The 53,539-nt window shown below is 70.3% G+C and carries 44 protein-coding genes; 25 read left to right on the forward strand and 19 right to left on the reverse strand.

The window, feature by feature from the left end:
• Positions 1-463: 463 nt before the first annotated feature.
• Positions 464-1,960: an oligopeptide:H+ symporter gene (locus tag OO69_RS44030; protein WP_033286664.1), complete on the reverse strand. Its 1,497-nt coding sequence runs from the start codon at positions 1,958-1,960 to the stop codon at positions 464-466.
• Positions 1,961-2,474: 514 nt separating this feature from the next.
• Here OO69_RS44030 and OO69_RS44035 point away from each other — a divergent pair.
• Positions 2,475-3,152 (forward strand): response regulator transcription factor, encoded by a 678-nt coding sequence (locus tag OO69_RS44035; protein ID WP_174447603.1) that lies wholly within the window; start codon positions 2,475-2,477, stop codon positions 3,150-3,152.
• A gap of 142 nt (positions 3,153-3,294) precedes the next feature.
• On the forward strand, positions 3,295-4,572 hold the full coding sequence (locus OO69_RS44040; protein WP_033286627.1) for an ATP-binding protein: 1,278 nt from the start codon (positions 3,295-3,297) through the stop codon (positions 4,570-4,572).
• Positions 4,573-4,594: 22 nt separating this feature from the next.
• Here OO69_RS44040 and OO69_RS44045 read toward each other — a convergent pair whose 3' ends face one another.
• Entirely contained in the window at positions 4,595-5,119 is a 525-nt protein-coding gene (locus tag OO69_RS44045) for a GtrA family protein (protein ID WP_033286628.1), read from the reverse strand.
• A 163-nt stretch (positions 5,120-5,282) separates the two neighbouring features.
• On the opposite strand from OO69_RS44045, the gene OO69_RS44050 reads away from it, so the two are divergent.
• The 4 genes from OO69_RS44050 to OO69_RS44065 all read left to right on the forward strand — a co-directional run bounded on the left by OO69_RS44050 (position 5,283) and on the right by OO69_RS44065 (position 9,460).
• Positions 5,283-6,422, forward strand: a complete 1,140-nt coding sequence (locus OO69_RS44050; RefSeq protein WP_078652849.1) for a 5-(carboxyamino)imidazole ribonucleotide synthase — start codon at positions 5,283-5,285, stop codon at positions 6,420-6,422.
• Entirely contained in the window at positions 6,419-6,958 is a 540-nt protein-coding gene (purE, locus tag OO69_RS44055; protein WP_078652850.1) for a 5-(carboxyamino)imidazole ribonucleotide mutase, read from the forward strand. Before OO69_RS44050 ends, purE begins: the two co-directional genes overlap by 4 nt.
• A gap of 23 nt (positions 6,959-6,981) precedes the next feature.
• Positions 6,982-8,160: a dipeptidase gene (locus tag OO69_RS44060; protein ID WP_033286665.1), complete on the forward strand. Its 1,179-nt coding sequence runs from the start codon at positions 6,982-6,984 to the stop codon at positions 8,158-8,160.
• Between the two features lie 157 nt (positions 8,161-8,317).
• Positions 8,318-9,460, forward strand: coding sequence for a dipeptidase (locus tag OO69_RS44065; protein ID WP_033286631.1), 1,143 nt, complete (start codon positions 8,318-8,320; stop codon positions 9,458-9,460).
• A gap of 14 nt (positions 9,461-9,474) precedes the next feature.
• Here the strand turns inward: OO69_RS44065 and OO69_RS44070 are convergent, their stop codons facing one another.
• Positions 9,475-9,858 (reverse strand): VOC family protein, encoded by a 384-nt coding sequence (locus tag OO69_RS44070; RefSeq protein ID WP_033286632.1) that lies wholly within the window; start codon positions 9,856-9,858, stop codon positions 9,475-9,477.
• A 34-nt stretch (positions 9,859-9,892) separates the two neighbouring features.
• On the reverse strand, positions 9,893-10,258 hold the full coding sequence (locus tag OO69_RS44075) for a VOC family protein (protein ID WP_033286633.1): 366 nt from the start codon (positions 10,256-10,258) through the stop codon (positions 9,893-9,895).
• A gap of 101 nt (positions 10,259-10,359) precedes the next feature.
• Here OO69_RS44075 and OO69_RS44080 point away from each other — a divergent pair, with 101 nt between their 5' ends.
• A complete protein-coding gene (locus OO69_RS44080) occupies positions 10,360-10,860 on the forward strand; it encodes a CGNR zinc finger domain-containing protein (RefSeq protein WP_033286634.1) in 501 nt (166 codons plus the stop codon).
• Positions 10,861-10,985: 125 nt separating this feature from the next.
• Here OO69_RS44080 and OO69_RS44085 read toward each other — a convergent pair whose 3' ends face one another.
• A complete protein-coding gene (locus OO69_RS44085; RefSeq protein ID WP_033286635.1) occupies positions 10,986-12,329 on the reverse strand; it encodes a UDP-glucose dehydrogenase family protein in 1,344 nt (447 codons plus the stop codon).
• Positions 12,330-12,507: 178 nt separating this feature from the next.
• On the opposite strand from OO69_RS44085, the gene OO69_RS44090 reads away from it, so the two are divergent.
• Positions 12,508-13,665, forward strand: a complete 1,158-nt coding sequence (locus tag OO69_RS44090; protein ID WP_033286636.1) for an acyl-CoA dehydrogenase — start codon at positions 12,508-12,510, stop codon at positions 13,663-13,665.
• Positions 13,666-13,750: 85 nt separating this feature from the next.
• Positions 13,751-14,500 carry a class I SAM-dependent methyltransferase gene (locus tag OO69_RS44095; RefSeq protein WP_033286637.1) on the forward strand — a complete coding sequence of 250 codons (750 nt, stop codon included), beginning with the start codon at positions 13,751-13,753 and terminating at the stop codon, positions 14,498-14,500.
• 5 nt (positions 14,501-14,505) lie between these two features.
• On the opposite strand, the gene OO69_RS44100 is transcribed toward OO69_RS44095, so the two are convergent.
• Positions 14,506-15,786, reverse strand: a complete 1,281-nt coding sequence (locus tag OO69_RS44100; protein WP_033286638.1) for an LCP family protein — start codon at positions 15,784-15,786, stop codon at positions 14,506-14,508.
• 119 nt (positions 15,787-15,905) lie between these two features.
• Here OO69_RS44100 and OO69_RS44105 point away from each other — a divergent pair, with 119 nt between their 5' ends.
• Entirely contained in the window at positions 15,906-16,430 is a 525-nt protein-coding gene (locus tag OO69_RS44105) for an acyl-CoA thioesterase (RefSeq protein ID WP_234444686.1), read from the forward strand.
• Positions 16,431-16,491: 61 nt separating this feature from the next.
• Here the strand turns inward: OO69_RS44105 and OO69_RS44110 are convergent, their stop codons facing one another.
• A complete protein-coding gene (locus OO69_RS44110; protein ID WP_234444687.1) occupies positions 16,492-17,949 on the reverse strand; it encodes an LCP family protein in 1,458 nt (485 codons plus the stop codon).
• Between the two features lie 126 nt (positions 17,950-18,075).
• Between OO69_RS44110 and OO69_RS44115 the strand changes: the two genes are divergently transcribed.
• Positions 18,076-19,110 (forward strand): glycosyltransferase family 2 protein, encoded by a 1,035-nt coding sequence (locus OO69_RS44115; protein WP_033286641.1) that lies wholly within the window; start codon positions 18,076-18,078, stop codon positions 19,108-19,110.
• Between the two features lie 32 nt (positions 19,111-19,142).
• Here the strand turns inward: OO69_RS44115 and OO69_RS44120 are convergent, their stop codons facing one another.
• From OO69_RS44120 to OO69_RS44135, 4 genes are all read right to left on the reverse strand, one after another.
• Positions 19,143-20,693 carry an LCP family protein gene (locus tag OO69_RS44120; RefSeq protein WP_051801701.1) on the reverse strand — a complete coding sequence of 517 codons (1,551 nt, stop codon included), beginning with the start codon at positions 20,691-20,693 and terminating at the stop codon, positions 19,143-19,145.
• A gap of 129 nt (positions 20,694-20,822) precedes the next feature.
• Entirely contained in the window at positions 20,823-22,550 is a 1,728-nt protein-coding gene (locus OO69_RS44125; RefSeq protein ID WP_199811146.1) for an LCP family protein, read from the reverse strand.
• A 214-nt stretch (positions 22,551-22,764) separates the two neighbouring features.
• Positions 22,765-23,949, reverse strand: coding sequence for an LCP family protein (locus OO69_RS44130; RefSeq protein WP_033286643.1), 1,185 nt, complete (start codon positions 23,947-23,949; stop codon positions 22,765-22,767).
• A gap of 211 nt (positions 23,950-24,160) precedes the next feature.
• Positions 24,161-24,898, reverse strand: a complete 738-nt coding sequence (locus OO69_RS44135) for a TIGR03089 family protein (RefSeq protein ID WP_033286644.1) — start codon at positions 24,896-24,898, stop codon at positions 24,161-24,163.
• A gap of 138 nt (positions 24,899-25,036) precedes the next feature.
• On the opposite strand from OO69_RS44135, the gene OO69_RS44140 reads away from it, so the two are divergent.
• Both OO69_RS44140 and OO69_RS44145 read left to right on the forward strand, forming a co-directional pair.
• On the forward strand, positions 25,037-26,371 hold the full coding sequence (locus tag OO69_RS44140) for a peptidoglycan recognition protein (protein ID WP_033286645.1): 1,335 nt from the start codon (positions 25,037-25,039) through the stop codon (positions 26,369-26,371).
• Between the two features lie 148 nt (positions 26,372-26,519).
• Positions 26,520-27,602 carry a sugar phosphate nucleotidyltransferase gene (locus OO69_RS44145; RefSeq protein WP_033286646.1) on the forward strand — a complete coding sequence of 361 codons (1,083 nt, stop codon included), beginning with the start codon at positions 26,520-26,522 and terminating at the stop codon, positions 27,600-27,602.
• Positions 27,603-27,754: 152 nt separating this feature from the next.
• Here OO69_RS44145 and OO69_RS44150 read toward each other — a convergent pair whose 3' ends face one another.
• From OO69_RS44150 to OO69_RS44165, 4 genes are all read right to left on the reverse strand, one after another.
• Positions 27,755-28,744: a DNA-3-methyladenine glycosylase family protein gene (locus tag OO69_RS44150; protein ID WP_033286647.1), complete on the reverse strand. Its 990-nt coding sequence runs from the start codon at positions 28,742-28,744 to the stop codon at positions 27,755-27,757.
• Between the two features lie 138 nt (positions 28,745-28,882).
• Positions 28,883-30,199: a coenzyme F420-0:L-glutamate ligase gene (locus OO69_RS44155; RefSeq protein ID WP_033286648.1), complete on the reverse strand. Its 1,317-nt coding sequence runs from the start codon at positions 30,197-30,199 to the stop codon at positions 28,883-28,885.
• On the reverse strand, positions 30,196-31,155 hold the full coding sequence (gene cofD, locus OO69_RS44160; RefSeq protein ID WP_033286649.1) for a 2-phospho-L-lactate transferase: 960 nt from the start codon (positions 31,153-31,155) through the stop codon (positions 30,196-30,198). The genes OO69_RS44155 and cofD overlap by 4 nt, the downstream gene beginning before the upstream one ends.
• Positions 31,156-31,199: 44 nt before the next feature.
• A complete protein-coding gene (locus OO69_RS44165) occupies positions 31,200-31,709 on the reverse strand; it encodes a cysteine dioxygenase (protein ID WP_033286650.1) in 510 nt (169 codons plus the stop codon).
• A 612-nt stretch (positions 31,710-32,321) separates the two neighbouring features.
• Here OO69_RS44165 and OO69_RS44175 point away from each other — a divergent pair.
• The 3 genes from OO69_RS44175 (at position 32,322) to OO69_RS44185 (ending at position 37,969) form a co-directional block, all read left to right on the forward strand.
• Positions 32,322-32,585 (forward strand): WhiB family transcriptional regulator, encoded by a 264-nt coding sequence (locus tag OO69_RS44175; RefSeq protein WP_003975777.1) that lies wholly within the window; start codon positions 32,322-32,324, stop codon positions 32,583-32,585.
• Between the two features lie 186 nt (positions 32,586-32,771).
• A complete protein-coding gene (locus OO69_RS44180) occupies positions 32,772-36,485 on the forward strand; it encodes a glycosyltransferase family 2 protein (protein WP_106971226.1) in 3,714 nt (1,237 codons plus the stop codon).
• Positions 36,482-37,969, forward strand: a complete 1,488-nt coding sequence (locus OO69_RS44185) for a DUF5719 family protein (RefSeq protein WP_033286653.1) — start codon at positions 36,482-36,484, stop codon at positions 37,967-37,969. The genes OO69_RS44180 and OO69_RS44185 overlap by 4 nt, the downstream gene beginning before the upstream one ends.
• Before the next feature lie 30 nt (positions 37,970-37,999).
• Here the strand turns inward: OO69_RS44185 and OO69_RS44190 are convergent, their stop codons facing one another.
• The gene (locus OO69_RS44190) at positions 38,000-38,449 is read right to left on the reverse strand and encodes a metallopeptidase family protein (RefSeq protein ID WP_033286654.1); all 450 of its coding nucleotides are present in this window, start codon (positions 38,447-38,449) and stop codon (positions 38,000-38,002) included.
• A gap of 279 nt (positions 38,450-38,728) precedes the next feature.
• Here OO69_RS44190 and OO69_RS44195 point away from each other — a divergent pair, with 279 nt between their 5' ends.
• The 6 genes from OO69_RS44195 (at position 38,729) to OO69_RS44215 (ending at position 45,075) form a co-directional block, all read left to right on the forward strand.
• Positions 38,729-39,160 (forward strand): DUF3499 domain-containing protein, encoded by a 432-nt coding sequence (locus tag OO69_RS44195; RefSeq protein WP_078532602.1) that lies wholly within the window; start codon positions 38,729-38,731, stop codon positions 39,158-39,160.
• A 325-nt stretch (positions 39,161-39,485) separates the two neighbouring features.
• On the forward strand, positions 39,486-40,850 hold the full coding sequence (locus tag OO69_RS44200) for a phosphomannomutase/phosphoglucomutase (protein WP_033286655.1): 1,365 nt from the start codon (positions 39,486-39,488) through the stop codon (positions 40,848-40,850).
• Between the two features lie 519 nt (positions 40,851-41,369).
• Positions 41,370-41,540 (forward strand): Trm112 family protein, encoded by a 171-nt coding sequence (locus tag OO69_RS50935; RefSeq protein ID WP_019072213.1) that lies wholly within the window; start codon positions 41,370-41,372, stop codon positions 41,538-41,540.
• A 31-nt stretch (positions 41,541-41,571) separates the two neighbouring features.
• Positions 41,572-42,699, forward strand: coding sequence for an SIS domain-containing protein (locus OO69_RS44205; RefSeq protein ID WP_033286656.1), 1,128 nt, complete (start codon positions 41,572-41,574; stop codon positions 42,697-42,699).
• Between the two features lie 96 nt (positions 42,700-42,795).
• On the forward strand, positions 42,796-43,947 hold the full coding sequence (manA, locus tag OO69_RS44210; RefSeq protein WP_033286657.1) for a mannose-6-phosphate isomerase, class I: 1,152 nt from the start codon (positions 42,796-42,798) through the stop codon (positions 43,945-43,947).
• 147 nt (positions 43,948-44,094) lie between these two features.
• The gene (locus tag OO69_RS44215) at positions 44,095-45,075 is read left to right on the forward strand and encodes a cation diffusion facilitator family transporter (RefSeq protein WP_033286658.1); all 981 of its coding nucleotides are present in this window, start codon (positions 44,095-44,097) and stop codon (positions 45,073-45,075) included.
• Positions 45,076-45,136: 61 nt separating this feature from the next.
• Here OO69_RS44215 and lepB read toward each other — a convergent pair whose 3' ends face one another.
• Both lepB and OO69_RS44225 read right to left on the reverse strand, forming a co-directional pair.
• A complete protein-coding gene (gene lepB, locus OO69_RS44220; protein ID WP_078652853.1) occupies positions 45,137-45,814 on the reverse strand; it encodes a signal peptidase I in 678 nt (225 codons plus the stop codon).
• Positions 45,815-45,914: 100 nt separating this feature from the next.
• Positions 45,915-48,212 (reverse strand): fructose-specific PTS transporter subunit EIIC, encoded by a 2,298-nt coding sequence (locus OO69_RS44225; RefSeq protein WP_033286659.1) that lies wholly within the window; start codon positions 48,210-48,212, stop codon positions 45,915-45,917.
• Positions 48,213-48,682: 470 nt separating this feature from the next.
• On the opposite strand from OO69_RS44225, the gene ahcY reads away from it, so the two are divergent.
• Both ahcY and OO69_RS44235 read left to right on the forward strand, forming a co-directional pair.
• On the forward strand, positions 48,683-50,140 hold the full coding sequence (gene ahcY, locus OO69_RS44230; protein ID WP_033286660.1) for an adenosylhomocysteinase: 1,458 nt from the start codon (positions 48,683-48,685) through the stop codon (positions 50,138-50,140).
• Between the two features lie 177 nt (positions 50,141-50,317).
• Positions 50,318-50,932 carry a hypothetical protein gene (locus OO69_RS44235; RefSeq protein WP_033286661.1) on the forward strand — a complete coding sequence of 205 codons (615 nt, stop codon included), beginning with the start codon at positions 50,318-50,320 and terminating at the stop codon, positions 50,930-50,932.
• Positions 50,933-50,964: 32 nt separating this feature from the next.
• On the opposite strand, the gene OO69_RS44240 is transcribed toward OO69_RS44235, so the two are convergent.
• Positions 50,965-51,993, reverse strand: coding sequence for an RDD family protein (locus OO69_RS44240; protein ID WP_033286662.1), 1,029 nt, complete (start codon positions 51,991-51,993; stop codon positions 50,965-50,967).
• Positions 51,994-52,121: 128 nt separating this feature from the next.
• Here OO69_RS44240 and OO69_RS44245 point away from each other — a divergent pair, with 128 nt between their 5' ends.
• Positions 52,122-53,129 (forward strand): stage II sporulation protein M, encoded by a 1,008-nt coding sequence (locus OO69_RS44245; RefSeq protein WP_033286663.1) that lies wholly within the window; start codon positions 52,122-52,124, stop codon positions 53,127-53,129.
• Positions 53,130-53,539: the final 410 nt, after the last annotated feature.

Here is a 53,539-nt window from a genome sequence, read left to right on the forward strand (position 1 = left end):
AGGGTGGTTAGGTTTGCCCCCGGCTTCCAGCAACCACCCACCGGGGGTTGGCCGCTGAGCCGGGGTGGCGTGCTGGCGAGACGGCAGCGCGCACGCTCGTACCCCCGCATCCCACCGGCAGATAGCCGCTAAGCCCACCCGGCGTGCAGGCGAGACGGCAGCGCGTCCCTTCACACCGGCCGGCAACTCAGTTCAGACAGGGGGATGTCTGCCTGGCCACCCGTTCCTCCGGGCCGCTCGCTCGCTTCTGAAACGGGCTGGAGCGGACCGTGTCAAGGGTGGAGCGGAGCGGAATCGCCGCAGGCGACGCGACCGCAGGGAGCGCCCTTTACTCGGGCCGCGGAAGCCCGACACTGGCTGAGAAGCGAGTGGCCCAACGTTCACTGGGAAGCGCCGGGAACGCGAAAGAGCCGCCGTACCCGAAGGATCCAACGGCCCTTTCCTGCCTCGCAGTAGACGAGCGTCAGTGCACGTCGCCCATGAGCTCCCTGACCTTCTTGCGGTACATCCAGACCGCCACGCCTGCGAGGACCGCGAGGGCGGCTTCGAGGGTGACGATGCCTGTCTTGTTGAGGTCGACGCCGGCGATGGAGAGGAGGCCTGTTGTGGCGTCGCCTGCAGTCACCGCCAGGAACCAGACGCCCATCATCTGGGAGGCGTACTTCGCGGGGGCCATCTTCGTGGTGACGGAGAGGCCGACGGGGGAGAGGGTCAACTCGCCGACCGTCTGGACGAAGTAGATCGCCACGAGCCACATCGCCGCCGCCTTGTGACCGCCGTCGGCGATCGCGAGCGGGGCGAGGAAGAGGAAGAAGGACGCGCCGATGAGGATGAGGCCCATCGCGAACTTGGTCGCCGTGCTGGGCTCCTTGCCGCGGCGGGCCAGGGCCAGCCAGGCCCAGGCGAAGACCGGGGCGAGGGCCATGATGAGGACCGGGTTGACGGACTGGTACCAGGAGATCGGGAAGTTCCAGCCGAAGACGGTGTTCTTCGCGGAGGAGTCGGCGAACAGGGACACCGTCGAGCCGCCCTGGTCGTAGATCATCCAGAACACGGCCGCGGCGACGAAGAACCAGATGTACGCGGACATCTTCGACTGGTCGGCGCGGTCGAGGTCCTTGTCGCGCTTGATGCGGGCGATGACCAGGACGGGGATCAGCAGGCCGGCGACGGTGATCGGGACCAGGAGCCAGTTCAGCGTGTAGTGGCCGGAGAAGCCGACGATCGCGTAGAAGACGACCGCGACGGCCGCCCAGAACGCCGACTTGCGCAGCGTGGCCGACTTCTCCTCCGCGGACAGCGGCGTGGGGACGATGTCCGAGCGGGAGCTGAGGTGGCGCGTGCCGAGCAGGTACTGGGCGAGACCGAGGGCCATGCCGACCGCGGCGAGCGCGAAGCCGAGGTGCCAGTTGACGTTCTCGCCGACGGTACCGATGGCCAGCGGCGCGGCGAACGCGCCGATGTTGATGCCGATGTAGAAGAGCGTGAAGCCGCCGTCGCGGCGCGGGTCGTCCGGGCCCTCGTAGAGGTGGCCGACCATCGTCGAGATGTTGGCCTTCAACAGACCCGAGCCGATCGCCACCAGGCCGAGGCCCGCGAAGAACGTGCCCGAGGACGGCAGGGCCAGGGTGAGGTGGCCGAGCATGATGATCACGCCGGCCACGGCGACCGTCTTGCGGGGGCCGAGGACACGGTCCGCGAACCAGCCGCCGGGGAGGGCGAGCAGGTACACGAGCGACAGGTACACCGAGTAGATCGCGGTCGCGGTGGCCGCGCTCATGTGCAGGCCGCCCGGTGCCACCAGGTACAGCGGGAGCAGAGCCTTCATGCCGTAGTAGGAGAATCGCTCCCACATCTCGGTCATGAAGAGAGTGGCCAGTCCGCGGGGGTGGCCGAAGAAGGTCGTCTCGGAACCGGGGGTGCCCGGAGTCACCGAGTCCTTCGTCAGGCTGGACGCCATGGTCGATCCTTGCTGGTTCGGGACGCGCGTGCAGGAGCGGTCGCGCGCCCGGTGGGGGGCGGCCGGCACCGGCGGGATCGGCACGTCCGTCCCCACGCCCTCGGGGAGTCCGCCCCGGGTCACGGGACGGTGGACGGCGACCACCGGGATCCACGCCCTGCGCGTACTGCGCTCGGGCCCGGCCACAGGTCATTCCTTTCAAGGCTGGCGACAGCCAGCCCGCACACAAAAGAGACCTTCAGCTGTAAATGCTCGCCAAAGGTCCCCGGTGTTGCTACAGGCGTTCAGGTCACCATACGGCAGGACACCGCCTGAAATGGAAGGACTTGAGAGATCGATCACAGGGAAAAGTGGAACCGTGGTCGATCTTTTGAAGGTGAATACAAGGATGTCATCCCACAGGCACAGGTTCGGACCAGATTCTTCACCGCTGCGAATCCGACTTGCCCCAAGGTAAGAATCACTCGTGGCGATCACACCCCGACCGCTGTCCGAGGCGGACTACCATCACCTCATGACCCGTGTACTGCTCGCCGAGGACGACGCGTCCATCTCGGAGCCGCTGGCCCGCGCTTTGCGACGGGAAGGTTACGAGGTCGAGGTGCGCGAGGACGGACCGACAGCGCTCGACGCCGGCATCCAGGGCGGCATCGACCTGTGTGTCCTGGACCTGGGCCTGCCCGGCATGGACGGCCTGGAAGTGGCCCGCCGACTGCGCGCCGAGGGCCACACCGTCCCCATCCTCATCCTGACCGCGCGCGCCGACGAGGTGGACACCGTCGTCGGCCTCGACGCGGGCGCCGACGACTACGTCACCAAACCCTTCCGGCTCGCCGAACTGCTCGCCCGCGTCCGGGCCCTGCTCCGGCGCGGCGCGGCCGAGCCCGCGCAGCCGCCCGCCACGCACGGCGTCCGTATCGACGTCGAGTCCCACCGTGCGTGGATGGGCGACGAGGAACTCCAGCTCACCGCCAAGGAGTTCGACCTGCTGCGGGTGCTTGTGCGGGATGCCGGGCGGGTGGTGACTCGTGACCAGTTGATGCGCGAGGTGTGGGACACGACGTGGTGGTCGTCTACCAAGACCCTCGACATGCATATCTCCTGGCTGCGGAAGAAGCTCGGTGACGATGCGGCCAACCCTCGGTACATCGCGACGGTGCGGGGTGTCGGCTTCCGGTTCGAGAAGAGCTAGCCGGGTTTACGCGCGTCATCGCCATGGTGGTTCAGGTGGGTGCGCGGGTGCTGGCTGCGTGTGGCTGGTCGCGCAGTTCCCCGCGCCCCTAAAGGGGCGCTGACGTCACCGGTTCTCACAAAGTCACCGCCCGGAGGGGCCCGTGCGTCGTCGTCTTATTCAGTCCACCCTCGCTGTGGTGCTTGTCGTGATCGCTGTTTTTGGTGTGTCTCTGGTCATCGTGGAGACGCGGACCATCAGCAACAGCGCCCAGGAACGGGTGGATTCCGAGGCGCTGCGGCTGGCCAGCATCGTGGACAGCCGGATTCTCGGGGCGGAGATCGTCGACTCCGAGGTGTTGCGGACGCAGGTCACGGAGGACCGGTACGCCGTGATCCGGATCCCGGGCGATCCGGTGATCGAGGTGGGTACCAAGCCGGCCGGTGACGTCATCCGCTCCACCGCCAAGGGCGAGGAGGGCGAGACGGTCACCGTGGAGGAGCCGCGGTCGACCGTCACCCGGGAGGTCGGGCGGACGCTGCTGATCATCGGCGCCGTCGCCCTGCTCGCCGTAGTCGCCGCCGTACTGCTCGCCGTGCGGCAGGCCAACCGGCTCGCCTCCCCGCTCACCGACCTCGCGGAGACCGCGGAGCGGCTCGGTTCCGGTGACCCGCGGCCCCGGCACAAGCGGTACAGCGTCCCGGAGCTGGATCGGGTCGCCGATGTCCTCGACTCCTCCGCCGAGCGCATCGCCCGCATGCTCACCGCCGAGCGACGGCTTGCCGCCGATGCCTCACACCAGCTGCGTACGCCGCTGACCGCGCTGTCCATGCGGCTGGAGGAGATCACCCTCACGGATGACCCGGACACGGTGAAGGAGGAGGCGACGATCGCGCTGACGCAGGTCGAGCGGCTCACGGATGTCGTGGAGCGGCTGCTGACCAACGCGCGTGACCCCCGTACCGGATCCGCCGTCTCCTTCGACCTCGACGAGGTCATCCAGCAGCAGCTCGCCGAGTGGCGCCCCGCCTACCGCAGCGAGGGCCGCGCGATCGTCAGTTCCGGCAAGCGGCATCTCCAGGCCGTCGGCACCCCGGGCGCCGTCGCGCAGGTGCTGGCCGCGCTGATCGAGAACTCCCTGATGCACGGCGGAGGCACGGTCGCCCTGCGCACCCGTGTCACCGGCAACCAGGCCGTCGTAGAGGTCACGGACGAGGGGCCCGGGGTCCCGACCGACCTCGGCGCCCGTATCTTCGAGCGGACGATCAGCGGTCGTAACTCCACGGGAATCGGGTTGGCCGTCGCCCGGGACCTTGCCGAGGCGGACGGCGGGCGGCTGGAGATGCTGCAGGCGCAGCCGCCGGTGTTCGGGCTGTTCCTGTCGCGTACGCCGCCGACCAAGCGGCTGCCGGTGGACGACGACGAGCCCACGGTCCGCTAGGGACCAGAGGGAGTGGGCTGGTTCAGCTCACGTGCTGCTTGGGGCGGGGCAGCGGCTCGGGCTGGGGGCCGAGGAAGGGCTTCGCCTTCGCGGCCGGTTCCTCCTCCGGCTCGTCCTCCACCGGCAGCGCCTTGAACACCCAGCTGCGGTACGACCAGAAGCGGAACAGCGTCGCGATGCCGATGCCGAGCACCTTGAAGACGTTGCGCTGCAGCGAGCTGTCCCAGCCGAAGCCGTAGATCGCGGCGAACAGGATGCCGTTCTCGATCACCAGGCCGACCAGGCTGAACGCCAGGAACAGGCTGAGTTCCTTGGTGCGGGCGCTCTTGTCGCGGTCACGGTAGGTGAAGTACCGGAAGCCGACGTAGTTGCACCCGATGGCGACGATCGTCGCGATCACGTTGGCGCGTACGGCCTGCAGGCTGGTCAGATGCCACAGCAGGTTCGAGACCGCGAAGTTCACCACGGTGCCCACCACGCCCACCGCGCCGAACTTGGCGACCTCGCGGGCGAGCCGTTTGAAAGGCCCTTCGGAACCAGGCTCCATGGTTGTGCAGGCCCCCGTCTTCTCGGATTCTCGACCCAGCCATGCTAACCACCGCTTTCCCCCGGCGCCCGTGAAGCCGCTCACAGGTCGGGAAGAGACCCGGAAAAGAACGGTAAGAGGTACGGAAATCAGGCCGCCCTGGCGTGACCGATACCCTGGGGGAGTGACGTTCCCGGTAGTCGGCATGGTCGGCGGGGGGCAGCTCGCTCGTATGACACACGAGGCGGGCATCCCGCTCGGCATCAGGTTCAAGCTCCTCAGTGACACCCCTCAGGATTCCGCGGCGCAGGTCGTCGGCGATGTCGTCATCGGCGACTACCGCGACCTCGACACGCTGCGTGACTTCGCGCGGGGCTGCGACGTGATCACCTTCGATCACGAACACGTACCCACCGAGCATCTACGGGCCCTGGAGGCGGACGGCATCCCCGTGCGCCCCGGCCCGGACGCGCTCGTGCACGCCCAGGACAAGGGCGTGATGCGCGCGAAGCTCGTCGAGATCGGCGTGCCGTGCCCACGGCACCGGCTCGTGAGCGACCCCGCGGACGTCGTCGCGTTCGCCGGGGAAGGGGACGGCTTCCCCGTCGTCCTCAAGACCGTCCGCGGCGGCTACGACGGCAAGGGCGTGTGGGTCGTCGACTCCCCGGAGGAGGCCGCCGACCCGTTCCGCGCCGGCGTCCCCGTCCTCGCCGAGGAGAAGGTCGACTTCGTGCGCGAGCTGGCGGCGAACGTCGTCCGCTCCCCGCACGGCCAGGCGGTCGCCTACCCGGTCGTAGAGTCCCAGCAGGTCAACGGCGTCTGCGACACGGTCATCGCGCCCGCCCCCGACCTGGACGAGGCCCTCGCGCTGCACGCCGAGGAGATGGCGCTGCGCATCGCCAAGGAACTCGGGGTCGTCGGCCACCTCGCCGTCGAGCTGTTCCAGACCCGCGACGGCCGCATCCTCGTCAACGAACTCGCCATGCGCCCGCACAACTCCGGTCACTGGACCCAGGACGGCGCGATCACCAGCCAGTTCGCGAACCACGTCCGCGCGGTCCTCGACCTCCCGCTGGGCGATCCGCGCACCCGGGCCCCCTGGACCGTGATGTGTAACGTTCTCGGCGGCGACTACCCGGACATGTACTCCGCGTACCTGCACTGCATGGCCCGGGACCCCCAGCTGAAGATCCACATGTACGGCAAGGACGTGAAGCCCGGCCGCAAGGTGGGACACGTCAACACCTACGGCGACGACCTGGACGACGTCCTGGACCGCGCCCGTCACGCAGCCGGCTATCTGAGAGGCACGATCACCGAATGAGCCCCGTCGCAGGACCCGTCGTAGGAATCGTCATGGGGTCGGACTCCGACTGGCCCGTCATGGAGGCCGCCGCGAAGGCCCTCGACGAGTTCGAGATCGCGTACGAGGTCGACGTCCTCTCCGCGCACCGCATGCCCCGCGAGATGATCACGTACGGGGAGCGCGCCGACGGCCGCGGCCTCAAGGTGATCATCGCGGGCGCGGGCGGCGCCGCCCACCTCCCCGGCATGCTCGCCTCGGTGACGCCGCTGCCGGTGATCGGCGTCCCCGTGCCGCTGAAGTACCTGGACGGCATGGACTCGCTGCTGTCCATCGTGCAGATGCCGGCCGGTGTCCCCGTCGCCACCGTCTCGGTCGCCGGCGCGCGCAACGCGGGCCTGCTCGCCGCCCGCATCCTGGCCACGCACGACGACGAACTCCTCGTCCGTATGCGGGAGTTCCAGCAGGAGCTGAACGACCAGGCCACCGAGAAGGGCAAGCGGCTGCGCGCCAAGGTCGAGGGCGGCGGCGCCAGCGGCTTCGGCTTCGGGAAGTGACAGGGATGACGGGGAACACGGCGATGACGTCACTGGACCAAGCCCGGGAGCTGCTCCGCGAGTTCCCGGTCGTCGACGGGCACAACGACCTGCCCTGGGCGCTGCGCAAGCAGGTCAATTACGACCTCGACGCCCGCGACATCGCCGTCCACCAGAACGCCCATCTGCACACCGACATCCCGCGCCTGCGCGAGGGCGGCGTCGGAGCGCAGTACTGGTCGGTGTACGTCCGCTCGGACCTGCCCGACCCGGTGCCGATGACGCTCGAACAGATCGACTGCGTACGGCAGTTGCTCGCCCGCTACCCGCAGGACCTGGCGCCCGCGCTGACCGCCGCGGACATGGAGTCGGCGCGCGCGGAAGGCCGTATCGCCTCCCTCATGGGAGCGGAGGGCGGGCACTCGATCGCCAACTCCCTCGGCACGCTAAGGGGGTTGTACGCCCTCGGCGTCCGCTACATGACGCTCACCCACAACGACAACGTGGCGTGGGCGGACTCGGCGACGGACGAACCGGGGGTCGGCGGGCTGTCGGCGTTCGGCCGTGAGGTCGTGCGGGAGATGAACCGCGAGGGCATGCTCGTCGACCTCTCGCACGTGGCGGCGACGACGATGCGCGACGCGCTGGACACGTCGACGGCGCCGGTGATCTTCTCCCACTCGTCGTCGCGGGCGGTCTGTGATCACCCGCGCAACATCCCCGACGACGTGCTGGAGCGGCTGCCGGGCAACGGCGGCATGGCGATGGTGACGTTCGTACCGAAGTTCGTGCTCCAGGCCGCCGTCGACTGGACCGCCGCGGCCGACGACAACATGCGCGCGCACGGTCTGCACCACCTGGAGACCACCGAAGAGGCGATGAAGGTGCACCGCGCCTTCGAGGAGCTCCACCCGCGGCCCGTCGCCACGGTCTCCACCGTCGCCGACCACCTCGACCACATGCGCGAGGTCGCCGGTGTCGACCACCTCGGCATCGGCGGCGACTACGACGGCACGGCCTTCACCCCGGACGGCCTGAACGACGTCTCCGGCTACCCGAACCTCATCGCCGAGCTGCTGGACCGCGGCTGGTCCAAGACCGACCTCGCGAAACTCACCTGGCAGAACGCGGTACGGGTGCTGGGCGCGGCGGAGGACGTGGCGCGGGAGACCCGGGCGACGCGGGGGCCGTCGAACGCGACGATCGCGTCGCTGGACGGCTGACCGGCGCGGCGCGGGAGCGCCCACTCCCGCGCGGCTGACCGGCGCGGCGCGGGAGCGCCCACTCCCGCGCCGTACCCCGAACGCCCCGCCCACCAGGTAGCCCCCTTGCGGGCGTGCGACGGTGACCGTACTGCCGTAACGACGTACGGAGCCCGCCATGGCCGACCTCCAGGACCAACTGCACGCGACCACCGAGGTCGGCGAGCTCGACGACTTGGTCCACGAGCCCTTTCCCGGCGGGGTCTTCCCGCCGGACACCGAGGAACCGTACGACCCCGTCTCCGACCCGGCCGCCGCCCCGCTGGAGCGCGCGCACGCCATCCTCGCCGCGCATCCGGTCGCGGACGGCTACAGCGGGCTGCCGTGGGCGCTGCGGCATCTGCCGTGGTTCGACCTGGAGCTGGGCGAGAGTTCCGTGGACACCGATGTGCCGCGGCTGCGCGAGGGGCATGTCGGCGCGCTGTTCTGGTCGCTGCACCTGCCCGAGGGGCTGGCCGGGGACCGGGCGGTCGGCGCCACCCTGGAGCAGCTGGACCTGGTCAACACGGTGGTCCGCGCCCACCCCGAGGGGCTGCGCCTTGCGTACACCGCAGGCGAGACCACCGACGTGCGCCACTGCGGCCGTATCGCCGTGCTGCTCGGCCCCGCCGGAGCCGCCGCGCTCGGCGACTCCCTGGGCATCCTGCGCTCCCTGCACGCGCTGGGGCTGCGGGTCCTCACGCTGTCCGGGGTGTCCTGGGCGAGCGAGGCCGGGCTGACCCGGTTCGGGGAGGAGGTCGTGCGCGAGATGAACCGGCTCGGCGTGCTCGCCGACCTCTCCGGCGCCTCGGACGGCACTATCCGCCGCACGCTGGCGGTCTCGAAGGCACCGGTGCTGTTCACCCGCTCCGCCGCCCGCACGCTGCGCCCGCACCCGGCCAACCTCTCCGACGAACTCCTCGCCGCGGTCGGCGCCGCCAAGGGCCTGTGCATGGTGCCGCTCACCGCCGAGCAGACCGGGCCGTCGGTCCGGGACGTCGCCGACCACCTCGACCACGTCCACGAGGTCGCGGGCCGCGAGTGCGTCGCCCTGTCCGGCACGTACGACGCCGGTACGGCCCACCCGCAGGACCTCGCCGACGCCTCCTGCTACCCGAACCTCATCGCCGAGCTCCTGCACCGCGGCTGGTCCGAGCCCGACCTCGCCCTGCTCAGCTGGGGGAACGTCCAACGCGCCCTGCGCAGCGCCGACTTCACGGCCCGCGCCGCCCAGCAGCGCCGCGAGCCGTCCACGGCGAAGATCGCCGAACTGGACGGATAACAACGCGGGTGTGCTTACGGCTGGTCGATCCGGCAGAGGCAGAAGGGATGCCCTGCCGGATCGGCGTACACCCGGAAGTCCTCCTTGTCCTCCTGGTGCAACGGCCGCGCGCCGAGCGCCAGCGCCTTCGCCTCCGCGACCTCCAGTTCCGCCCAGGTCGGCCCGGAGTCGAAGTCGAGATGGAGCTGCTGCGGCCGGTCCGCGCGCGGCCACTCGGGCGGCGTGTAGTCCGTCACCCGCTGGAAGGCGAGCCGCGGCCCGTCCGGAATGTCGAGTACGACCCACTCGTCGTGGGCGACGTGGGGTGTGCCGCCGAGAATCCCGGCGTAGAACTCGGCGAGCGCGAGCGGATCGGGGCAGTCCAGCACGGTGGAACGGAAACGTGCCACGGCGGTCATGGTGATCTCCCTGGTGTCGGCTGTGTCGGCGGTCTCAGCAGGCGCAGAGGCAGAACGGGTGCCCCGCCGGGTCGGCGTACACACGCCACGTGCGCGAGTGATCGTCGGTGTCCAGCGGCGTCGCGCCCAGCGCCAGGACGTCCTTCTCGGCCGCGTCCAGGTCCGTGACGGTCAGGTCGAGGTGGAACTGCTGGGAGTCGCCGGGCGCGGGCCACTTCGGCGGTGCATGCCCGGGTGCCTCCTGGAACGCCAGCGTCCGGCCGCCGGGCAGCTTCAGGTCCACCCAGTCGCCGCCGTCCTCGTCCTCGACGGCGCCGCCCAGGATCCCGGCGTAGAAGGCGGCGAGCGCGCGCGGATCGGGACAGTCCAGGACGACGGCACCCAGTTCGGCGATGGCCATGACTGACTCCTCCTAGTTACCCATAGATGGCGTCATGCAGTAACGGTTACTGCATGCTCCCGCATTGGAGGTAACGTCGCAAGCATGAAGTGGTCGCAACCATGAGTGAGAGAGTTCCCGCGCCCGGCGGCCTGGCCCTGATCGAGGCCCTGGTGAACACGCTGGACATCGAGGCGGGAGCCGACGCGCTCGACACGGAGGACGGCCGGACCCCCTTCGGACTCACCGCGCACCAGGTCCCGCACGCCCGCGAACTCCGCGAGTCCCTGCGCGCCACGCTGCTGGCCCACGCGGGCCACCCCGCGCACCAGGACGTGACCCCGCTCGGTGAACTCCTCGCCCGGGCCCCGCTGTTGGTCGAACTCGACGCCCACGACGGCTCCGCCCGCCTCACCCCGGCCGACGCGGAACCCCTGCTCTCCCGCGTGGCGGCGGCGATCGCCGGGGCACTGGTCGAGGGCACCTGGCCCCGCCTCAAGGCCTGCGAGGCGCCGACCTGCCACTGGGCGTACTACGACCGCAGCCCGGCGGGCCGGGGCCGCTGGTGCTCGATGGCGGTCTGCGGTGCCCGCGCGAAGATGCGCCGCTACCGCGCCAAGTAGCCCTCACGGAAGGCGACTTGAGCGGTCCGGACGCCCAGCACAGCCCAGTGGTGCAGAATGCAGCCAGACGCCGGTCCGGCCGACTGAGCCTCGGCCGGACCGGCGTCGTCCGCCCGGCCGTGCGTCTATGCCGTGGGACGGCCCATCGCGCGGAACGTCCAGCCCGCCTTCCGCCACAGCACCGGGTCGAGCGCGTTGCGCCCGTCCAGGACCACGCGGGCGCGTACGGCCTCGCCGAGGGCCGCCGGGTCCAGTTCGCGGAACTCGCGCCACTCCGTCAGGTGCAGGACGACATCGGCGCCCCGTACGGCCTCGACGGCGGTGTCGGCGTAGCCCAGCGTCGGGAACAGCCGTAGCGCGTTGGGCATGCCCTTCGGGTCGTACACGGTGACCTGGCCGCCCTGGAGGTGGATCTGGCCGGCGACGTTCAGGGCGGGGGAGTCGCGGACGTCGTCGGAGTCGGGCTTGAAGGTGGCGCCGAGGACGGCGACCCGCTTGCCCAGGAAGGAGCCGCCGCCGAGCGCCTCACGGGTCATCTCGACCATCTGGCCGCGGCGGCGCATGTTGATGGAGTCGATCTCGCGGAGGAAGGTCAGGGCCTGGTCGGCACCCAGTTCACCGGCGCGGGCCATGAACGCCCGGATGTCCTTCGGGAGGCAGCCGCCGCCGAAGCCGATCCCGGCCCGCAGGAACTTCTTGCCGATCCGCTCGTCGTGCCCGATCGCCTCCGCCAGCTTCACGACATCGCCGTCCGCGGCCTCGCAGACCTCGGCCATCGCGTTGATGAAGGAGATCTTCGTGGCGAGGAAGGAGTTCGCGGCCGTCTTCACCAGCTCGGCGGTCGGGAAGTCCGTCACGACGAACGGCGACCCGGCCGCGATCGGCTTGGCGTACACCTCACGCAGCAGCCTCTCGGCCCGCTCGCTCCGTACGCCGACCACGATCCGGTCCGGATGCAGCGTGTCCTGTACGGCGAGGCCCTCCCGCAGGAACTCCGGGTTCCAGGCCAGCTCGGCGTCCTCCCCGGCGGGCGCGTGCTCGGCCAGATACGCCGCCAGCCGGTCCGCCGAGCCCACCGGCACGGTGGACTTGCCGACGACCAGCGCGGGCCGCGTCAGGTGCGGGGCGAGCAGCTCGAAGGCCCGGTCGACGTACGACATGTCGCAGGCATACTCCCCGTGCTTCTGCGGGGTGTTGGTGCACATGAAGTGGACGTCGCCGAACTCCGCGACCTCGGCCCAGTCCATGGTGAAGCGCAGCCGACCGGTGGAACCCTCGATCCCGGCGACATGCTTGCGCAACAGCTCCTCGAGTCCCGGCTCGTACATCGGGACCTCACCCCGCTGGAGCATCGCGATCTTCTCGGGGACGACGTCGAGCCCCAGCACCTCGTAGCCCAGCTCGGCCATGGCCGCGGCGTGCGTGGCGCCGAGATAGCCGGTGCCGATCACGGTGATCTTGAGGGCCATGAGTGCTCCAGAAGGGGTACGGGGGCGATGCGCGCCCGAGCATAACCGGCGCTCTCACCGGGCACCTTTCCCCCTGTCGCCAAGCTCACGTATCCCTCCCGTGGGCGGGCCCCTAAAATTTGGGTTACTTAACGGTAATTAGCACTGTGATCACAGCGTCCTTGGAGCGTGAGAGATCTTGGCCGGATCGGCTGACTTCGACCTGTACCGCCCGTCGGAGGAGCACGACATGCTCCGCGACGCGATCCGTTCACTGGCCGAGGCGAAGATCGCGCCGTACGCCGCAGCGGTGGACGAGGAGTCACGCTTCCCGCAGGAGGCCCTGGACGCCCTCGTCGCGAACGACCTGCACGCCGTCCACGTACCCGAGGAGTACGGCGGCACCGGCGCCGACGCCCTGGCCACGGTGATCGTGATCGAGGAGGTGGCCCGCGTGTGCGCGTCCTCCTCCCTCATCCCCGCGGTGAACAAGCTGGGCTCGCTCCCCGTGATCCTCTCGGGCTCCGAGGACCTGAAGAAGCGGTACATGACCCCGCTCGCCAAGGGCGACGCGATGTTCTCGTACGCCCTCTCCGAGCCGGACGCCGGTTCCGACGCGGCCGGCATGAAGACGAAGGCCGTCCGCGACGGCGACCACTACGTCCTCAACGGCGTGAAGCGCTGGATCACGAACGCGGGCGTCTCCGAGTACTACACGGTGATGGCGGTCACGGACCCCGAGAAGCGCTCCAAGGGCATCAGCGCCTTCGTCGTCGAGAAGTCCGACGAGGGCGTCTCCTTCGGCGCCCCGGAGAAGAAGCTCGGCATCAAGGGCTCCCCGACCCGCGAGGTCTACCTCGACAACGTCCGCATCCCCGCCGACCGCCTGATCGGCGCCGAGGGCACCGGCTTCGCCACCGCGATGAAGACCCTGGACCACACCCGCATCACCATCGCGGCCCAGGCCCTCGGCATCGCCCAGGGCGCCCTCGACTACGCCAAGGGCTACGTCAAGGAGCGCAAGCAGTTCGGCAAGCCGATCGCCGACTTCCAGGGCATCCAGTTCATGCTCGCCGACATGGCCATGAAGATCGAGGCCGCCCGCGCCCTGACCTACCAGGCGGCAGCGGCATCGGAGCGCGGCGACAAGAACCTCACCTTCCAGGGCGCCGCCGCCAAGTGCTTCGCCTCGGACGTCGCCATGGAGGTCACGGTCGACGCCGTCCAGCTCCTCGGCGGCTACGGCTACACCCGCGACTACCCGGTCGAGCGCATGATGCGCGACGCCAAGATCACGCAGATCTACGAGGGCACGAACCAGGTCCAGCGCATCGTGATGGCGCGCAACCTGCCGTAGCCGACGGGCAGTTACGAGCAGCACCGAGGGCACCCCCGGTCTCCCGGCGGGTGCCCTCGCCGTTCCGTCGGGCATGCTGCGACCCATGACCGACCCGACACAGACCCAGCCGCAGACCGCCTTCGACACCGCCGAACGCACCATGTGGTCCGGCCGCGCCCACGCCTACGCGGCGAGCTTCGCCCGCCTCTGCGCACACCCCGTGGAGCACCTCCTGGACGCCGCCGGGATCGGGACGGGGACGCACGTCCTCGACGTCGGCACCGGAACCGGTACGGCGGGCGTGGAGGCTCGGGTCGCCGCGCTTCCCCAACTACCCTTCCCCGACGGCGAGTTCGAGGCGGTCATAGGCAACTTCGTCATCAACCACGTAGGCCGCCCCCGCGCCGCCCTCACCGAACTGCGCCGCGTACTGAAGCCCGGCGGCCGGATCGCGCTGACCCTCTGGGGCGCGCGGCGCGGTGCCGGGCAGGAACTGTTCGGGCGGGCGTTCGCGGCGGCGGAGGCCGTCATCCCGGCGGATCTGCCGCGCCTCGACCCCGCCGAGGACTTCGCGCGTACGGCGGACGGTTTCGCGGAGTTGCTCCGCGAGGCGGGCTTCACGGACGCCGGAGCCCGCGAGCTGGAGTGGGACCACCGCGCCACCCTCGACGAGTGGTGGGGCGGACCCGCCGCCGGTGTCGCCACCGCCGGGCTCGTCGTCACCTCGCAGGACGCGGGGACGGTCGTACGGATCAGGCGGGAGTACGTGCGGCTGGCCGGTGAATTCGCCGCAGGGGGACATGAGTTGGCCCTGCCGCACATCGCCGTGCTGGCGTGCGGCAGGGCCCAGTAGCTTGCTCAGTTGCCGGAGACCGTGACCTTCTGGTCGTTGTTCAGCTCGTTCACCAGCGTCTTCACCTTGGCCTTGTCCCAGATGAGGTTGCCGCCGGTGGAGCCGGAGATCGGCATGTTCATCGAGGTGCCGTCGCCGCCGCTGACGCCCTTCATCGCCCAGAACATGGACGCCAGGTCCCAGAGCGACATGTCCTTGTCGACGCTCAGCGAGTCCAGGCCCGCGCCCAGCGTCGGGTAGAGCTTGAACGGGTTCAGCAGCGTGCCCGGGGTCGCCACCTGGTGGGCCAGGGCCGACAGGAACTTCTGCTGGTTCTTCGTGCGCTGCAGGTCCGACGCGGCGAACGCGTGCCTGGTGCGGACGAAGGCCAGCGCCTCCTCGCCGTTCAGCGTCTGCTTGCCCGCCTTGAAGTCGGCGCCCGAGTACGAGTCCTTGAAGCCCTTGTCGATGTCGATGGTGACCCCGCCGACCGCGTCCACGATGTCCGCGAAGCCGTTGAAGCCGATCTCGACGTAGTGGTCGATGTGCAGGCCCATGTTGTATTCGATGGTGCGGACGAGGAGCGTCGGCCCGTCCGTCGCGTACGTCGCGTTGAGCTTTTCCTGCTTGCCCGTGCCCGGGTACGTCTTGCCGGAGGTGGACCCCACGAACGTCGGGATCGTCACGTTCGAGTCGCGCGGCAGCGAGATCAGAGTGTCGCCGCTGTCGCCCACGTGCAGGATCATCATCGAGTCCGTGCGCTTGCCCTCGGCGGAGCCGGTGTGCAGCTTCTTCTTCTCGGCCGCGGTCAGCCCCTCGCGGCTGTCGGAGCCGACGATCAGGTAGTTCGTGCCGTCGCCCGCCTCCGGCCGGTCGATCACCTTCGACAGGTCGACGTCGCGGTTCAGCTTGGAGTCGGCCCAGAAGTAGGTCCCCACGGTGGTCACGACCAGCACGGTGACCACGGTGATCGCGGTCCACTTGATACGACGGCGCCAGTTCGGCGCGCGGCGTGGACCCCGCCCGCCGTCCGGCCCCTGCGGTCCCCCCGGGCCGCCACCGCCGTAGACCTGGCCGGTGTTGTAGCCGTCGTACCCGTTGTTGTCGTAGCCGCCCTGGCCCTCGTCATAGCCCTGGCCGCCCGTGTACGACGGCTGCGGCGGGACTCCGGCGCCGTACGGCGGGGCCTGCGGGCCGCGTCGTACCTGGCGCATCACACGTGCGCTCTCCGGCTGTGCGTTCGCGCTACCGCGTCCGTACTCGTTGCCGCGGTTGCCGCCGGACCATCCCTCGGGCCAATCGTTCATGGGGCCCAGTGTGCAGGTTGCGACCATGTCCTTTACAAGGGTCGTAGGAAAATCAGGGCACTGCTGTTGCGAAGCCAACACAAAGTCCGCAGATGTCCGCTCCGCATAGGGTGGCGTCCATGACAGAACTGCCGGGCAAGCCGACGTCCGCCTCCCGGACCACCCTCAGCCACATCATGACCAACGCCGACACGAACCTGCTGGGGACCGTGCACGGCGGGGTCATCATGAAGCTGGTCGACGACGCGGCGGGCGCCGTCGCCGGGCGGCACAGCGGCGGTCCGGCCGTGACCGCGTCGATGGACGAGATGGCGTTCCTGGAGCCGGTCCGCGTCGGCGACCTCGTCCATGTGAAGGCACAGGTCAACTGGACCGGCCGGAGCTCCATGGAGGTCGGCGTGCGAGTCCTGGCCGAGCGGTGGAACGAGTCGACCCCGGCCACCCAGGTCGGCTCCGCGTACCTCGTCTTCGCCGCCGTCGACGCCGACGGCAAGCCCCGCGCGGTGCCGCCGGTGATCCCGGAGACGGAGCGCGACGAGCGCCGCTACCAGGAGGCCCAGATCCGCCGCACCCACCGCCTGGCCCGCCGCCGCGCCATCATGGACCTGCGCGAGAAGCGGGCCGCGGAGGGTCTCGACGACTGACGAGGGGGGTACCTACCCTCCTGGAAAAAGTGTTACAGAATCCGCCGAAGTGTCACACTTTTCAGGAACACCCCACCTCGTCCCCCGTCACCACCCCGAACTCGCCCTGCTGCACATCCGTCGCCCGCACCCGCGTGACCTGCTTGAAGTCACTCCCGGCGATCACCTTCAGCACCGGCCCCTGCCCCTTCACCGCGCGCAGCTCGCTCCCGGGCAGCGCCGCCGCCAGCGACTTCGCGGAACGGTCCCAGCGGGGGTCGTAGACCACGACCGTCCGTCGTACGGCGTGATCGGCCGCGCTCGTCGGCTGGTGCGTCGTACGGAAGCCGGTCGCCGCCAGCGCCGCGTCCACGCGCTTGCCGAGACCGCCGGTCGCCGTGCCGTTCTCGACCTGGACCTGGATCTGCTGCGGGGCCACGTCCACCTTCACCGCGTTGGCGCGCGCCGCCTTGTGCACGGTCAGGGGTTTGTCGTCGCGCAGGGCCTGGAAGAGCTTGGCCGCCTTCGGCTCGTCCCATTTCAGGGTGGAGCCGATGCCCTTCACGACGAAGCCCATCTGCCCGATCGGGACCGTGGTGAACTCGGAGGACGACGGGGAGAAGGTGCGCATCGCCCGGCCGAGATCGAGCAGTTCATCCGTACCGAAGCCCTTGTCCGCGCGGACCGAGCCGAGCACCGCGCGGGTCACGTCACGGAACTTCAGCGGGTTCAGCAGCACCCCGGACGAGGTGGCCTGGTCGATCAGCGCGGCCAGGAAACGCTGCTGGCGCTTCATCCGGCCGAGGTCGGAGGCGCCGTCGACGTGCCGCGAGCGGACGTACTGGAGGGCCTGCCCGCCCATCAACGTGTGGGTGCCGGCGGGGAGATCGAGACCCGTGTACGAGTCCTTGAGCGGCTCGGCGGTGCAGATCTTGACCCCGCCCAGGACGTCGACCGTCTTCATGAAGCTGGTGAAATCGACCTCCAGGTAGTGGTCGATCTTCACGTGGGTCATGGACTCGACGGTCTGCACGGTGAGGTTGGGGCCGCCCTCCGCGTACGCCGCGTTGATCTTGATGGGGTGCGGACCGTGGTGCTCACCGGTGGTCTGGTCGGTGTGCGGGGGCGTCATGGCGTAGGAGTCGCGGGGGAGGCTGACGACGCTGGCGCGCTCCCGGTCCTCCGAGATGTGCACGATCATGATGGTGTCGGTGCAGTGGCAGGGCGCGCCACCGAGGTGGTACTGGCGCCGCTCCTGCTCGGTGATCTTGTCGCGGCCGTCGGTGCCGACGAGCAGGACGTTCATGCCGTGGCCCGCGCGCGGGCGGTTCTTCATGTCCTTGAAGGGGTCGACGCGGGCGATGTCGGCGTCGAGGCTGGTGACCACCGCGTGCCCGATCCCGGCGGACGCGAGCACCACCACGGACAGCGTGGTCGCCGCCCGCATGGCCCAGCGCGGCTTCTTCTTCGGTCGTACGGGTGGCCGTGGGCGCCGCTGCGGTGGACGGGCGGCGGGGGAGCGGCGGGGCGGCGTGGGCATGGGGGACACCTCCGCGAGGGCCGTACGTGGGATCTTGAGCACCGTAGGCCGATACGATCTGATACCACCGCAGCCGCCCGGGCGGGGCGCGTCCGTGTCCCCCGTTCGCGGTAACGTGAGCGCCCTATGAACGCCATTCCCGACGTGCGACTCCCCGCCGTTTCTGTGATCATGCCCGTCCTCGACGAGGAGCGGCATCTGCGCGGAGCCGTCCAAGCGATCCTCGCGCAGGAGTACGACGGCGAGATGGAGGTCGTGATCGCCATCGGTCCCTCGAAGGACCGTACGGACGAGATCGCGGCCGAGCTCGTACGCGAAGACCCGCGTGTGCACACCGTCCCGAACCCGACCGGCCGCACGCCCGCCGCCCTCAACGCCGCGATCAAGGCCTCCCGCCACCCGATCGTCGTCCGCGTCGACGGCCACGGCATCCTCTCGCCGAACTACATCGCCACCGCCGTACGCCTCCTGGAGGAGACCGGCGCGCAGAACGTCGGCGGCATCATGCACGCCGAGGGCGAGAACGCCTGGGAGGACGCGGTCGCCGCCGCGATGACCTCGAAGATCGGCGTGGGCAACGCGGCCTTCCACACGGGAGGGGAAGCGGGCTCCGCCGAGACGGTCTACCTCGGGGTGTTCCGCCGCGAGGCCCTGGAGCAACAGGGCGGCTACAACGAGGAGTTCATCCGCGCCCAGGACTGGGAGCTGAACTTCCGGATCAGGGAAGCGGGCGGCCTCATCTGGTTCTCGCCCGAACTGCGGGTGTCGTACCGCCCCCGCCCGTCGGTGAAGGCCCTGGCCAAGCAGTACAAGGACTACGGCCGCTGGCGCCACGTCGTGGCCCGCTACCACGAGGGCTCCATCAACCTCCGCTACCTCGCCCCGCCGACGGCGGTCTGCGCGATCGCGGCGGGCATCGTCGTCGGCGCGGTCCTCACCCCCTGGGCCTTCCTGATCCCCGCCGGCTACCTCGCGGCGATCACCCTCGGCTCCCTCCCCGCGGGCAAGGGCCTCTCCCTGAAGGCCCGCCTTCAGATCCCGGTGGCCCTCGCCACCATGCACATGTCCTGGGGCTACGGCTTCCTCACCAGCCCCAAGTCCCTTGCCCGCAGGGTGATCGCGTCCCGGCGGCCCGCGGTGCTCAGCCCGTCCAGCAGCTGAGCCGAGCACCGCCGCACCGACGACCCGGACTGCTACCAGACGTAGTTCGGGTCGACGTGCATGCACGCCGTGGTGTCCGAACCGTTGAGGGCGTCCGCCGAGGTCGGGGTCTTGTCGTCCTCCGTCGGGGCCTTGTACTTCGTGCCGGTCGTCCAGTCCGCGCCGACGACCAGGGTGACGCCGGAGACGCTCGTGGACTTCTTCACCGCGCTCGTCGGGATGCCGAGGGCCTTGGCGACCCGTTGGGCGTCGCCCTCCAGGTCGGCGCTCGGGTAGCGGACCAGCGTCGTGGCCGCGCTGGGCGTCGTCGAGGAGTCGGCGACCGCCTCCTTGAAGCCCTTGCCGACGAGGAGTTGGGCGATCGAGGTGGCCCGGCCGCGGACCGCGCCGGTCGTGTCGGTGCGGGTGCCGTTCTCCACCTGTACGGCGATCTTGTCGTCGGCGGCGGCCGGATCGGTGGACGCCTTCGCCGCCGTAGCCGACTTCTTCTTGTCCTTGCCGTCCAGCGCGATGTCCTCGCGGACCAGCCGGAACAGCTGGTCGGCGTCGGTCGTCTTGGGGACCACCCGGCCGCTGCTGCCCGAGTACTCCCACGGCATCGTCGTCATGGTGATCCGGGCGGTCGGTACCTTCCTCAGTTCCTTGCTCAGGTCGTACAGCTTGGCGACGGTCCCGAGGCCGTTGTCGACCGTGAGCGCCTTCGTGGCCGTCTCGGCGAGGCTGCGCAGCTTCGTCGGATTGCTCAGCGTGGCGTTCTCGCGCAGCTGCCGGACCATCGAGTTCATGTACTGGTGCTGCGCCTTGGTCCGGGCGATGTCGGTGTCGTCCTCGAAGCCGTAGCGCGTGCGCAGCCACTGCAGGGCCTGCTCGCCCTTCACGGACGTGGTGCCCTTCTTCAGCTTCAGGCCCGAGCCCTTGCCGGAGGAGGTGTGCGAGTAGACGTTGGCGTCCACGCAGACCGGCACCCCGCCGATCGCGTCCGCCATCGACACCACACCCGCGAAGTCGACCATCATGAAGTGGTCGATGTGGATGTCGGTCAGCTTCTCCCAGGTCGCCACCGTGCAGCCGGGGCCGCCGCGGCCCAGCGAGTCGTTCGTGATGACGTCCGTCTCGGCCGCGTACGTCTTGCCCGTGTCCGGGTCCGTGCACTTGGGGATGTCCGTCAAGGTGTCGCGCGGCATGCTCACGACCGACATGTTGCTGCGGTCCGCCGAGACGTGCAGCAGCATCTGGACGTCCGCGCGGGCCGGGGTGTCGAAGGTGTCCTTCGCGCCGCCGAGCTTCTGGTTCTCCGCGGAGTCCCGCGCGTCCGAGCCGATCAGCAGGATGTTCAACGGCTTCTGCCCGGCCGCGTTGGCCTTGGACTCGGCCGCCCGGTCCTTCTCGTCCCCGATGTTCAGGGGGTCTTTCTTTATGTTGTGGTTGAGGTGCTGGTAGTACAGGTATCCGGCGCCGGCCGTCCCGGTTATGACCACCGCGAGGACGATCGCCGACCAGCGCAACGCCCGCCGCCGACCGCCCTTGCGTCTTCCTCCGGCACCGTCCGCCGGTCTCTTCCCGTCCGCCGGCGTGAGCGACATCGTGTCCTCAACCGCCGGCACCTCCCCACGCACGCTGCTGCGAGTCAAGTCCCCACCCCTCCACGACGCGCCCTGACGCACGGGTCCGCCCCGCGCCCCGTTAGACGCGGAACGGACCCGTGTGGTCACTTACTTGGCGCACTCAACCTTGTCCGCCGTGGACTTCTGGACCCCCTCCGGCGTCGACCCCGCGGTCGAGGTGAGCGGGACGCCGGCTCCCTTGAAGTCCTTGCCCAGGGTCAGCGTCATCGCCGGCAGCCCCTGGGAGTTCTGCACACTCTTGCCCGGCTTCATCGCGGACCCCGAGAGACCCATGATGTCGGCGAGCCGTCGAGCCTGGTCCGCCTGGTCGGGCGCGTACTCGAGCGTCGTCTTCGCGAGCGCCGCCGGAGCGTTGCCCGCGTTCTCGGACTTGAGTACGCCCTCATCATTCTGCAGCCACGTAAGAGTTTCCTGTGCGCTGCCGGCGACGGCCCCTCCGTTGAGGATCCGCACCCGCACCGCGGAGGCGGCGGACTTGGTGCCCTTGAGCCGGGCGGCCACGGCGGCCTTCTCCTTCGCGGCCTGCTGCTTGACCGCGGTGAAGGAGGTGTCGCTCTTGATCAGCGAGAAGACCTGCGGGGCGGTCGTGTTGTTGAGGACGACCGTCACCGGGGTCTTCTCCGCCGGGTTGTCGACGACCGGCACGGTGGTGAAGGTCAGGTTCTTCGGGTTGAGCTTGCCCAGCTCGAGACCGAGGTCCTTCAGCTTGCCGATGGTGTTGAGGTTCTCGTCGACGGTCAGCGCCTTGGTGCCGGCCTCCGCCAGCTTCACCATCTTCGAGGGGCTGGTGAGCGTGGAGTTGGACTTCAGCTTCCGCATCAGCGCGCTGAGGAACTGCTGCTGCAGCGTGATCCGGCTCAGGTCACCGCCGAAGCCGACCGAGTGCCGGGTCCGCACGAAGGCCAGCGCCTGCTCGCCCGAGAGGTTGTGCGTGCCCTTGGACAGCTTCAGGTGCGAGTCGGAGTCGTCGATGTTCTTGGCCAGGCAGACCTCGACCCCGCCGACCGCGTCCGTCAGCGTCTTCACGGCGTTGAAGTCGGCCACCATGAAGTCGTCGGCCTGGATCCCGGTCAGCTCGGTGACCGTCCGCACGGTGCAGCTCGCCGTACGGCCGTCCTGGCCGAGGCTGGTGTTGAAGCGGACGCTCGTCGTGCCCGGGATGACCTTGGTCGTGCCGTCCGACTGGGTCGTCTGGCAGTCCGGGACGTCGGTGATCAGGTCGCGGGGGATGCTGAGCGCGGTCGCGTTCGAGCGGTCCTTGGACACGTGCAGCAGGATCGTGGTGTCCGCGTGGCCGACGCTGCCGGCGTCGCCGTAGCCCTCGTTGCCCGCGCCGGTGCGCTTGTCGGTGCCGATCACCAGCAGGTTGATGGCCTTGCCCTTGCTGAAGCCACCGGTGCTCGCGCCGTCGTCGGAGGCGGTCGTGATGTTGTCGTTGAGGTGCTGGATGTAGAGGTACGCGGCCGCGGAGACGGCGACCAGCACGAAGGCCAGCCCGCCGCCGGTCCACATCAGGATCTTCTTGCCCTTGGCCTTCTTCTTCACCGGCCGGCGACCGCGCCGGGCCGGTGGCTCCTCGGGCGCGCCCCGCCGTCTGCGCGGCGGCGGCACCTCACGCCCCGGACTCCTCGGGACCGTCTCCCGCTCCGGCGCCGCGACACTGCGGTTCTGCGCAGTGGCTCTACGGGGCCCCGGCACCGCTGACTGCGGTGTGGAAGGAGTCAGTCGCAGTTCGTATTCACCAGTGTTCGGATTGAGTACCCACTGGTCTGCGGGGTCGATGTTGTCCGCCCGCCCACGGCCTTGCGCGTCCACGGTTTACCGAATCCTCCGTCGGGGCCACGCGGCGCCTTCCCCCTCCAGGCGCTCGGGTCTCGTACATCCGGTGCGCAAGCACACAGCCCACCGGATCGCTCACACTATCCGTCCAGTTGAGCGGCAAGTGACTGCGGTGACAAATTCCACGTCCCTACAACCGGTCAATCCGTCCTATTTTTCGGAACAAAAGTTCGTCGACTTGGCGATCGCTTTACCCGCAGGTGTCCTCGGCGGCGGTGTTCCCACGAAACGTGGGCGCGGGCGAGACCTCTGAACCGGGCGCCGTATTAAGGGCGTTTGCGGCGGAATCCTCTGGAACCTGCTTCCGTACCGCGACGGTCGCGTCCGCCCGCAGCCGGGCGAACAGCTTTTCGGCCTCGGGCTCCACGAGCTGGTCGCGATTCGCGTTGTAAATGTACGACTCCCGCGGAACGGTGAGGAATTGCACATGTTCGGTGGGGATGTTCCGCAACCCGCGCACCAGTTCGTACAAACCGCGCAGATTCGCCAATTCCGGATCGGTGGTGAGCGAAGAGGTGGCCGCATCCAGTACCGGATACAGCTTCACGGGATTGAACAGCACGTCATCGCTCTGCACCTTGTTGACGAGCGCCCCCAGAAACCCCTGCTGACGGTCCATCCGGTCGGTGTCGCTACCGTTCCCGAGCGACTTCCGAGCCCGCACGTATCCGAGCGCCTGCTCCCCGTCGAGGGTGACCTTGCCCGCAGGCAGCCTCAGCTTGGCCGCCTTGTCACGAATGGGCCTCTTCAGACAGACCTCCACCCCGTCCACGGCGTCGACCATGTCCTTGAACCCATGGAAGTCGACGACCATGTGGTGGTCGATCCGCACGTTGGTCAGCTTCTCCACGGTCCGGATCGTGCACCCCGAACCCCCCACCTGGAACGCGTAGTTGAACATCGCGAACATCGGCTCGGTCCGCGTCCCGTCCGGCCGCAGACACCCCGGCACATCCACCATCAGGTCCCGCGGCAACGACACGGCGGTCGCGCTGCGCCGGTCCGCCGCCAGATGCAACAGGATCGTCGTGTCCGACCGCTCGGTCCCCGAGTCCCGCCCGTACTCCGCGTTCCCGTCCCCCGACCGCGAGTCGGACCCGATCAGCAGAATGTTCTGCGCCCCCTTCACGAGCGCGGTCGGCCGCTCCTTCTCATACCGGGCGAGCTCGGCGGCGGCGGCGTTGTCAGGCGTGATGTTGGCGTCAAGCTTCGCGTAGACCCCCCACCCCACCCCGGCGGCCGCTACGACGACCACACCCACCCCGGCCGAGACCCCCCGCACCCACCGCCGACGCCGCCGACGTATGAGCCCCGCCCCGGACGCGGAAGCCCCCGCACCCGGCCCGAGAACGCCTCCTACGGTGTCGTCGAACACGTGCGGTTCCACCCCTCATGGCCGAGTAAGAGCGCGTGGTTCTTCTCCTACGACCATGGCGTGGATGGGACGGGGGAGGCGGCCGTTACTGACCCATCCGGGTGACTGACCGGCTCCGGGTGACTAGTGCTTTTTGCTTTTAGGGGCGCGGGGAACTGCGCGACCAGCCCCCACCGGCCGCCACTCGCCAAACAACCCTCGCCACCCCCTCTCAGAGGCGCGAAACAGTCACCCGCTCACTCTCAACCCGCTTGGCCAGAGACTCCTCGCTCAGCTGATCCAGATTCCGGCACAACACCACAGACCCTCCAGAGGCAAGCGGCCTATACAACCCCGAGCTCAACCCCTCCCACGTGTCATACGACAGCCCGGACAACACCCGAGCCCCCGCATCCCCGTCGACCCGAGCCTGCTCAACAACCTCGCCCCCCGTGAACTCCCGCCCGCCGACGACCAACGCAGGCTCCCCAGGATCCACCGCCGAGAACGCGACAAACCGATCCCCCTGCCCCGGCACCTCAACGGCATAGTCGACAAACCCGGCCGGAGTCTGCGGAAACCTCCCCCCGAGCGGCCGCAGGGCAAGAGCAACCCGCTCCCCACCACAGGCCCGAGCCACGTCCAAGGACTCCGGCCCACTCACCACCACGTCGGCCCCGGAGGGATCCCCACCCACGTCCGCGACCACCCCCACAGACGAACAAGCCAGCAACCACACCGCCGTCTGCCAGTGCGCAGGCAACAACACGACGACCCGATCACCGGGCCCGGCCCCAAGATCCCCCTGAAGCAGATTCGCGGTCTTGGCCACCCAATTGGCGAAGGTGGCCACGGACAATTCGACACGTTCCCCCGTGGCGTCGTCGTAGAAGGTCACCAGGGGACGGCCGGGATCCGCGCCGAGCGCGGAACGCAGCAGGTCGGCAGGGGTGCGATCGATGGCGTTCACCCGAGCAAGCGTACGGGGACGCCCGCCGGCACCCACCCCCGCACCGGGTGCCGGACCACCGGTTCGGACGAACCGCAGCCGACGGTCCGTCAATTCCCGGATAGACAGATATGTATGACTATGTCCAGGATCAGGGGCATGCGTGGATTCCTTGCTTCCTCGATCGGCGTCACCTGCGCGGCCGCACTGGCCCTCCCGCTCACCCTGCCCGCGTCCGCGGCACCGTCCGCGGCACCGGCGACGCAGTCGACGAGCGGCGCGAGACCCGCGTCGACGACCGCCGCACCGGACCTCCCCGGCAGCACCCAGTCGCTGCCCCTCACCCCCCGTACCCGCGACCGCACCCTGGGCGCTGCCCCCGAACAGGGCCTCACCCGCGCTGACGTCCACCGCTTCTCCCTCGTCGGCGTCACGTGGACCGACCCCGGCACCGAACTGCGCGGCCAGGTCCAGGTCCGCACCCGGGCCACCGCCACCGGCAACTGGTCCGGCTGGCAGGACATCGACACCCACAACGAGGACCACGGCGCCGACCCCGGCACCGCCGAACGCGACTCCGGCCACGTCCACGGCTCCACGGCCCCGCTGTGGGTGGGCGACTCGGACGGAGCGGACGTACGCGTAAGAGCGAACACGGCGGAGACACGGACCGTAGGAGCCGTGGACGAACAACCATCCCTCCTCCCCACCGGCCTGCACCTGGAACTGGTGGACCCGGGCGCGGCACAGGCCCCACCCGCGGGCGCCCGAGCAACCACCAACCACAACCGCACCGCGACTGCCCACCTCGCCGCCACCGAGCTCCCGGCGCTGAGCAAGCAGGCCACGGAACGGGAACTGGTCGCCCTGGGCCACAAGGCGCAGCCGTACATCGGCCCGCGCCCGCGGATCGTCACCCGGCACGGCTGGGGCGCCGACGAGAAGCTCCGGGAGAAGGGGTTCGTGTACACGAAGAAGGTCAAGGCGGCCTTCGTGCACCACACCGCGACCGGCAACAACTACCGCTGCTCGCAAGCGCCTTCCGTCATTCGCGGTATCTACCGCTACCACGTCAAGAGCAGCGGCTGGCGCGACATCGGCTACAACTTCCTCGTCGACAAGTGCGGGACCATCTACGAGGGCCGCGCCGGGGGAGTGGCGAAGGCCGTCATGGGCGCCCACACCCTCGGTTTCAACACCGACAGCATGGGGATCGCGGTCCTCGGAACCTTCGGCAGCGCCAAACCGTCCGCGGCGGCGGTCACCGCGATCGCCAGGCTCACCGCGTGGAAGCTCGGGCTCTACGGTGTCAATCCGCGCGGCAAGACATACCTGAAGTCCGGTGGTGGCAATCTCTACCGAAAAGGAAAGAACGTACGACTCAATGTGATCTCCGGCCATCGGGACGGGTTCGCCACGGAGTGCCCAGGACGGCAGCTCTACGGCAAGCTCGGCTCGGCCCGTTCCACGTCGGCCCGGTACCAGGGCCGCTGACCGGGGCGGACCGACAGGGGGGCCGGGAAGGGTCTGCGGAACACGCGCGCGGCCGCACGGACACACGGCTGCGCGCGTGCACGGTCTGCATACACTGGCCGGCCGAAAAAACACTTCGGCCGGTCCCGGCAGGAAGCAGAGACGACAGGTGACAGAAGCGATCCTCCTGGTCGGCGGCAAGGGCACCCGGTTGCGCCCGCTCACGGTGCACACCCCGAAGCCGATGGTCAGGGCGGCGGGGGTGCCGTTCCTCACGCATCAGCTGGCGAGAGCGAGAGCGGCGGGCGTGGACCACATCGTCCTGGCCACTTCCTATCTGGCGGAGGTGTTCGAACCGCACTTCGGTGACGGTTCGGCCCTCGGCCTCCACATCGAGTACGTCACGGAGGACGAGCCCCTCGGCACGGGCGGCGCGATCCGCAACGTGGCCTCGCGCCTCCACTCCGGCCCCGACGACCCGGTCCTGATCTTCAACGGCGACATCCTGACGGGCCTGGACATCAGGGCCCTGGTCCACACCCACGAGACAACGGGCGCGGACGTCTCCCTCCACCTGACGAAGGTCACGGACCCGCGCGCGTACGGCCTTGTCCCCACCGACGAGACGGGCAGGGTCCTGGCCTTCCTGGAGAAACCCCAGACCCCCGAGGAGATCGTCACCGACCAGATCAACGCGGGCGCCTACGTCTTCCGCCGCTCGATCATCGACACGATCCCGGCGGGCCGCCCGGTCTCGGTGGAACGGGAGACATTCCCGGACCTCCTGGCGGCCGGCGCCCACTTGCAGGGCCTGGTCGACTCGACGTACTGGCTGGACCTCGGCACCCCGGCGGCCTTCGTCCGAGGCTCGGCGGACCTGGTCCTGGGCCGAGCCCCGTCCCCCGCGATCCCGGGCCGCTGCGGCGACCGCCTGGTCCTTCCTACGGCCCGTGTCGCCGCCGACGCCAAGCTGACGGGCGGCACGGTGGTGGGCGAGGGCGCGTTCGTGGCGGAGGGCGCGAGGGTCTTCGGCTCGACGATCCTCCCGGGCGCCGTCATCGAACCGGGCGCGGTCATCACCGACTCCCTCATCGGCACCCGAGCCCGAGTCGGCGAACGCTCCGTCCTCACCGGCACGGTCATCGGAGACGGCGCGATCATCGGCGCCGACAACGAACTCCGCGACGGCATGCGGGTGTGGTGCGATGCGCGGATTCCGGCGGGGGCGGTGCGGTTCTCTTCTGACCAGTGAGGGGGTTGGGGGTGCCTGGGGGTGCCTTCTGGGTGTATCGGCTCGGTAGTGCGGTACTTCTGGGCCTACCGAGTCGGGTGGTGGGTGGGCATAGGCCTGGGGGGTCGGGGGCGGAGCCCCCAGGGACGGCAACCGACGCCCCCCCCGGCACCTCACAACGCCCCGATGTCACCCCGAGGCATCTTCGGCGCCCGCCGCGCAGGCGTACGTCCACTCAGCAGAATCAACCGCGCCGCCCGATGCCGCTGCCCCGCATACGGCTCCAGCAACGACAACATCACCGAGTCGTCCGCGTCCCGGTCCCCGGCCAACGCCCACCCCACGATCCCCGGCAGATGCAGATCCCCCACGGTCACCGCATCCGCCGCCCCATGACTCCGCTGCACGGTCTCCGCGGACGTCCATACCCCCACCCCCGGCACCACCTCCAACCGAGCCCGCGCATCCTCCGCGGACATCGCCCCCGCCTGCTCAAGCCGCGCGGCAACCCGTACGGCACGCAGAATCGTCGAGGCCCGCTTGTCGTCGACCCCGGCCCGATGCCACTCCCACGACGGGATCAACGCCCACGCGCGAGGCGCAGGCATCACCCACATCCGCCCGCCCACAGGCCCAGGCGCAGGCACCCCGAACTTCCGTACCAACAACCGCCAGGCCCGGTACGCCTCGTCGGTCGTCACCTTCTGCTCCAGCACCGACGGAATCAACGACTCCAGCACCAGCCCGGTCCGCGTCAACCGCAACCCCGGCCGCCGATGCTGAGCGACGGCCACCAGCCGATGCCGGGGCACAAACGCCCCAGGATCATCAGCGGCACCCAGCATCTCCGGCAACCGCTCCAACAACCACTCCGCCCCGGGCCCCCAGGCCTCCCCGCGCACCACACCCCCGTGCGCGGACACCCGCAAGGTCCCCGGCCCGACCGGCGTAAGACTGGCCCGCCACACAGCCCCGTCCGAGTCCACCCGAAACGTCGGATCCCCGGGCCCCCGCCGCAACGGCCCCAGCACCAGCCCGAGATCAATCACCCCGTCCGGCACCCACCGCCGCACCCGCCCCGCTTCGGCACCCTGCCGAGGCACGACAACATCCCCACCCCGCACAGTCGTACGAGTGGGCCGATGAACAAAACGTCCGGCCACGGTAGGTTCCAGGGTGATGTGAGAGGTCTGAGGGTGTCACGAGCCTAGGCTGCAGCGCGCCCCTTCAGGGGCGCGGGGAACTGCGCGACCAGCCACACACAACCCGCACCCGCATCCAGGACCAGCCCCAACGGCGCTTCACCGCACCTCGATAAAAGCTCCCGCATCCCGCTCAGCCCGAGCCGCAGGCGAAGCCGCCGCATGCCCCACAGCCACCGCCCCCATCGGATCCCACCCCGACGGCAACCCCAACACCCCCCGCACAACATCCCGGCAGAACATCGTCGACGAAACCCACGCCGACCCCAACCGCTCCCCGGCAAGCGCCACCAGAAAGTTCTGCACCCCCGCCCCCGCGGCCACCACGAACATCTCCCGCTCCGCCCCGTCCCGCCGCACATCCCCATACGCGTGCGCCCCGTCCATGACGAGACACGGCACCACGAGATACGGCGCCCCCCGCAACACATCCCCCCGCCGCACCCGCTTCGCGATGGACTCCTCGGACTTCCCGTCCCGCCGCAGATCCGCGACCCACGCGTCCCGCATCGCATCCAGCAACGAGGTCCGCGACTCGGCAGACTCCAGCAGCACGAACCGCCACGGCGTCGTGTGATGCGGCGCCGGCGCGGTCACAGCGGCGGCGACAGCCCGTCGTACGGCACCGGGATCGACGGGCTCATCGGTGAAGGCCCGCACCGTACGACGCTGGGTCACCGCCTCCCGTACCGCCTCCGACGTCCCCAGCCGGAACATGTCGTCCCGCCCGCTCCGCACCATGGCCCGCGCGCCCACCTCGTCATCCTCAGAGGTCACGACGTGCGGCAACCCCCGCACAACGGCGACCGGCAGCCCGGCAGCCTTGCCCTTGACGAGATCACCGGCGGCGGCCAGTTCGTCCGCCGTGGCCACGACCGTCGCGCTCAGCGGATTGCCGTAGGCATCCACACCCCCGCGCAGATCGTCCAGCACGCGCACCCCGGCGGCGCCGATCGCCACGTCCGTGAGCCCCGTGCGCCAGGGTCGCCCGAAGGTGTCGGTGACGACGACGCCGACGGTGACGCCGAGCGCGTCCCGCAGCCCGTCGCGGATCGCGCGCGCGGACGCGTCCGGGTCCTCGGGGAGCAACAGCACAGTGCCGGCAGGGGTGTTGGAGGCGTCGACGCCGGCCGCGGCCATGATCAGCCCCTGCCGGTTCTCCACGATCCGCAGCGTCCCGCGCCGCGCCACGACCCGTACGGTCTCGGCGTCGATCGCGGCCTCCCGGTCGGCCGCCTCGACGATCCGCCCCTCCGCCTTGGACACGATCTTCGAGGTGACGAGGAGCACGTCCCCGTCGACGAGCCCGGGCTCGGCCGCCGCGATCAGCTTGGCCAGATCGTCCCCGGCCGCCACCTCGGGCAGCCCGGGCACGGCCCAGACCCGGTACCCCTCCACCGGTGCCACCTCGCTCATGCCGCCCGCACCTCCTCCGCCAGCGCCAGTGCCTCCCGCGCCATCCGCGCGGTCGCCTCGGTGTCGGTCATCATCAGCGGTACGGCACGGCAGCGGATACCGGCAGCCTCGACGTCCGGTACGGCGGCCGCGTCCACGGTGTCGACGAGCCAGCCGTCGAGCAGCCCCGAGCCGTAGTGCTCGGCGACCGCCGTGGCCGTGGACTCGACGCCCACCGCGGCGAGCACCTTGTCGGCCATCCCGCGCACGGGCGCGTCCCCGACGATGGGGGAGAGGCCGACCACGGGCACCCCGGCCTCGGCGATCGCCTCCCGGATGCCCGGCACCGCGAGGATCGTGCCGACGGACACGACCGGGTTGGACGGCGGGAAGAGGATGACGTCCGCCTCCGCGATCGCCTCCAGGACGCCGGGCGCGGGCTTGGCCTGCTCGGCCCCGACCGGCACGACCGCCTCGGCGGCGACCGACGCGCGCAGCCGGACCCAGTACTCCTGGAAGTGGATCACCTTGCGCTCGCCGTCCACCTCGACGGCGACATGCGTCTCGACGCGGTCGTCCGTCATGGGGATCAGCCGCACCCCGGGCTGCCACCGGTCGCACAGCGCCTCGGTGACCGCGCTCAGCGGGAACCCGGCGCCGATCATCTGGGTCCGCACGATGTGCGTGGCGAAGTCCCGGTCGCCGAGCCCGAACCACTCGGGCCCGACCCCGTACGCCCCGAGCTCCTCCTTGAGGTGGAAGGTCTCGTCGGCCCGACCCCAGCCCTGCTCCTCGTTGATACCGCCGCCGAGCGTGTACATCACCGTGTCGAGGTCCGGGCAGACCTTCAGCCCGAAGAGGTGGATGTCGTCCCCCGTGTTGCCGATCACCGTGATGTCCGCGTCCGGCACGGCCTGCTTGAGACCGCGCAGGAACCGGGCACCACCGATACCGCCTGCCAGAACCACAATGCGCATGGGGACAAGTCTTGCAGGCCGGTCTGACAACGCGGCAGCCAGTCTCAGGCAGTCACGGCGTCGACCGCTTCCGACCCGGTGCGCCGCGCGCACGCCGTGTGCATCGGCATCTCGGTCAGGCCGGGGAAGTAGACGTGCAGGCTTATGGCCGGCTCCAGGGTGTCGTTGACGACCTCGTGGACGTACCCCGGCGCGAACACCCGCTGCGCGCCCGCCCCCAACGCGCGCGTGCCCCGTTCGGTGCGCTCGGTCAGCGTGCCGTCCAGGACGGTCAGCACACCGGAGGAGCGGCCGTGGTCGTGCAGCCCGCTGCCCTGTCCGGGCACCCAGGACAGCAGCCACACCTCGTAGCCGGGGCCGGTGCGCAGCCGGTGGTACCAGCGGGTCGTCGCGTCGTACTCGACGAGGTGCTCCCACTGGGCGCGGTCGGCCGCGACGGAGCGCGCCAGGCCGACGAACTCGGCCACGGTGGACGGGTGTTCGCGCGGCGGCTGGAGGAGGTGCGGGACTTCGAGGATGTCGCCGGCGATCTGGAGGTCGCTGTCGCTGTTCATGGGGGTGCGGTGGTTCCTCGGCGTAAGTAAGTAACGGCGGGGGCTGGGTGTCACCTGATGAAGAGAGGCAAGTACGGCTGGAGCGCGTGGGCTCAACAGCCGGAACAGCAACAACAGCTACAGCGAGCGTGGGCAGCACCGAGGGACCCGGCGGTGCGGGTCGAGGTGAGTGCCAAGTTCGCGAGCATGCCCACAAGGACATCGGTTCACACCCGCACTGTCAACTCGACGCCCGGTATGTGGGACATGTTTCACCTCATCCGGTTCATCTCCGAGGTGAAAGGTTTGTTCAGGTGTCTACCGGGACACATGGCGCACAACCGGGCGCACAAACCCCAGTGGAACGAGATCGAACTCCTGGGCGTCCTCCCCCGTACAGGCTCCGTCTCGGGGTAGGAGGCGCTCGGGGGGTCTCCTCTGCTTGTCAAGGTTTATGCCGATTTGAACACTTTCCGCTAGCCCTTGGTTCCGCAGAGTGAATAAGGGGCCCAATAGCAGATCTCGGCTTGACTCGCCCGGAGCAGCACACTTGTAATTTCACTCGTGTCGTTCAGCCGACATCGGTAACGGCGGCCACATCACGGGGACGCGAAAGACAGACGAGGGGCGCACATGACCGAGCTGGTGCAGCAACTGCTGGTCGACGACGCGGACGAGGAACTCGGCTGGCAGGAGCGCGCGCTGTGCGCCCAGACCGACCCCGAGTCCTTCTTCCCCGAGAAGGGCGGCTCCACCCGCGAGGCCAAGAAGGTCTGCCTCGCGTGCGAGGTCCGTTCCGAGTGCCTCGAATACGCCCTCGCCAACGACGAACGCTTCGGCATCTGGGGCGGCCTCTCCGAGCGGGAACGCCGTCGGCTCAAGAAGGCCGCCGTCTGAAGCCGGACGGCACACCTCGGGACATACCTCGGGACGTAGCGAACGGCCCGTCGCAGCTGGGTTATCCACAGGCGGCGGGCCGTCGTCATGCCCAGCCGATAGTGTGGGCGCTCGTCCGAGACGTACCGCGGTCCCCTCGGGACTCGGGCGTCCACCGCAGTCCATCGAACCGGGGCCCGTACCTCGATGTCCGTGCACAGCCACACGGCAGGCCAACACGACGCTGCCACTCCTGAGTTCCCGCGTCACGTGGTGACCGCGGTGCTCGTCTCCCACGACGGCGCCCGCTGGCTGCCCGACGCGCTCGCCGGGCTGCTCGGCCAGGAGCGCCCCGTGCAGAGCGTCATGGCCGCCGACACCGGCAGCGCCGACGAGTCCGCCCAGCTGGTCACCGACGCCCTCGGCGCCGACCGCGTGCTCCACCTCGCCCGGCGCACCGGCTTCGGCCAGGCCGTCGAGGAGGCCAACCGCACGTCGCCTCTGCTGACCCCGGACGAGCTGCCGTACCTGAAGCGCCCGAGCGGCTGGGACCCCGTCACGCGCACGTGGCGCGACGACGCCTACGACCTGCCCGACCTCCCGTACGGCGAGCCCGTCCAGTGGCTGTGGCTGCTGCACGACGACTCCGCCCCGGAGCCGGACGCCCTGGCGCAGCTGCTGCGGGTGGTGGACCAGGAGTACGAACTGGGCCGCGAGGACGTGGCCGTCGTGGGCCCCAAGCTGCGCGGCTGGTACGACCGGCGGCAGCTCCTGGAGGTCGGCGTCACCATCGCCCACTCCGGGCGCCGCTGGACCGGCCTGGACCGCCGCGAACAGGACCAGGGCCAGCACGACCACGTACGGCCCGTGCTGTCCGTGTCCACCGCCGGCATGCTGATCCGGCGCGACATCTTCGACGAACTCGGCGGCTTCGACCGCCGGTTGCCCCTGATGCGCGACGACGTCGACCTGTGCTGGCGCGCCACCGCCGCCGGGCACCGCGTCCTGGTCGCCCCCGAGGCGGTCGTACGGCACGCCGAGGCGGCCTCCCGCGAGCGCCGCGCGGTCGACTGTGCGGGCCGCACCGTCGCCTCCCCGCACAAGGTCGACAAGGCCGGCGCGGTCTACACCCTGCTCGTCAACAGCCGTACGGCCGTGCTGCCCTGGGTCCTCTTCAGGGTCGTCGTCGGCACCCTGCTGCGGACCGTCGCCAACCTCGTCGGCAAGGTCCCCGGACAGGCCCTCGACGAGATCCGCGGCCTCCTGGGGACGCTGCTGCGCCCCGAGCGGATCCTCGCCGGGCGGCGCAGGCGCGCCGGAGCGCAGATCGACAAGGCCGAACTGCGGCCCCTGTTCCCGCCGCCGGGCGCGACCGTCCGGGCCACCTTCGAACAGGTGGCCGGAAGCTTCGTCGACACCTCCGACCCCGAGATCACCTCCGGAGCCGGCCGGCACGGCGGCGCCGTCGAGTCCGGACCCGGCGGCGACGACGCGGACTTCCTGGAGATCGAGCAGTTCGCGCGCGTGAAGCGCATCGCCCGCAAGCCGGGCCCGGTGCTGTTCCTGGTGCTGCTGCTCGTCTCCCTGGTCGCCTGCCGGGGCCTGCTCGCCAGCGGCGCGCTCACGGGCGGCGCGCTGCTGCCCGCCCCGGGCGACTCCAGCGAGCTGTGGTCCCGCTTCCTGGACTCCTGGCACCCGGTGGGCGTCGGCGGCACCCCGTCCGCGCCGCCGTACCTCGCGCTCGTCGCGATGCTCTCCTCGCTGCTCTTCGGCTCGACCGGCTTCGCGGTCACGGTCCTGCTGGTCGCCTCGGTCCCGCTGGCCGGGTTCACCGCCTACTTCGCGTCCCGCCCGCTCGTCGAATCGCGCCTCCTGCGCGCGTGGGCGGCCGTCGTCTACGCCTTCCTGCCCGCCGCCACCGGTGCCCTCGCGGGCGGCCACATCGGCACCGCCGTGCTCGCCGTGCTGCTCCCGCTGATGGCCCGCGCGGGCATCGCGGCCAGCGGCCTCACGCACGCCTCCGGGGCCCGCGGCAGCTGGCGCGCCACCTGGGCGTACGCCCTGCTCCTGACGATCACGACGGCCTTCACGCCGATCATCTGGCCCATCACGCTGCTCCTGGGCGTCGCGCTGCTGGCCGTGCGCCGCGGCGACCTCGTCGGCTACGGCCCGCGCTTCCTGGCCCAGTACGGCACTCCGCTGCTGATCCTGGCGCCCTGGTCGCTGACCCTGCTCCCGTTCGGCTTCTTCCAGCAGGCGGGCCTGGAGTACGGCTCCGGGTCCGCGTCCCCCCTCGACCTGCTCGGCGCCAGCCCCGGCGGCCCCGGCACGGTCAGCGGCCTGATGCTCATCGGCATCGTCCTGGCCGCGCTGGCCGCCCTGCTGCGCAGCGAGCGTCAGTTCGGCATCTGGACGGCCTGGGGCGTCGCCCTCGTGGGCCTCGTCTTCGCCATCCTGTCCAACAGCTCCACCTGGGCGGGCCCCGCGACCCTCGTCTACGGCCTCGCTCTCCTCGCCGCCGCCGCGCTCGGCGCCGACGGGGCACGCGCGCGCGTGGCCGAGCAGAGCTTCGGCTGGCGCCAGCCGGTGGCCGTGCTGATCGCCTTCGCCTCGGCCGCGGGCCCGCTGCTCGTCGCCGCAGGCTGGATGCTCCGCGGCGCCGACGGCCCCCTGGAGCGCCACGACCCGACCCAGGTGCCCGCGTTCGTCGCCGAGGAGAGCGGCACCCAGGACCAGGCCCGCACCCTCGTCCTGGACAGCGACTCCGCCGCGCACGTCGGCTACATGCTGGTGCGCGGCTCCGGCGCCCGCATGGGAGACGGCGAGTTCGCCGCGGCGGACGGCGAGAACACCAAGCTAGACAAGGTCGTCGCCAACCTCGTCGCCGGCTCCGGCGCCGACCAGGCCGACGAACTCGGCGGCTTCGCCGTCCGCTACGTCCTCGTCCACAAGGGCGCGCCCCGCGAGGTCAGCCGCGTCCTGGACGCCACGCCCGGCCTCAGCAGGCTCAGCCAGGCCGACGGCAGCGCCCTGTGGCGGGTCGACGAGGAGGTCTCCCGCGCGGCGATCGTCGCCGGTACGGCCGCCCCGAAGCCCGTCGCCGCCGGACCCGTCGACATCCACACCAAGATCGCGTCCGGCGCCACCGGCCGTATCCTGCGCCTCGCCGACTCCGCCGCCGCGGGCTGGACGGCCACCCTGGACGGCAAGCCGCTCACCCGCACCACGGTCGACGGCTGGGCCCAGGGCTTCGAACTCCCGTCCTCGGGCGGCACGTTGGACGTCACCTACGACGACCCGATCGGGCACACCGCCTGGCTGTGGGCACAGGGCGCGCTCGCCCTCGTCCTGGTCGTGCTCGCCCTCCCGGGCCGCCGCCGTGAGATCGACGACGACCTCCCCGAGGAGGAGCTGATCCCGGCCCAGGCCGTCGCGGGCGAGGGCCGCAGGGCCCGCCGCCTGCGCGCACAGGCGGAGGCCGAGACCGCCGACCAGACCGACGAGACCGCGGACACCGGGCAGTTCGACGCCTTCGCCGCGGGCGCCATGCCTCCTCCGGAGGAGGAGGCCGTCGCCGCGATCCCGCAGCAGCAGTCCTACGGTGAGTGGGACGCGGCGAGCTACGCGGGCGCCGAGTACGGCACCTACGGCGGCGAGCAGCAGTACCAGACCAACGAGCAGTATCCGGCGGGCACTTACGAGCAGCCGTACCAGGCGGACCCCTACCAGGGCGGCCAGTACGACCCGTACGCGTACGGCGGCCAGCCCGCGACTCCGGCGTACGACCCGACGTACGACCAGGGTTACGACCAGAACCAGGGCTACGACCAGAACTACGACCCCGCCTACGACCCGAACTACGACCCGGCCCAGCAGCAACAACCGCACGGCGACGAGCGCCCCGACGGGAGCCAGCAGTGAACCGCCCCACCCTGTCCTTCCTCGCCGGCGTGGTCGCGCTCGCCGCCGTCACCGGGTTCGCCGAGATGAAGGCACCGGCCGCGTCCGGCACCGGCACCGCCAAGGCGGCCGCTCAGCTGCCCGTGGAGCGCACCAGCCTGCTCTGCCCGGCGCCGAGCACCTCGGACCTCGCCGACACGTCGTACACGTCCTTCACGCCCGTCACCGAGGGCACGGACAGCGACGGCAAGGCCGAACTCCAGTCGGCCACCGAGGAGTCGGGCGACGGCACGAGCAGCAAGAAGAAGCCCGCCAAGCCCGTCCTGGAGCCGAAGGCCCCCGGCACCCCGGCCACCGGCGACAACTCCGGCGCCGACGCGCCCGCCCTGCTCGGCACCGCCGAGGGCAAGTACGCGCCCGGCTGGTCCGTCCAGGAGACCACCGAGGTCGCCGCGGGCAACGGACGCGGCCTCCAGGGCGTCAACTGCACCGCCCCGGACACCGAGTTCTGGTTCCCGGGCGCCAGCACCGCCACCGGCCGCACCGACTACGTGCACCTCACCAACCCGGACGACTCCGCCGCCGTCGTCGACATCGAGCTCTACGGCAAGGACGGCGACCTCAAGTCCACGGTGGGGGAGGGCATCACGGTCGAGCCGCACGCCAGCGAGCCGATCCTGCTGTCCACGCTCACCGACGACCCGGAGACCGACCTGACCGTGCACGTGACCGTGCGCAGCGGCCGGGTCGGCGCGTCCGTGCAGGCCCTCGACTCCAAGCTCGGCGGCGACTGGCTGGCCGCGTCCACGGACCCGGCGGGCAGCCTGGTCATGCCGGGCATCCCGAAGGACGCCACTTCCGTGCGGCTGATCGCCTTCACACCGGGCGACTCGGACGCCGACCTGAAGGTGCGGCTGTCGTCACCCACGGGGATGATCACGCCGGCCGGGCACGAGACCGTGCACGTGAAGGCGGGCATGACGACCGCCGTCGACCTGGGCGACGTCACGCGCGGCGACCCGGGCTCCCTGGTCCTGACCCCGACCGACCAGTCCGTGCCGATCGTCGCCGCCCTGAAGGTCGTACGGGGCAAGGGCAGCAAGCAGGAGACGGCGTTCATCCCGGCGACCGGCCAGGTCGGCACGCGCGCGACGTCCGCCGACAACAGCGCCAAGGGCTCCACGCTGTCCCTGGTCGCCCCCACCCGCACCGCCACGGTCAAGGTCACCGCGTCCGCGGGCAGCGGCGGCGGCACGCCCGTCTCGAAGACGTACACGATCAAGGCCGGCACCACCGAGGACGTCGAACTCCCGGTCCCCGCAGGCCTGAAGGGCACCTACGCGCTGACGCTCGAACCGCAGTCGGGCGGCCCGGTGTACGCGGCCCGGACGCTGTCGGCGACCGAGGAGGGCGTCCCGGGCTTCACGATCCAGACGCTGCCCGACGACCGGGGGACGGTGTCGGTGCCGCAGACGGACGAGGACCTGTCGGTGCTCCAGAAGTAGCGGTCCGCGGCACGCGCGCGGGGAGGGTGTTCAGTCCTCCCCGTAGCGCGGATCGACCGTCTCCGGGGTGAGCCCCAGCAGTTCGGCGACCTGCTCCACGACGATCTCGTGGACGAGGGCGGCCCGTTCGTCGCGCCCCTTCGTGCGGATCTCGACCGGGCGGCGGTAGATCACCACGCGCGCGGGCTGCCCCTCTCGGGCGGCGATCGTGCCCCCCAGGGGCACCGACTCGTCGTTCCAGCCCTCGCCCGCACCACCCAGCCGGGGGACTTCCAGGACGAGGAAATCGATGTCGGACAACTGCGGCCAGCGCCGCTCCAGGCGCTCCACGGAGTCCTGCACCAGATCCGCGAACGCGTCGGCGCGGCTCGCGGCCAGCGGGACCTGGGGCGGCGCGATCGGGCCGCGCATGCCCCGGCCGTGGCGATCGCGGCGGCGGGGCCCGGGGCCGGCGGCGGAGGGCGGTACGGGGGTGTCCATCACTGGTGAAGCGTAGTCCCCGCCGGGTCCGCCCGCCCGACTCCACCCGCCGCCGGGCGCTCGGCACGGCATGTCGCCGGATGACCATTCCGGCCAAGGTTGGGCTCGATTCCGTATGTCTCGAAGACCGTCCCTCTCAAGGCAATTGACGGTGTTTGTGCCGAGTGGTGACCGGGTCCGACCCTGTTCGAGATCCCGGGAAGGGGTGTCCTCGCAGGTCAGCGGCGTGTTGCCGGTGGGGTGTGTGGGGCGTCTCACAGCCCGACACGGTGGGGTGACCTGGGGGAGAGTCGTCGCGGCCCGCTCAAGAGTGCGGTACCGTCCAACGTCGTGAGCCCTGTACGTCGCTGTTCGCGCACCGCTTGCGGCCGCCCCGCCGTCGCGACGCTGACGTACGTCTACGCCGACTCGACCGCGGTCCTCGGCCCGCTCGCCACCTACGCCGAACCTCACTGCTACGACCTGTGCGCCGAGCACTCCGAGCGCCTCACCGCGCCCCGCGGCTGGGAAGTCGTCCGCCTCCTCGACAGTTCCGCTCCGGCCCGCCCGAGCGGCGACGACCTCGAAGCGCTCGCCAACGCGGTGCGCGAGGCCGCTCGTCCGCAGGAGCGGGCAGCGGGGGCCGGTGGCGGAGGCGGGGCCCGCACGGCGGACCCGATGGAGGTCGCACGCCGGGGTCATCTTCGGGTGCTGCGGTCGCCGGACAACTGACGGCGTTCGTCGCGGAGTTCGTGGCCGGAGTTCGTTCAACGATCCGACTGTCCGGCCGGCCGGTCGTTCAACGATCCGACTGTTCAGTGAACCCGTCGTTCAACGATCCACTCGCTCGGTGATCCGGTCGTTCAACGATCCGCCTGGCCCGCGGGCGAGTTGTTCAACGATTCACACGACCTCTCGCCCAACCACCCTGTGCCGCCAAGGCAGATGCCGCCCTGAGCTGAGGTAACGGTGTGTGGACGGCTCGGTTGCCGCACGTCGCACGGCGGCCCTGGCGGGTAGTTTGAGGCGACCGATGGAACTTTCTGGAGGGTTGGCCGTGTCTGCTGATCTGTCGCAGCTCGTGAAGGCGTACGACGTACGGGGCGTCGTCCCGGACCAGTGGGACGAGTCGTTGGCCGAGCTGTTCGGAGCGGCCTTCGTCCAAGTGACCGGCGCGAGCGCGATCGTGACCGGACATGACATGCGGCCCTCGTCCCCGGGCCTGTCCGCGGCCTTCGCGCGCGGGGCGGCGGCGCGCGGCGTCGACGTGACCGAGATCGGCCTGTGCTCCACGGACCAGCTGTACTACGCGTCGGGCGCGTTCGACCTCCCCGGTGCCATGTTCACGGCCTCGCACAACCCGGCGAAGTACAACGGCATCAAGATGTGCCGGGCGGGCGCGGCCCCCGTGGGCCAGGACACCGGCCTCGCGGAGATCCGCCAACTCGTCGAGTCCTGGCTGGACTCGGGCGCGCCGGAGGTCTCCGGACCGACGGGAACGATCACGCAGCGGGACACGTTGGAGGACTACGCGGCGCACCTCCGCGGCCTCGTCGACCTGACCTCCATCCGCCCCCTGAAGGTCGTCGTCGACGCGGGCAACGGCATGGGCGGCCACACCGTCCCGACGGTGTTCGCCGGCCTGCCGCTCACCCTGGTCCCGATGTACTTCGAGCTGGACGGCACGTTCCCGAACCACGAGGCCAACCCGCTCGACCCGGCCAACATCGTCGACCTCCAGGCGCGCCTCCGCGAGGAGGGCGCCGACCTCGGCATCGCCTTCGACGGCGACGCCGACCGCTGCTTCGTGGTCGACGAGAACGGCGACCCGGTCTCCCCGTCCGCGATCACCGCCCTGGTGGCCTCCCGCGAGCTGGCGAGGAACGGCGGCAAGGGCGTGATCATCCACAACCTGATCACCTCCTGGTCGGTCCCCGAGGTCGTCAAGGAGAACGGCGGCACACCGGTACGCACGCGCGTGGGCCACTCCTTCATCAAGGCCGAGATGGCGAAGGCCGGCGCGATCTTCGGCGGCGAGCACTCCGCGCACTACTACTTCAAGGACTTCTGGAACGCCGACACGGGCATGCTGGCCGCCCTCCACGTCCTCGCCGCCCTGGGTGGCCAGGACGGCCCCCTCTCCGCCCTCGTGGCCCAGTACGACCGCTACGTGGGCTCCGGCGAGATCAACTCCGCGGTCGACGACCAACAGGCCCGCCTCGCGGCGATCCGCACCGCCTACGAGAACCAGACCGACCTCACCCTCGACGAACTCGACGGCCTCACCGTCTCCTCCGCCGACTGGTGGTTCAACGTCCGCCCGTCCAACACGGAACCGCTCCTGCGGCTCAACGCAGAGGCACGGGACGAGGCGACGATGGGGAAGGTGCGGGACGAGGTGCTGGGGATCATCAGGGGGTGACGGGCTTGGGCTGACGGTTCGTCTCGATGCCGGTCCGACCCATCTGGAGGGGCCGCACCTTCCGTGTGGGTCGGCATCCTCGGCCGGTGCGGTGCCCGAGGCCGACTGCGCTGTCCCGCCCCCACCGGAGGGGGTGCGCCTCTGCGGCGCCGACCGGCATTTTCGGCTTGCCACGCGCCGGAGGCGGAGTTCACCGTCCCGAACTCCCACCCCGGAGGGGGCGCGCCTTTGCAACGCAGGCCCGCATTTTCAAGCCGTCCGCCTTCAGGAGCCGAGTAAGCCGTCCCGACCCCCCACCCACCCCGGAGGGGGCCGAACCTCTCCAACACAGGCCGCCATCCTCAGCCCGTCCGGCGTTTGAGGACGAGGCCGTTCAGGCCGAAGGGGGGTCTGGGGGCCCAGCCCCCAGGGACGTCGGCCCCAACCCCGGCAAGCCTTCTCAAGCGGCGGTACCCTGACCAGGCACATCCGCCCAAGCGTCGCAGACAAGTCGCAGACACCCCCTCGGAGGGACACCCCATGCCGCTCGAAGCCGGCCTCCTGGAGATCCTGGCCTGCCCGGCCTGCCACGCCCCCCTCAAGGAGCAGGACACCGAGCTGATCTGCACCGGCGAGGACTGCGGCCTGGCCTACCCCGTCCGGGACGGCATCCCCGTACTGCTCGTCGACGAGGCCCGCCACCCCGCGTAACCGACGACGACGCGATCGGAGGCCGCCGCCCATGCTCGACGAATCGCTGCTCGACACCCCGGAGGCACTGGCCGAGGCCGACCGCCGAGCCCTGCTCCGCGGTGCCGCCGAAGCCGGAGCCCGGGTGCGCACAGCCGCCCGGCACGCCGCCGAGGCCGGCGTCCACGACCTGAAACCGGACGGCCGCCCCCGCGCCATCCTGATCGCCGGCCCCGGCGCCGCCGCCACCTGCGTAGCCGACCTGCTCGGCACCCTCGCCGGCGCCAGCAGCCCCGTCACCCGACTGGCACCCACCGGCGTAGCCCCTGCGGCCGGCGCCCTGCGGTGGGAACTCCCGGGCTGGGCGGGCTCCGTGGACCTCCTGCTGATCACCACCCCGGACGGCACCGAACCCGGCCTGTCCCTCCTCGCCGAGCAGGCCTACCGCCGTGGCTGCACCGTCGTGGCCGTGGCACCGGCCCGCAGCCCCCTCACCGAGGCGGTGGACGGCGCCCACGGCCTCTTCGTACCGATGGCGACCGCGCCGTACGAGCACGACGAGCCCCTGGCCGCCTCCGCCCCCGGAGTCCTCTGGGCGCTGCTCACCCCGCTGCTCGCGATCCTGGACCGCACAGGCCTGCTCAGCGCGCCTCCGGAGGCCCTGGAGAAGGTCGCCGACCGGCTCGACCAGGTCGCCGAGCGCTGCGGGCCCGCCGTCGCGACGTACAGCAATCCCGCGAAGACCCTGGCCTCCGAACTCGCCGACTCGCTCCCGGTGATCTGGACGGAGGGCACGTCGGCCGGTCCGGCGGGCCGCCGGTTCGCCGCCGCGCTCGCGGAGTTGGCCGGCCGCCCCGCGCTCGTCTCCGAACTCCCCGAGGCGCTCGCCGAGCACAACGCGCTGCTGGCCGGCCCGCTCGCCGCGAGCGCCGACCCCGACGACTTCTTCAGGGACCGCGTCGAGGAGGCACCCGCGCTGCACGCACGCGTGGTGCTGCTCCGGGACCGCCCGATCGGCGGCCTCACGGCCGCGCCGACCGCCCGTGACCTGGCCCTCAGCCACGACACGCCGATCAGCGAGCTGGAGCCGGAGGAAGGCGGCGAGTTGGAGACCCTCGCGGAGCTGATCGCCATGACGGATTTCGCCGCCGTTTACCTGGCGCTCGCCTCGGGCGCCTGATCTTGTCGTCGAAGCCCTGAGCCGCCGTACACCGTCGTACGTGGCGCGAATCCACGTCGTACCCAAGTCGTACGCAGAGAGAACCGGTAGACCCGCATGGACCGCCTCGACAACACGATCCGCCCCTACGCCTGGGGTTCGACGACCGCCATCCCGAAGTTGCTCGGCGTCGAGCCCAGCGGCGAGCCGCAGGCGGAGATGTGGATGGGCGCGCACCCGGGCGCACCCTCGCGCACCGCGCGCGGGACGCTGGTCGAGGTCGTCGAGGCGTCTCCGGAGCGGGAGTTGGGGGAGAAGGCGGTCGCGAAGTTCGGCCCCCGCCTGCCCTTCCTGCTGAAGATCCTCGCGGCCGGGGCCCCGCTCTCCCTCCAGGTGCACCCCAACCTGGAGCAGGCGAAGGAGGGTTACGCCGACGAGGAGCGCCGGGGCATCCCCGTGGACGCCCCGCACCGCAACTACAAGGACGCCAATCACAAGCCCGAACTGATCTGCGCGCTCACGGAGTTCGACGGCCTGTGCGGCTTCCGCGACCCGCTGCACGCCGCCGACCTGCTCGCCGGCCTCGGCGTCGACTCCCTGAAGCCGTACGTCGACCTCCTGCACGCACACCCGGAGGAAGCCGCCCTGCGCGAGGTCCTCACGGCGATCCTCACCGCCGACCCCGAGGAGATGCGCCACACGGTCACCGCGGCGGCGACCGCCTGCACGCGCCTGGGTGGCGACTACGCGCCCTACGCCGACATCGCGCACCACTACCCGGGCGACCCCGGTGTCATCGCGGCCATGCTCCTGAACCACGTCCGGCTCCAGCCCGGCGAGGCCCTGTTCCTCGGCGCCGGCATCCCGCACGCCTACCTCAACGGCCTCGGCGTCGAGATCATGGCCAACTCCGACAACGTCCTGCGCTGCGGCCTCACCCCCAAGCACGTCGACGTCCCCGAACTCCTCCGCATCGTCCGCTTCGAGGCGAGCGACCCCGGAGTGCTGCGCCCCGAGGCGTCCCCGGACGGGGAGGAGGTCTACGAGACCCCCATCGACGAGTTCCGGCTGTCCCGGTACGTCCTCCCGGAGGGCACCGGCGCCCACGACCTCACCCTCGACACCCCGCAGATCCTGCTCTGCACGGCCGGCGCGGTGAAGACGGGCGAGTTCGAACTGGCGCCCGGCCAGTCGGTGTTCGTCCCGGCGGGAGACACGGCCGAGGTGTCCGGCGTCGGCACGGTCTTCCGAGCCACTGTGATCGTATGACCGGGCCTGTGGATACCTGACGCGCCGTCGTCGGGCAGGGCTGCAAGAATGGCCCACCGGCAAAGGACGGGCAAAGACGGTCGGACGGCCCATCAGCGGGCAGACGTCCGGCGTAGACGTACGAAGGCGAAGGGACACCGCGAACACATGAGCGCGTCAGGCGGCACCAAGGCGATCGTGGCGGCACTCGGCGCCAACCTCGCGATCGCGGCATCGAAGTTCGTCGCGTTCGCCTTCAGCGGCTCGTCCTCGATGCTCGCCGAGGGCGTCCACTCCCTCGCCGACTCCGGCAACCAGGCCCTGCTCCTGATCGGCGGCAAGAAGGCCCAGCGCGAGGCCACCCCGCAGCACCCCTTCGGCTACGGCCGCGAGCGGTACATCTACGCCTTCCTCGTCTCCATCGTCCTCTTCTCCGTCGGCGGCATGTTCGCCGTCTACGAGGGCTACGAGAAGATCAGGCACCCGCACGAACTGGAGCACTGGTACTGGCCGGTGGGCGTCCTGATCTTCGCGATCATCGCCGAGGGCTTCTCGTTCCGCACGGCCATCAAGGAGTCGAACGAACTGCGCGGCACGCACTCCTGGTCGCAGTTCATCCGCCGCGCCAAGGCCCCCGAGCTGCCGGTCGTGCTCCTGGAGGACTTCGGCGCGCTCATCGGCCTGGTCCTCGCCCTCGGCGGCGTCGGCATGGCCCTGCTCACCGGCGACGGCGTCTGGGACGGCATCGGCACCCTCTGCATCGGCATCCTGCTCATCCTGATCGCCCTGGTCCTCGCCGCCGAGACCAAGTCGCTCCTGCTCGGCGAGTCCGCCGGCATCGAGGACGTCAAGAAGATCGAGACCGCGATCGTCGACGGCCACACGGTCACCGGCATCATCCACATGCGCACGCTCCATCTCGGCCCCGAGGAACTGCTCGTCGCCGCCAAGATCGCCGTCCAGCACGACGACACGGCCACCGAGGTCGCCACCGCGATCAACGCCGCCGAGTCCCGTATCCGCGAAGCCGTCCCGATCGCCCGCGTGATCTACCTCGAACCCGACATCTACAGCGAGTCCGAAGCAACGAAGGGCGCGGACCGCGAGGCGACTCCGGGAGGCCCGGCCCAGCACCCCGCCGAACACTGACCCCCTCCGCCGCAACGACAGCGGGGCCCGCCGAGACGTCCGACAGGCCCCGCGGCTCCAACTAGCCCTGCTGAACGGACCAGGGCGCCACCGGCACCGCCCGCTGCCGACGCCGTACGACGAACGCGGCGATCCCCAGGCCGATCCCGACCACGGCGAGCACGACCCCGCCGATGACGGCACCCCCGATACCGGAGGCGACCGTACGGTCGCCTGTCACCCGGCCCCGGACGGCGGAGTCGGCCACCGTGCCGTCGTGGTCGCTCGCGAAGAGACGCGAGTCCCTCGAGTTCGCCCGGTTGTCACCGAGCAGGAACAGCCGGCCCTTCGGGACCGTCACGTCGTACGTCTTGTGCAGGCCGTCGACGTCACCCTGCTTGACGTAGGGCTCCGCCAGCGGCTTGCCGTTCACGGTGATCCGCGCGGCCGTACCCGAACCCGTGCAGCACACCACGCGGTCGCCGCCCACCCCGACGACCCGCTGCATCACGCTCGCGCTGAACCCGTAGCGGTCCGGCGCCGAGAACAGCACGACGTCACCGCGGTGCACCTCGCCGCCGCCGACCTGCTCGTAGATGATCCGGTCGCCCGGCTCGTACGTCGGCGCCATGCTCTCGCTGCTGATGGTGGAACTCCCGTAGGAATTCAGTGCGTACGCGAGCGCGCCGACCGCCAGCACCACCCCCAGCAGCCCCACCACGACAGCCGCGACCCCAAGTCCCCGCCCCTTGCCCGACATCGTTTCCCTCCCCGTGCGGCACTTCCGCGGGCGCGAGGGTAGCGGGTCTCTGTGAACGGTCTGTGCGGGACCGCGACAACTGCGGGCCCGCACAGACCGGCTAACCGACCTCGCTCAGCACACCGAGCACCGCCGACTCGTCCCCGGCCGCCGACAGCCGCTCCCGGAACCCGGCATCCATCAACTTCCGTGACAGCAGCGCCAGAATCCGCAGATGCTCATCACCCGCGGCCGCCTCCGGCACGGCGATCATGAACACCAGCCGGGCCTTCGTACCGTCCAGGGAGCCCCACTCGACCCCCTCCGCCGACCGCGCGAACCCGACCACCGGCGCACTCACCGCATCCGTCTTGGCATGCGGAATCGCGATCTCCTCCCCGAGCCCGGTCGTCCCCTGCGCCTCCCGCCGCAACGCGGTCGCCACCAACTCCTCGACGTCCACGACCTTCCCGGTCCGCGCCAACAACCCGGCCATCTCCCGGATCACGGCCTCCTTGCCGTCAGCGTCGAGCCGCACCTTGACGGTCTGCTCGGTGAGGTAGCCGGAGAGGACTTCGGGGGGAACTTCAGGGAGAGCCTCGGGGAGAATTCCGGGGCGGATCTCCGGGTCGGGGCTCGTGGCGGGGGAGCCGGAACCAGGGGCGCCTTCGGCGTTGGCCGAACCGGTGTTGGCCAAGTCGGCATCGGCCGAACCGGATTTGGTCAGGCCAGCGTTGGCCGAGCCGTTGTCGGCCAAGCCCGAGTTGGCCGAGCCGGCGTCGGCCGTGGCCTCAACGGCAGCCGCATCACCCGCACTTGACCCGGCCGACCCGACCACACCGCCCGCCGCCGTGCCCCCACGCGAAGCCCGCTCCGCTACGACGGCCCCGGCGCCCGGCGCTCCGACCCCGACCAACGCAAGCTCGGGTTCCTCCGCGAGGACCCCGTGCCCGACGAGCTCCCCGCGCCGCTTCCGCTCGCTCACGTCGACCAGTGCGACCGTCGTCACCGCGGTGACCGCCGTACCGATCGCCACCGCCACGAAGAACATCGGTACGCCGCTCACCGCGCCCAGCACCGCCACGATCGGCCCGCCGTGCGGCACCGCGTCCTTCACCCCGGCGAGCCCGGCGACCGCACCGGCCACCGCGCCGCCCAGCATGTTGGCGGGGATGACCTGCGCCGGCCGTGCCGCCGCGAACGGGATCGCGCCCTCGGAGATGCCGAAGCAACCCATGAACAGCGAGGCCAGACCGGTCTCCCGCTCCTGCTCGGTGTAGAGGCGCTGCCGTATCAACGTGGCCAGGCCCTGGCCGAGCGGCATCACCGGGATCGCGGCCGCGCACATGCCCATGACGGCCTGGTTGCCGGTCGCGATGAGCCCCGCGCCGAACAGGAACGCCGTCTTGTTGACCGGCCCACCCATGTCGAACGCGATCATCAGCCCCAGGATCGTGCCGAGCAGGATCGCGCTGGTGCCGGTCATCCCGCCGAGCCAGCTGGTGAGGTGCTCGAACACCCAGGAGATCGGCTTCCCGATCACGTTGATGAAGAACAGCCCGAGCGCCGTCGTCGCCACGATCGGGATCACGATGATCGGCATGATCGGTTGCACGAACTTCGGGACCTGGACCTTCTTGATCCACAGCACCAGATACCCGGCGAGGAACCCGGTCACGATCGCCCCGATGAACCCGGCGCCGGCCTTCGAGTCGTACAGCGAACCGGTGTTGGCGATCCAGCCGCCGATCATGCCGGGCACGAGCGCGGGCCGGTCGCCGATCGCGTAGGCGATGTAGCCGGACAGGATCGGCACCATCAGCGTGAAACCGATCACGCCGATGTTGTTCACGTCCATCCAGAAGGAGTCCTTCGGGATGACCAGACCGCCCGAGGGGTCTGGATGGCCGCCGAGCGACAGCGAGATCGCGATCAGCAGCCCGCCGACCACGACGAACGGGATCATGTAACTGACCCCGTTCATCAGCGCCTTGTACGCGACGCTCCGCTCCCTGCCGCCCGGCGCCGCCGTCGCCGCGGCCGCACCGCCCGCCGTGTGCACGGGCGCCGACCGCACCTGCTCGATCAGCCGCTCGGGATGCCGGATGCCCTCGGCGACCCCGACCACGAGGACCCGCTTGCCGACGAAACGGCTCAGGTCCACGTCCTTGTCCGCAGCGACGATCACGCCGTCGGCCGTGCTGACATCGTTGTCATTCAGGACGTTTTCAGCCCCGATGGAACCCTGCGTCTCCACCTTCATGTCGATGCCGCGGCTCTCGGCGGCCTGGGCGAGTTTCTCCGCCGCCATGTACGTGTGGGCGATGCCGGTCGGGCACGCGGTCACCGCGAGCAGCCTCAACCGCTGCCGCTCGCCTTCGCCGCCGCCCGTGGGGGGAGGGCCGGCCGTAGTCGTCACGTCGTTCTCCTAACACCTTCGTCGCACGGAACGCCGTCCCGGACGTCCCGCAAGATCGATCAGAGGCTCCTGATCTCCGTGCATCCTGCAACATCCGACGCCCGACTCAAAGACGCGGAAGTCCCTGGTCGCCGTCGTCCGCTCCCCTCCGCCCACCACTCGCGGGCACCTTGTCGCTGCTCCCCCGGAAACCCGGTCCGACACCGGACACCCGCCGGAGTTCGGCCGGATCCGTCCCGAGGTGGGCTGGGGGCGGCCGGGTCCACCGGTGTAGCTTGGGTGGGAGCCAGACGTCGCTGCTGATGGCGGTCGGGCGGTCCCGACGCGGACCGACCGAGGGAGAGAGGGCCTCCGACGGACTGCGCTGCGCGTACGCGGGCATTCCTGTGCCCTCCTTCGGGCACCCCTGTGTCCGCCGCCGCGCAGACCAGCCGTATCCACCAGGCCCCAACCTCGAGGAGCACCTCTCCATGACGACTGTCGACAACCGACAGGACTTCAAGGTCGCCGATCTCTCCCTGGCCGAGTTCGGCCGCAAGGAGATCACCCTCGCCGAGCACGAGATGCCCGGCCTGATGTCGATCCGCCGCGAGTTCGCCGCCAGCCAGCCGCTGGCCGGCGCCCGGATCATGGGCTCGCTGCACATGACCGTGCAGACCGCCGTCCTCATCGAGACCCTGGTCGCCCTCGGCGCCGAGGTCCGCTGGGTGTCCTGCAACATCTTCTCCACCCAGGACCACGCGGCCGCCGCCATCGCCGTCGGCCCGAACGGCACGCCCGAGAACCCCCGGGGCATCCCGGTCTTCGCCTGGAAGGGCGAGACGCTGGAGGAGTACTGGTGGTGCACGGAGCAGGCGCTGACCTGGCCGAACACCCCCACCGGCGGCCCGAACATGATCCTGGACGACGGCGGCGACGCCACGATGCTCGTCCACAAGGGCGTCGAGTACGAGAAGGACGGCAAGGTCCCCTCCCTCGACACCGCCGAGTCCGACGAGCACCGCGTCGTCCTCCAGGTCCTGCAGCGCACCATCTCCGAGGGCTCGCAGAAGTGGACCCAGCTCGCCTCGGAGATCCGCGGCGTGACCGAGGAGACCACGACCGGCGTGCACCGTCTCTACGAGATGCACCGTGACGGCACCCTCCTGTTCCCGGCGATCAACGTGAACGACGCCGTCACCAAGTCGAAGTTCGACAACAAGTACGGCTGCCGCCACTCCCTGATCGACGGGATCAACCGCGCCACCGACGTCCTCATCGGCGGCAAGACCGCGGTCGTCCTCGGCTACGGCGACGTGGGCAAGGGCTGCGCGGAGTCCCTGCGCGGACAGGGCGCCCGCGTGATCGTCACCGAGATCGACCCGATCTGCGCGCTGCAGGCGGCGATGGACGGCTACCAGGTCACGACGCTGGACGAGGTCGTCGACAAGGCCGACATCTTCGTCACCACGACCGGCAACAAGGACATCATCATGGCCGCGGACATGGCCAGGATGAAGCACCAGGCGATCGTCGGCAACATCGGTCACTTCGACAACGAGATCGACATGGCCGGCCTGGCGAAGATCCCGGGCATCGTCAAGGACGAGGTCAAGCCGCAGGTCCACACCTGGAAGTTCCCCGACGGCAAGGTCCTCATCGTGCTGTCCGAGGGCCGCCTGCTGAACCTGGGCAACGCCACCGGCCACCCCTCGTTCGTGATGTCCAACTCGTTCGCGGACCAGACCCTGGCCCAGATCGAGCTGTTCACCAAGCCCGAGGAGTACCCGACCGACGTCTACGTGCTGCCCAAGCACCTCGACGAGAAGGTCGCCCGCCTCCACCTGGACGCGCTCGGCGTGAAGCTGACCACGCTCAGCCCGGAGCAGGCGGCGTACATCGGCGTCGAGGTCGAGGGCCCGTACAAGTCGGACCACTACCGCTACTGATCCGGCGACCCCGCTGGCTGTGACCCCGCCCGCTGTGACCGCGTCCGTGCACTGACGCGGCCTCAGCGGCAGGTACTCACCAGCAGATCCTCCGAGGCAGGCCCCCGCACCCCCGTGCCGGGGGCCTGCCCCTTTGGTTCCGTCGGCCGGACCGGCCCGTCAAGACCCAGGACCCCGATGCCCCGCGGCCGTTATTCGCTCCACGATCCGCACGATCACACCCCCTTCGCTGACGAACACTTCCACTGCGCCCCCGGCCCGTCCGGCTGGCGTTATGTCTCCCAACTCACCACCCCCTCGGGCGACCACAGCGGTTCAGTCGACCTCACGCTCGACGAACTCGGCCGCCCCATCCGGCTGGAACTCCACGCCGCGAGCTGGCAGGTGCGCGGCGCCGCGCTCGACGGCGTCACCTGGGTCCGTACCGACCCCACCGGCACCGATGCCACCGAAGGCAATGTGCGCGCCCACGCCTTCACCGGCACTTCCCCCGCGTTCCTCATCGCCACCACCCGTCTCCTGCGCCTCACCCCTTCCTCCTCCGCGACCCGCGTCCGCCTGGTCAGCCTCACGGAACCGGTCCTCGCCCCCCGCACCGTGGACCAGTCCTGGGCCTTGCTGAAAAGAGAAACACACGGCACTGACAACGGCCCTCTGACCGTGGACGAATACCAGGTCACAGCCCTGGACACGGGCGAGCAGCACGCCGTGCACATCGCCGGAGACGTGGTCCTCGCGGCCCCCGGCATCGAGCTGGAGGAACTGGAGTCGCCGCCGTCGGTCTTCGGCTGAGCGGCGGCGTTGCGGGGAGGCGGCGAGGAGAGTCAGGCGGGCGGCGCGAACCCGGTGGAGGGCTTAGGGGCGGCGGGCGCTGCGCTGGGCGGCGCTGGGGGCTGGGTACCGGGCGTGACGGGATTGGCTTCTGTGCCACCTGCGGCCGGAACAGGGGGAGCAGCAGTGGCCGGCCAAGAGGCAGGTGCAGGCGCGGGAGCGGAGCCGTACGGCTGCTGAGGAGCCGGCGACGGCTGGAGCGCCGAGTTGCCGAAGGCACCAGGCATACCCGCTCCAGGCCTGAACCTGCCAGCCGGTACGCCCCCGACCGCGCCGTTCCCGAAGGCCCGCCGCACATCCCGGGCCTGGCGCTCCTGCACCACCGCCGCCAGATACGCGGCCGACGGAACACCCTGCGGAATCGGAGCCCCCGTACGGGCCACGAGGTCCGCGGCGAGCCGCTCGGCCATGGTCCAGCCGACCTGCGGATCCAGCTGCTGCATACGCGTCAGGTACTGCCGGATGGCCAGCCACAACCCGTCGGGAACGGCGGACAGATCAAGCTCGGCGAAACGTCCCGTCAGCCAAGGCGGCGGAGGAGGCACAAAGGCCGTCTGCCCGGCGGAGACCCTTTCCCGTACGACCAGGGTGCCCGCGAACACGTCCCCGAGCCGCCGACCGCGTGCCGAGACGAGCGAGGCGATACAGGCGACGACACCGACCGTCATCAGGATCTCGACGACACCGATCGCACCCCGCACGAGCGCGTGCCGGAACCGGATCGGCCCGCCGTCGTCCCGCACCACGCGCAGGCCGAACGCCAGCTTCCCGAGCGAACGCCCATGACTCAGGGTCTCCACCGCTATGGGCCCGCCCACCAGGATCAGCACAAAGGCCGCGATCGACATCGCGACCTGCGCCGCAACGTCCAAAGAGGCAGTGGAGAACATCAGCGCCACGGTGACAGCGGTGTAGGCGGCGATGGCCACGATCAGATCGAGCAACACCGCCAGCGCCCTGCTGGGCAGCCTCGCGGGGCGCAACTCCAGCGCCACCGCCTCGCCCGTCACCAGCTCACTCACGTCTGCCGCCCTTCCCCTGCTCTGCCCCTGGAACAGCCAGTCTGCCAAGCTGAGGGCACATCGCGCCCCAGTACGACAAGCTGATCCCCGACCAGCAGTCGATGAGCAGCCGAGGAGCAGGCAACCAGATGGACCTCGACGTCTTCGTCTCGGCCCACCGCGCCGAGTGGGACCGCCTCGACGCGCTGCTCCGCCGCCAACGGCGACTCAACGGCGCGGAGGCCGACGAACTGGTCGCTCTGTACCAGCGCACGGCCACCCATCTCTCCCTGATCCAGTCCAGCGCCCCGGACCCTCAACTCACCGGTCGGCTCAGCCAACTCGTGGCACGCGCGCGTAGTGCGGTGACAGGAACCCGTCGTGCCTCCTGGCGCGATGTCACGCGCTTCCTGGGGCACAGTTTTCCGGCCGCCGTCTACAGAGCACGTCACTGGTGGGTCCCCACCGCGTTGCTGTCGACGGTGGTCGCGATCCTCCTGGGGTGGTGGATAGGCACCCATCCCGAAGTGCAGTCCTCGATCGCGGCCCCGAGCCAACTGCGCGAACTGACCCGCCCCGGTGGCGAGTACGAGACCTACTACTCCAGCCATCCGGCGGCGGCCTTCGCGGCGCAGGTCTGGACGAACAACGCCAAGGCCGCCGCGATGTGCCTGGTCCTGGGCGTCTTCCTGGGCCTGCCGGTTCTCTGGATCCTCTTCGAGAACATGCTCAACCTGGGCGTGGGCATCGGCCTGATGTCGTCGGCGGGTCGGCTCGACACGTTCCTCGGCCTGATCCTCCCGCACGGCCTGCTCGAACTCACGGCGGTCTTCGTCGCGGCCGGCACGGGGATGCGCCTCGGCTGGACCCTCATCGACCCCGGCCCACGCTCACGCCGCACAGCCCTGGCCGAAGAAGGCCGAGCAGCCGTGGGCATGGCCATCGGCCTGGCCCTGGTCCTGTTCGTCTCCGGCGCCATCGAAGGCTTCGTCACCCCGTCAGGCCTCCCTACTTGGGCCCGCATCGGCATCGGCATCGTCGCCGAAGGGGCCTTCCTGACGTACGTCTACGTCCTGGGCGGTCGTGCCGTTCGCGCCGGTGAGACGGGCGACGTCGAGGCGGCCGAACGCAGCTCCTCCGTCCCCACCGCGGCCTGATGTGCGGGCACTCCCGCTGAACTGCTAGTCTCCTCTTCGCCCCACAGGAGCCGTTGACACGGACCAGTCGGGGAGGTAGATTCGAACAGTTGCCTAGAACTGGATCTGATCCGGTCGGCGACAGTGAGTGTCTGTCTGCTTCTAGAAGCGTCGATGGAAACCTCGATTTCAAAGAAGCCACACTCCCGATGAACTCGGAAAAGAGCGGCCGGTAAGTCCGGCCCCGAACTTCTGATAAAGTCGGAACCGCCGGAAAGGGAAACGCGGAAGCGGAAACCTGGAAAGCACCGAGGAAATCGGAACCGGAAACGGTCTGATAGAGTCTCCGCCTGACTGTTCCGCTCTCGTGTGTGTGGTCCCGATTACGGGAAAACATTCACGGAGAGTTTGATCCTGGCTCAGGACGAACG

Source organism: Streptomyces sp. NRRL F-525 (genome assembly GCF_000716605.1).
GTDB lineage: Bacteria > Actinomycetota > Actinomycetes > Streptomycetales > Streptomycetaceae > Streptomyces.

Excerpts from the sequence above, each read along its gene's own strand:
- OO69_RS44095 (WP_033286637.1), top strand. The coding sequence starts at position 13,751 with ATGACCGACCCGACACAGACCCAGCCGCAGACCGCCTTCGACACCGCC.
- OO69_RS44045 (WP_033286628.1), bottom strand. The coding sequence starts at position 5,119 with ATGGAGCCTGGTTCCGAAGGGCCTTTCAAACGGCTCGCCCGCGAGGTC.
- OO69_RS44165 (WP_033286650.1), bottom strand. The coding sequence starts at position 31,709 with ATGAACAGCGACAGCGACCTCCAGATCGCCGGCGACATCCTCGAAGTC.
- OO69_RS44120 (WP_051801701.1), bottom strand. The coding sequence starts at position 20,693 with ATGTCGCTCACGCCGGCGGACGGGAAGAGACCGGCGGACGGTGCCGGA.
- OO69_RS44180 (WP_106971226.1), top strand. The coding sequence starts at position 32,772 with ATGTCCGTGCACAGCCACACGGCAGGCCAACACGACGCTGCCACTCCT.
- OO69_RS50935 (WP_019072213.1), top strand. The coding sequence starts at position 41,370 with ATGCCGCTCGAAGCCGGCCTCCTGGAGATCCTGGCCTGCCCGGCCTGC.
- OO69_RS44100 (WP_033286638.1), bottom strand. The coding sequence starts at position 15,786 with ATGAACGATTGGCCCGAGGGATGGTCCGGCGGCAACCGCGGCAACGAG.
- cofD (WP_033286649.1), bottom strand. The coding sequence starts at position 31,155 with ATGCGCATTGTGGTTCTGGCAGGCGGTATCGGTGGTGCCCGGTTCCTG.
- OO69_RS44235 (WP_033286661.1), top strand. The coding sequence starts at position 50,318 with ATGCCCCGCGGCCGTTATTCGCTCCACGATCCGCACGATCACACCCCC.
- OO69_RS44070 (WP_033286632.1), bottom strand. The coding sequence starts at position 9,858 with ATGACCGCCGTGGCACGTTTCCGTTCCACCGTGCTGGACTGCCCCGAT.
- OO69_RS44075 (WP_033286633.1), bottom strand. The coding sequence starts at position 10,258 with ATGGCCATCGCCGAACTGGGTGCCGTCGTCCTGGACTGTCCCGATCCG.
- OO69_RS44065 (WP_033286631.1), top strand. The coding sequence starts at position 8,318 with ATGGCCGACCTCCAGGACCAACTGCACGCGACCACCGAGGTCGGCGAG.
- ahcY (WP_033286660.1), top strand. The coding sequence starts at position 48,683 with ATGACGACTGTCGACAACCGACAGGACTTCAAGGTCGCCGATCTCTCC.
- OO69_RS44190 (WP_033286654.1), bottom strand. The coding sequence starts at position 38,449 with ATGGACACCCCCGTACCGCCCTCCGCCGCCGGCCCCGGGCCCCGCCGC.
- OO69_RS44110 (WP_234444687.1), bottom strand. The coding sequence starts at position 17,949 with ATGCCCACGCCGCCCCGCCGCTCCCCCGCCGCCCGTCCACCGCAGCGG.
- OO69_RS44245 (WP_033286663.1), top strand. The coding sequence starts at position 52,122 with ATGGACCTCGACGTCTTCGTCTCGGCCCACCGCGCCGAGTGGGACCGC.
- purE (WP_078652850.1), top strand. The coding sequence starts at position 6,419 with ATGAGCCCCGTCGCAGGACCCGTCGTAGGAATCGTCATGGGGTCGGAC.
- OO69_RS44155 (WP_033286648.1), bottom strand. The coding sequence starts at position 30,199 with ATGAGCGAGGTGGCACCGGTGGAGGGGTACCGGGTCTGGGCCGTGCCC.
- OO69_RS44140 (WP_033286645.1), top strand. The coding sequence starts at position 25,037 with ATGCGTGGATTCCTTGCTTCCTCGATCGGCGTCACCTGCGCGGCCGCA.
- lepB (WP_078652853.1), bottom strand. The coding sequence starts at position 45,814 with ATGTCGGGCAAGGGGCGGGGACTTGGGGTCGCGGCTGTCGTGGTGGGG.
- OO69_RS44175 (WP_003975777.1), top strand. The coding sequence starts at position 32,322 with ATGACCGAGCTGGTGCAGCAACTGCTGGTCGACGACGCGGACGAGGAA.
- OO69_RS44115 (WP_033286641.1), top strand. The coding sequence starts at position 18,076 with ATGAACGCCATTCCCGACGTGCGACTCCCCGCCGTTTCTGTGATCATG.
- OO69_RS44085 (WP_033286635.1), bottom strand. The coding sequence starts at position 12,329 with ATGGCCCTCAAGATCACCGTGATCGGCACCGGCTATCTCGGCGCCACG.
- OO69_RS44060 (WP_033286665.1), top strand. The coding sequence starts at position 6,982 with ATGACGTCACTGGACCAAGCCCGGGAGCTGCTCCGCGAGTTCCCGGTC.
- OO69_RS44080 (WP_033286634.1), top strand. The coding sequence starts at position 10,360 with ATGAGTGAGAGAGTTCCCGCGCCCGGCGGCCTGGCCCTGATCGAGGCC.
- manA (WP_033286657.1), top strand. The coding sequence starts at position 42,796 with ATGGACCGCCTCGACAACACGATCCGCCCCTACGCCTGGGGTTCGACG.
- OO69_RS44105 (WP_234444686.1), top strand. The coding sequence starts at position 15,906 with ATGACAGAACTGCCGGGCAAGCCGACGTCCGCCTCCCGGACCACCCTC.
- OO69_RS44215 (WP_033286658.1), top strand. The coding sequence starts at position 44,095 with ATGAGCGCGTCAGGCGGCACCAAGGCGATCGTGGCGGCACTCGGCGCC.
- OO69_RS44030 (WP_033286664.1), bottom strand. The coding sequence starts at position 1,960 with ATGGCGTCCAGCCTGACGAAGGACTCGGTGACTCCGGGCACCCCCGGT.
- OO69_RS44205 (WP_033286656.1), top strand. The coding sequence starts at position 41,572 with ATGCTCGACGAATCGCTGCTCGACACCCCGGAGGCACTGGCCGAGGCC.
- OO69_RS44035 (WP_174447603.1), top strand. The coding sequence starts at position 2,475 with ATGACCCGTGTACTGCTCGCCGAGGACGACGCGTCCATCTCGGAGCCG.